The organism is Phytoamicus setariae (assembly GCF_016722925.1).
In the GTDB taxonomy this organism is placed as follows: Bacteria; Pseudomonadota; Alphaproteobacteria; order Rhizobiales; family Rhizobiaceae; genus Rhizobium_E; species Rhizobium_E setariae.
The window spans coordinates 288,358-346,028 of sequence record NZ_JAEQNC010000006.1 but is presented as its reverse complement, the minus strand read 5'-3'; the positions used below and the strand labels follow the sequence as shown (position 1 = coordinate 346,028).

General features: G+C 58.6%; 53 protein-coding genes (2 of these 53 only partly in view). 38 read left to right on the top strand and 15 right to left on the bottom strand.

Going from position 1 to position 57,671, the window contains the following annotated elements:
• The 5 genes from JJB09_RS13405 to JJB09_RS13385 all read left to right on the top strand — a co-directional run.
• On the top strand, positions 1-931 hold the 3' portion of the coding sequence (locus tag JJB09_RS13405; protein ID WP_201658733.1) for a winged helix-turn-helix domain-containing tetratricopeptide repeat protein. Its footprint begins 608 nt before the window's first position; only the last 931 of its 1,539 coding nucleotides appear in the window; its start codon lies off the left edge, out of view; it ends in the stop codon at positions 929-931.
• A gap of 150 nt (positions 932-1,081) precedes the next feature.
• Positions 1,082-1,327, top strand: coding sequence for a hypothetical protein (locus tag JJB09_RS13400; protein WP_201658730.1), 246 nt, complete (start codon positions 1,082-1,084; stop codon positions 1,325-1,327).
• Positions 1,328-1,493: 166 nt separating this feature from the next.
• Positions 1,494-3,467, top strand: a complete 1,974-nt coding sequence (gene thrS / locus JJB09_RS13395) for a threonine--tRNA ligase (protein ID WP_201658727.1) — start codon at positions 1,494-1,496, stop codon at positions 3,465-3,467.
• A 120-nt stretch (positions 3,468-3,587) separates the two neighbouring features.
• Positions 3,588-4,421, top strand: a complete 834-nt coding sequence (locus JJB09_RS13390; protein ID WP_201658724.1) for a 1-acyl-sn-glycerol-3-phosphate acyltransferase — start codon at positions 3,588-3,590, stop codon at positions 4,419-4,421.
• A gap of 139 nt (positions 4,422-4,560) precedes the next feature.
• Entirely contained in the window at positions 4,561-4,830 is a 270-nt protein-coding gene (locus tag JJB09_RS13385) for a hypothetical protein (protein WP_201658721.1), read from the top strand.
• Positions 4,831-4,922: 92 nt separating this feature from the next.
• On the opposite strand, the gene JJB09_RS13380 is transcribed toward JJB09_RS13385, so the two are convergent.
• Complete coding sequence (locus JJB09_RS13380) at positions 4,923-5,750, bottom strand: cell envelope integrity EipB family protein (protein ID WP_343229026.1); 828 nt, start codon at positions 5,748-5,750, stop codon at positions 4,923-4,925.
• 113 nt (positions 5,751-5,863) lie between these two features.
• Between JJB09_RS13380 and JJB09_RS13375 the strand changes: the two genes are divergently transcribed.
• From JJB09_RS13375 to JJB09_RS13355, 5 genes are all read left to right on the top strand, one after another.
• Positions 5,864-6,331 carry a RidA family protein gene (locus JJB09_RS13375; protein ID WP_201658715.1) on the top strand — a complete coding sequence of 156 codons (468 nt, stop codon included), beginning with the start codon at positions 5,864-5,866 and terminating at the stop codon, positions 6,329-6,331.
• Positions 6,331-7,059 carry a glycerophosphodiester phosphodiesterase family protein gene (locus tag JJB09_RS13370; protein ID WP_201658712.1) on the top strand — a complete coding sequence of 243 codons (729 nt, stop codon included), beginning with the start codon at positions 6,331-6,333 and terminating at the stop codon, positions 7,057-7,059. The genes JJB09_RS13375 and JJB09_RS13370 overlap by 1 nt, the downstream gene beginning before the upstream one ends.
• The gene (locus JJB09_RS13365) at positions 7,056-8,228 is read left to right on the top strand and encodes a GNAT family N-acetyltransferase (protein ID WP_201658709.1); all 1,173 of its coding nucleotides are present in this window, start codon (positions 7,056-7,058) and stop codon (positions 8,226-8,228) included. Before JJB09_RS13370 ends, JJB09_RS13365 begins: the two co-directional genes overlap by 4 nt.
• Positions 8,229-8,350: 122 nt before the next feature.
• Positions 8,351-8,788, top strand: a complete 438-nt coding sequence (locus JJB09_RS13360; protein ID WP_201658706.1) for an HIT family protein — start codon at positions 8,351-8,353, stop codon at positions 8,786-8,788.
• 53 nt (positions 8,789-8,841) lie between these two features.
• Positions 8,842-9,273 carry a hypothetical protein gene (locus JJB09_RS13355; protein ID WP_201658703.1) on the top strand — a complete coding sequence of 144 codons (432 nt, stop codon included), beginning with the start codon at positions 8,842-8,844 and terminating at the stop codon, positions 9,271-9,273.
• Between the two features lie 30 nt (positions 9,274-9,303).
• Here JJB09_RS13355 and JJB09_RS13350 read toward each other — a convergent pair whose 3' ends face one another.
• The gene (locus JJB09_RS13350; protein WP_201658701.1) at positions 9,304-10,443 is read right to left on the bottom strand and encodes a DUF2336 domain-containing protein; all 1,140 of its coding nucleotides are present in this window, start codon (positions 10,441-10,443) and stop codon (positions 9,304-9,306) included.
• A 127-nt stretch (positions 10,444-10,570) separates the two neighbouring features.
• On the opposite strand from JJB09_RS13350, the gene JJB09_RS13345 reads away from it, so the two are divergent.
• Complete coding sequence (locus tag JJB09_RS13345; protein WP_201658698.1) at positions 10,571-11,098, top strand: hypothetical protein; 528 nt, start codon at positions 10,571-10,573, stop codon at positions 11,096-11,098.
• A gap of 7 nt (positions 11,099-11,105) precedes the next feature.
• Here JJB09_RS13345 and JJB09_RS13340 read toward each other — a convergent pair whose 3' ends face one another.
• Together JJB09_RS13340 and JJB09_RS13335 are read right to left on the bottom strand one after the other, a co-directional pair.
• A complete protein-coding gene (locus tag JJB09_RS13340) occupies positions 11,106-11,711 on the bottom strand; it encodes a flavin reductase family protein (protein WP_201658694.1) in 606 nt (201 codons plus the stop codon).
• 4 nt (positions 11,712-11,715) lie between these two features.
• The gene (locus JJB09_RS13335) at positions 11,716-12,297 is read right to left on the bottom strand and encodes a nitroreductase family protein (RefSeq protein WP_201658691.1); all 582 of its coding nucleotides are present in this window, start codon (positions 12,295-12,297) and stop codon (positions 11,716-11,718) included.
• An 83-nt stretch (positions 12,298-12,380) separates the two neighbouring features.
• Here JJB09_RS13335 and JJB09_RS13330 point away from each other — a divergent pair, with 83 nt between their 5' ends.
• From JJB09_RS13330 to lpxB, 14 genes are all read left to right on the top strand, one after another.
• Positions 12,381-13,340: a hypothetical protein gene (locus JJB09_RS13330; protein ID WP_201658688.1), complete on the top strand. Its 960-nt coding sequence runs from the start codon at positions 12,381-12,383 to the stop codon at positions 13,338-13,340.
• A 174-nt stretch (positions 13,341-13,514) separates the two neighbouring features.
• On the top strand, positions 13,515-14,273 hold the full coding sequence (rpsB, locus tag JJB09_RS13325) for a 30S ribosomal protein S2 (RefSeq protein ID WP_201658686.1): 759 nt from the start codon (positions 13,515-13,517) through the stop codon (positions 14,271-14,273).
• Between the two features lie 242 nt (positions 14,274-14,515).
• Positions 14,516-15,442, top strand: coding sequence for a translation elongation factor Ts (gene tsf, locus JJB09_RS13320; RefSeq protein WP_201658683.1), 927 nt, complete (start codon positions 14,516-14,518; stop codon positions 15,440-15,442).
• A 242-nt stretch (positions 15,443-15,684) separates the two neighbouring features.
• Positions 15,685-16,407 carry a UMP kinase gene (gene pyrH / locus JJB09_RS13315; protein ID WP_201658680.1) on the top strand — a complete coding sequence of 241 codons (723 nt, stop codon included), beginning with the start codon at positions 15,685-15,687 and terminating at the stop codon, positions 16,405-16,407.
• Positions 16,408-16,471: 64 nt separating this feature from the next.
• Complete coding sequence (gene frr / locus JJB09_RS13310) at positions 16,472-17,029, top strand: ribosome recycling factor (protein ID WP_201658677.1); 558 nt, start codon at positions 16,472-16,474, stop codon at positions 17,027-17,029.
• A gap of 42 nt (positions 17,030-17,071) precedes the next feature.
• The gene (locus tag JJB09_RS13305) at positions 17,072-17,809 is read left to right on the top strand and encodes an isoprenyl transferase (RefSeq protein WP_246748701.1); all 738 of its coding nucleotides are present in this window, start codon (positions 17,072-17,074) and stop codon (positions 17,807-17,809) included.
• Positions 17,809-18,681, top strand: coding sequence for a phosphatidate cytidylyltransferase (locus tag JJB09_RS13300; protein WP_201658671.1), 873 nt, complete (start codon positions 17,809-17,811; stop codon positions 18,679-18,681). The genes JJB09_RS13305 and JJB09_RS13300 overlap by 1 nt, the downstream gene beginning before the upstream one ends.
• Positions 18,682-18,684: 3 nt before the next feature.
• Positions 18,685-19,812, top strand: a complete 1,128-nt coding sequence (gene rseP / locus JJB09_RS13295; RefSeq protein ID WP_246748700.1) for an RIP metalloprotease RseP — start codon at positions 18,685-18,687, stop codon at positions 19,810-19,812.
• 197 nt (positions 19,813-20,009) lie between these two features.
• The gene (gene bamA / locus JJB09_RS13290; protein WP_201658666.1) at positions 20,010-22,340 is read left to right on the top strand and encodes an outer membrane protein assembly factor BamA; all 2,331 of its coding nucleotides are present in this window, start codon (positions 20,010-20,012) and stop codon (positions 22,338-22,340) included.
• Between the two features lie 51 nt (positions 22,341-22,391).
• The gene (lpxD, locus tag JJB09_RS13285; RefSeq protein ID WP_201658940.1) at positions 22,392-23,441 is read left to right on the top strand and encodes a UDP-3-O-(3-hydroxymyristoyl)glucosamine N-acyltransferase; all 1,050 of its coding nucleotides are present in this window, start codon (positions 22,392-22,394) and stop codon (positions 23,439-23,441) included.
• On the top strand, positions 23,442-23,909 hold the full coding sequence (fabZ, locus tag JJB09_RS13280; protein ID WP_201658663.1) for a 3-hydroxyacyl-ACP dehydratase FabZ: 468 nt from the start codon (positions 23,442-23,444) through the stop codon (positions 23,907-23,909).
• Positions 23,906-24,724, top strand: coding sequence for an acyl-ACP--UDP-N-acetylglucosamine O-acyltransferase (gene lpxA, locus JJB09_RS13275; protein WP_201658660.1), 819 nt, complete (start codon positions 23,906-23,908; stop codon positions 24,722-24,724). The genes fabZ and lpxA overlap by 4 nt, the downstream gene beginning before the upstream one ends.
• A gap of 12 nt (positions 24,725-24,736) precedes the next feature.
• Positions 24,737-25,609 (top strand): LpxI family protein, encoded by an 873-nt coding sequence (locus JJB09_RS13270; protein ID WP_201658657.1) that lies wholly within the window; start codon positions 24,737-24,739, stop codon positions 25,607-25,609.
• Positions 25,606-26,784, top strand: coding sequence for a lipid-A-disaccharide synthase (gene lpxB / locus JJB09_RS13265; RefSeq protein ID WP_201658654.1), 1,179 nt, complete (start codon positions 25,606-25,608; stop codon positions 26,782-26,784). The genes JJB09_RS13270 and lpxB overlap by 4 nt, the downstream gene beginning before the upstream one ends.
• 37 nt (positions 26,785-26,821) lie before the next feature.
• Here the strand turns inward: lpxB and JJB09_RS13260 are convergent, their stop codons facing one another.
• The 3 genes from JJB09_RS13260 to gltA form a co-directional block, all read right to left on the bottom strand.
• The gene (locus JJB09_RS13260; RefSeq protein ID WP_201658938.1) at positions 26,822-27,403 is read right to left on the bottom strand and encodes a TetR/AcrR family transcriptional regulator; all 582 of its coding nucleotides are present in this window, start codon (positions 27,401-27,403) and stop codon (positions 26,822-26,824) included.
• 2 nt (positions 27,404-27,405) lie between these two features.
• Complete coding sequence (locus JJB09_RS13255) at positions 27,406-27,750, bottom strand: DMT family transporter (RefSeq protein ID WP_201658651.1); 345 nt, start codon at positions 27,748-27,750, stop codon at positions 27,406-27,408.
• A gap of 217 nt (positions 27,751-27,967) precedes the next feature.
• On the bottom strand, positions 27,968-29,257 hold the full coding sequence (gene gltA / locus JJB09_RS13250; protein WP_201658648.1) for a citrate synthase: 1,290 nt from the start codon (positions 29,255-29,257) through the stop codon (positions 27,968-27,970).
• 286 nt (positions 29,258-29,543) lie between these two features.
• Here gltA and JJB09_RS13245 point away from each other — a divergent pair, with 286 nt between their 5' ends.
• The gene (locus tag JJB09_RS13245) at positions 29,544-31,973 is read left to right on the top strand and encodes a ComEC/Rec2 family competence protein (protein WP_246748699.1); all 2,430 of its coding nucleotides are present in this window, start codon (positions 29,544-29,546) and stop codon (positions 31,971-31,973) included.
• Here the strand turns inward: JJB09_RS13245 and JJB09_RS13240 are convergent.
• From JJB09_RS13240 to JJB09_RS13220, 5 genes are read right to left on the bottom strand one after another with little or no spacing between them, the layout of a single operon-like run.
• Positions 31,970-33,190 (bottom strand): molybdopterin molybdotransferase MoeA, encoded by a 1,221-nt coding sequence (locus JJB09_RS13240; protein ID WP_201658645.1) that lies wholly within the window; start codon positions 33,188-33,190, stop codon positions 31,970-31,972. The genes JJB09_RS13245 and JJB09_RS13240 overlap by 4 nt on opposite strands.
• Positions 33,190-33,681 (bottom strand): cyclic pyranopterin monophosphate synthase MoaC, encoded by a 492-nt coding sequence (gene moaC / locus JJB09_RS13235; RefSeq protein ID WP_201658934.1) that lies wholly within the window; start codon positions 33,679-33,681, stop codon positions 33,190-33,192. The genes JJB09_RS13240 and moaC overlap by 1 nt, the downstream gene beginning before the upstream one ends.
• A gap of 2 nt (positions 33,682-33,683) precedes the next feature.
• The gene (gene trpC / locus JJB09_RS13230; RefSeq protein ID WP_201658642.1) at positions 33,684-34,502 is read right to left on the bottom strand and encodes an indole-3-glycerol phosphate synthase TrpC; all 819 of its coding nucleotides are present in this window, start codon (positions 34,500-34,502) and stop codon (positions 33,684-33,686) included.
• 11 nt (positions 34,503-34,513) lie between these two features.
• A complete protein-coding gene (trpD, locus tag JJB09_RS13225; RefSeq protein WP_201658639.1) occupies positions 34,514-35,524 on the bottom strand; it encodes an anthranilate phosphoribosyltransferase in 1,011 nt (336 codons plus the stop codon).
• A gap of 26 nt (positions 35,525-35,550) precedes the next feature.
• The gene (locus tag JJB09_RS13220; protein WP_201658637.1) at positions 35,551-37,440 is read right to left on the bottom strand and encodes a SurA N-terminal domain-containing protein; all 1,890 of its coding nucleotides are present in this window, start codon (positions 37,438-37,440) and stop codon (positions 35,551-35,553) included.
• 255 nt (positions 37,441-37,695) lie between these two features.
• Here JJB09_RS13220 and ytfQ point away from each other — a divergent pair, with 255 nt between their 5' ends.
• From ytfQ to JJB09_RS13175, 9 genes are all read left to right on the top strand, one after another.
• Positions 37,696-38,658 carry a galactofuranose ABC transporter, galactofuranose-binding protein YtfQ gene (gene ytfQ, locus JJB09_RS13215; protein ID WP_201658635.1) on the top strand — a complete coding sequence of 321 codons (963 nt, stop codon included), beginning with the start codon at positions 37,696-37,698 and terminating at the stop codon, positions 38,656-38,658.
• 138 nt (positions 38,659-38,796) lie between these two features.
• The gene (locus tag JJB09_RS13210; RefSeq protein ID WP_425523724.1) at positions 38,797-40,320 is read left to right on the top strand and encodes a sugar ABC transporter ATP-binding protein; all 1,524 of its coding nucleotides are present in this window, start codon (positions 38,797-38,799) and stop codon (positions 40,318-40,320) included.
• On the top strand, positions 40,317-41,342 hold the full coding sequence (locus JJB09_RS13205) for an ABC transporter permease (protein WP_201658629.1): 1,026 nt from the start codon (positions 40,317-40,319) through the stop codon (positions 41,340-41,342). Before JJB09_RS13210 ends, JJB09_RS13205 begins: the two co-directional genes overlap by 4 nt.
• Positions 41,339-42,304 carry a galactofuranose ABC transporter, permease protein YjfF gene (yjfF, locus tag JJB09_RS13200; RefSeq protein ID WP_201658626.1) on the top strand — a complete coding sequence of 322 codons (966 nt, stop codon included), beginning with the start codon at positions 41,339-41,341 and terminating at the stop codon, positions 42,302-42,304. Before JJB09_RS13205 ends, yjfF begins: the two co-directional genes overlap by 4 nt.
• A gap of 15 nt (positions 42,305-42,319) precedes the next feature.
• Positions 42,320-43,060 (top strand): FadR/GntR family transcriptional regulator, encoded by a 741-nt coding sequence (locus JJB09_RS13195; protein WP_201658623.1) that lies wholly within the window; start codon positions 42,320-42,322, stop codon positions 43,058-43,060.
• Between the two features lie 99 nt (positions 43,061-43,159).
• Entirely contained in the window at positions 43,160-44,470 is a 1,311-nt protein-coding gene (locus JJB09_RS13190) for a CNNM domain-containing protein (protein WP_201658620.1), read from the top strand.
• A gap of 105 nt (positions 44,471-44,575) precedes the next feature.
• Positions 44,576-45,931, top strand: coding sequence for a bifunctional UDP-N-acetylglucosamine diphosphorylase/glucosamine-1-phosphate N-acetyltransferase GlmU (gene glmU, locus JJB09_RS13185; protein ID WP_201658618.1), 1,356 nt, complete (start codon positions 44,576-44,578; stop codon positions 45,929-45,931).
• 102 nt (positions 45,932-46,033) lie between these two features.
• Positions 46,034-47,860, top strand: a complete 1,827-nt coding sequence (glmS, locus tag JJB09_RS13180; RefSeq protein WP_201658615.1) for a glutamine--fructose-6-phosphate transaminase (isomerizing) — start codon at positions 46,034-46,036, stop codon at positions 47,858-47,860.
• Positions 47,861-47,942: 82 nt separating this feature from the next.
• Positions 47,943-48,653, top strand: coding sequence for a DUF502 domain-containing protein (locus JJB09_RS13175; protein WP_201658612.1), 711 nt, complete (start codon positions 47,943-47,945; stop codon positions 48,651-48,653).
• Here the strand turns inward: JJB09_RS13175 and recG are convergent.
• Complete coding sequence (gene recG / locus JJB09_RS13170) at positions 48,609-50,714, bottom strand: ATP-dependent DNA helicase RecG (protein WP_201658609.1); 2,106 nt, start codon at positions 50,712-50,714, stop codon at positions 48,609-48,611. The genes JJB09_RS13175 and recG overlap by 45 nt on opposite strands.
• Positions 50,715-50,812: 98 nt before the next feature.
• Between recG and JJB09_RS13165 the strand changes: the two genes are divergently transcribed.
• Both JJB09_RS13165 and mfd read left to right on the top strand, forming a co-directional pair.
• On the top strand, positions 50,813-51,121 hold the full coding sequence (locus JJB09_RS13165) for an FAD assembly factor SdhE (RefSeq protein ID WP_201658606.1): 309 nt from the start codon (positions 50,813-50,815) through the stop codon (positions 51,119-51,121).
• 65 nt (positions 51,122-51,186) lie between these two features.
• Positions 51,187-54,687, top strand: coding sequence for a transcription-repair coupling factor (gene mfd, locus JJB09_RS13160; protein WP_201658603.1), 3,501 nt, complete (start codon positions 51,187-51,189; stop codon positions 54,685-54,687).
• Positions 54,688-54,725: 38 nt separating this feature from the next.
• Here mfd and JJB09_RS13155 read toward each other — a convergent pair whose 3' ends face one another.
• Together JJB09_RS13155 and JJB09_RS13150 are read right to left on the bottom strand one after the other, a co-directional pair.
• Positions 54,726-55,388, bottom strand: coding sequence for a DsbA family oxidoreductase (locus JJB09_RS13155; RefSeq protein ID WP_201658932.1), 663 nt, complete (start codon positions 55,386-55,388; stop codon positions 54,726-54,728).
• A 2-nt stretch (positions 55,389-55,390) separates the two neighbouring features.
• Complete coding sequence (locus tag JJB09_RS13150; protein ID WP_201658930.1) at positions 55,391-57,178, bottom strand: extracellular solute-binding protein; 1,788 nt, start codon at positions 57,176-57,178, stop codon at positions 55,391-55,393.
• A gap of 335 nt (positions 57,179-57,513) precedes the next feature.
• On the opposite strand from JJB09_RS13150, the gene JJB09_RS13145 reads away from it, so the two are divergent.
• Positions 57,514-57,671: the 5' portion of an invasion associated locus B family protein gene (locus JJB09_RS13145; RefSeq protein WP_201658600.1), read on the top strand. Its footprint extends 475 nt past the window's final position; only the first 158 of its 633 coding nucleotides appear in the window; the start codon lies at positions 57,514-57,516; the stop codon falls past the right edge of the window.

Genomic DNA, 57,671 nt, shown 5'->3' with positions numbered 1-57,671 from the left:
CACGGCCGGAAACGTCTCCCTATGGGCACGCAAGTTCGACGGTGATCTGAGCGACGTTTTCGAGTTTCAGGATCGCATCACCGAAGCGGTCGCTATCGTCATCGAGCCTGAGCTCCACAAGGCCGAGCTGGAACGGCTGAGGCGCGAACGCCCGAGCGGTAGCATGGAGGCCTATGACATCTATCTGCAGGCACTCGCGAAAATACTCACCGAAACCGCGCAGCAGAATGCCGAAGCGCACGAATTGCTCGAGAGGGCGCTAGCGCTCGAGCCTGCGAATCCAAACATTCTGGCGCTTGCATCCTACGTGCTGGAGCATCGCAAGACGGTTGGCTGGCCGCCCTTCGGCCCAGATGACAACGCTCGCTGCTTCGACCTTGCAAGGCGGGGGCTCGAACACGCTGATGGCGATACGACGGTGATGGCGATATGCGGGATGTCGCTGATCCAGGTGGCCAGCGAATATGACTGGGGCATGGCCGTGCTGCAGGCGGCAGTCGATGCCAATCCGAACAACATCGCGGTCGCGGCGAGGGCCGGTGTCGGCCACCTGCTATGCGGCGATCTGGACCGGGCCGTCAAGTATCTTACGAAAGCGCATAGCCTCAGTCCGCGAGATCCTTACGCCCACATCACTCTTTGCGGTCTGGCCGATGTGGAACTGGTCCGAGGCAACTTCGAACAGTCGATCGAATGGGCCATGCGCGCGCTCGCGCTCAATCCGAATTTCGATCCGACCCTCTGGATGTTGATCGCAGCCAACACGCACCTTGGCCGCCCGCAAGAGGCGAAAGGCTACCTTGAGCATCTCCAGCGGATATCTCCGGGCATTACCATCGCCAGCATTGAGGTGGCGCAAAACTCCAAGGCTGGCGATCGCTTGCTCATTCTTCTGGAGGGCTTGCGACAAGCGGGACTTCCCGAGAGTTAGGTTTCGGTATGGCGGGCATTGACCAGGCGAATTATGAGACCTTGATTTCTTTTTGGAACTTTTAGCCCATGTCTAAAGGACCCTAAGCGTCCCGATCGTCCATTGTCTCCCCATCGTCGCCATGGGCGGCGAAGTAGAGGAGACATCACGATGCTTTCGCCACTGATGATAATTTCCCTCGACCAGGGCAATCTCGCAATCGTACCGCGCTCGATCGGCCAGTTGGATGCGCGCCTGCTCGAGGACATAAAGGATTGTCTGCCCGTGCCTGTCGAGAAACCGGGCTTGTTTCGGTGTTTATTGATGCGCGCCGCAATCATCCTGCTGCCAAAGAGCCGCAAGCGCGAGACATGGCATGGTCATGGCTTGTTGATGATGGATGCGATGCATCGGTAGCAGCGGTATGCCGCCCGGGCACGGCAGGCCGGAGGAAACATCGTGGCTGCGCCCCTTCCATCCTCACCAATTTCCCTCTATATCCGCACCCGTCAAATGCCGGGGATTCCCGGCCCTTTTTTGCCACCCGCATTCGTTGGCGGGATTGGATAGGAGAAGTCTATAAATGTCCCAACCTGTTTCCCTGACATTTCCCGATGGTTCGATCCGCGAGTTTGCCGCAGGCACGACCGGGCGCGATGTCGCTGAATCCATTTCAAAATCGCTCGCAAAGAAGGCCGTCGCGATCACGCTTGACGGCATCGTGCGCGATCTGTCCGACCCCGTCACCGACGGGGCGATCGCCATCGTCACCCGCTCGGATCCGGCAGCTCTGGAACTGATCCGCCACGATGCGGCCCACGTGATGGCCGAGGCCGTGCAGGAACTCTGGCCCGGCACGCAGGTGACCATCGGCCCGGTGATCGAGAATGGTTTCTACTACGATTTTGCTAAAAACGAGCCGTTTACGCCCGAAGACCTGCCGGTCATCGAAAAGAAGATGAAGGAGATCATCCTTCGCAACAAGGCTTTCACCAAGGAGATCTGGAGCCGCGACAAGGCCAAGCAGGTGTTCGCCGACAAGGGCGAGGCCTACAAGGTCGAGCTCGTCGATGCGATCCCGGAAGGCCAGGACCTGAAGATCTACTATCAGGGCGACTGGTTCGACCTTTGCCGCGGCCCGCACATGGCCTCCACCGGCCAGATCGGCACCGCCTTCAAGCTGATGAAGGTGGCTGGCGCCTATTGGCGCGGTGACAGCAACAACCCGATGCTGACCCGCATCTACGGTACGGCCTGGGCCGAGCAATCCGAGCTCGACGCCTATCTGCACATGCTGGCGGAAGCCGAAAAGCGCGATCACCGCAAGCTCGGACGCGAGATGGATCTGTTCCATTTCCAGGAAGAGGGCCCGGGCGTGGTGTTCTGGCACGGCAAGGGCTGGCGGATGTTCCAGGCGCTGACGGCGTATATGCGCCGTCGGCTGGCGCTCGACTACCAGGAAGTCAATGCGCCGCAGGTGCTTGATAAGTCGCTGTGGGAAACTTCCGGCCACTGGGGCTGGTATCGCGACAACATGTTCAAGGTGACGGTTGCCGGCGACGATCACGATGACGACCGTGTCTTCGCGCTCAAGCCGATGAACTGCCCCGGTCATATCCAGATCTTCAAGCATGGTCTCAAGTCTTACCGAGAACTGCCTATAAGACTTGCAGAATTTGGCAACGTCCATCGCTACGAACCATCAGGTGCGCTGCACGGGCTGATGCGCGTGCGCGGCTTTACCCAGGACGATGCGCACATCTTCTGCACCGACGAGCAGATGGCGGCGGAGTGCCTGAAGATCAACGACCTGATCCTGTCGGTCTATGAGGACTTCGGTTTCCAGGAAGTCATTCTCAAGTTGTCGACACGGCCGGACAAGCGCGTCGGGTCCGACGCGCTCTGGGATCGCGCCGAAAGCGTGATGATGGACGTCATGAAGACCATCGAGGCGAAGTCCGGCAACCGCATCAAGACCGATATCCTTCCGGGTGAGGGTGCGTTCTACGGGCCGAAGTTCGAGTATACGCTGAAGGACGCCATCGGCCGCGAATGGCAGTGCGGCACCACGCAGGTCGACTTCAACCTGCCGGAGCGGTTCGGTGCCTTCTACATCGACCACAACTCGGAAAAGACCCAGCCTGTGATGATCCATCGTGCCATCTGCGGCTCGATGGAACGCTTCCTCGGCATTCTCATCGAGAACTTTGCCGGCCACATGCCGCTGTGGTTTGCGCCGCTGCAGGTGGTGGTGGCGACGATCACCTCGGATGCAGACGACTACGGCCAGAAGGTCGCCGACCGCCTGCGCGCCGCCGGTCTGATCGTCGAGACCGACTTCCGCAACGAGAAGATCAACTACAAGGTCCGCGAGCATTCGGTGACCAAGGTTCCGGTGATCATCGTCTGCGGCAAGCGCGAAGCCGAGGAAAACACGGTCAATATCCGCCGTCTCGGCTCGCAGAACCAGATGCCAATGACGCTCGAAGAGGCGGTTGCGGCTTTGGTCGAGGAGGCGACGCCGCCGGACCTGATCCGCAAGGCGCGCGGCGGCTGACCGCAGCCCATACGCAGATCGGATAAAAACCGGACAGCCGCGTGACATCACGCGGCTGTCTTCAAATTGTTACAGTTTTTTCCTATTGGCTTGCGACAAGACTACCACAGGGACCCGGCAGTGAAGTTCAGGGAATTATCCTACGCCAACGAGACCGATCCGCTGCTCAAGCGCATGGTCATCCGCACTGTCGAAAACCTTTCCGGTCGAAACCGATACGTCGAAGTCTACAAGCAGTGGCGGACGGACGTGGTGGGGAAATCCGACCGGATCTTTTCGCGCATGCTTGAGCTGATCGACATCGATCTCTCCGTGCGCGGCAACTGGCCGCCGAAGGATCTGCCGGATACGCCGATCGTCATGGTCGCCAACCATCCCTATGGCATTGCCGACGGGATTGCGGTTCTGGCGCTTGCCGAGCAGCTCGGCCGGCCGTTCAAGGTGCTGATCAACGACCAGCTACTGAAGGTGCCGGAAATCCGGCCCTATTCGCTGCCGATCTCGTTTGAGGAAACCAAGGAAGCGCTGGCGATCAACATGGCCACCCGCAACGAGGCGCTGCGATTGCTGAAGGAAGGCGTGACGATCGTCATCTTTCCGGCCGGTGGCGTGGCGACCGCGCCCAAGGGGTTCGGCCAGGCCCAGGACCTGCCGTGGAAGATGTTTCCGGCCAAGCTGATCCAGTCTGCCAAGGCAAGCGTGCTGCCTGTTTATTTCGAGGGCCAGAACAGCTGGCTCTTCCATCTCGCCAGCCGTTTTTCGCTGACGCTCAGGATGTCGTTCCTGATCCGCGAGTTCTGCAAGTTATCGGGCAAGACGATTTCGTCCAATATCGGATCGATCGTGCCGTGGGACGATATTTCTGTCATCACCGACCGTAAGGCGGTGCTGCAGTACCTCTATGAGGCGGTGTTTGTCATGGGACCGCGTAAGGGTAGGCCGGTCACGGCTTGAGAAAGCTAGGCCTAAAGCGGCCCATCCTTGGGCTTACGTAGAGGATCCAGGAGGATATACCGATGGGTGTACCACTAAGTGTGCAACTCAACTCAATGGCGCCGACAATTTAACACGGTAGTTAACTGTGAAAAATATCATGATTATAGATGGTGCAGTGAATTGCACTTATGAAATATTTCAGGCGACGGAAGAAGAGTTTAATCTGATTTTTCCGCTTTCTAGCGATCTTATTTTTATAGAGGACTTGATGGCGGCTAAGAAAAACAAGAGTGAACTCGATTCAATTTTCAAAAATATTTGGAATAGGCCGATCGACAAGAAGAATGCGGTCGGAATTCATGGAACGATCTTCTATGAGCAATATTATAAGAAAGAGTTCTTTCCGAATGGCACGTGGGACGGCTAACTCCTAAGGTGCCAAATCTTGGCTTCCAAATTTTGGCAGAAGACGCTGGGGCGACCCTTGCAAGGCCGGGAACGCCCCTATCCTGGTCGCCCTTAATTGCTCTTGCACGTCTCTTCCGGCAGGAAGTCGAGCTTGACGAGATTTCCCTTCAGCACGAAGTCGCCGTAGTCCATCGTCAGGTCGCGGGACACGCCGTTTTCGTAGAGCTTGAAAGACATCCGGTAATTCGGCTGTGAATCACCGTCCTTGTTGTCATCGAAATAGGCGATGGTCACCGGCCAGGTCTTTTCCGCCTTCAGCTTGCCGGCACCGGATGCATCCGGATCATCAGCACCGGCTGAGACTGGCGAGCCAACGATCGTCGAGGTGAACAGCGTCTTGTCGCCATCTTCAGATCCATCATAGATGCGGGCCTCGAAAAAGTGATCGCCTCGCTTGGCGCGTTCGATGACGTCGATCGTATGCTGGGTGGGAAAGCGCGCCGCAGTCAGGTCGATTTTCTTTTCGGCAGGCATGGTAATGTCGACTGCCAGCTTGTCGTTGCGCCGCTCGGCAAGGCCTGCGACCTCCTTGTCGAGCCGGTCGTCGTTGAATGTCTTGCTTTCAAACTCGAACCGGCCGGTCTTGGGGTCTTCGAAGGTCGTACTTTGCTGGTCCGTCACCTTCTTTTCGCTCGCGGTCTCGACCTGTGTCACGAAGCGGAAACTGACGCGATAGCCTTCGCAGGCAGAGCCGGTGAACTCGTAGACCATGCGGCCGAACATGTTGTTGATGCCCGAGCGCTCGGATGCATCCTTGAGTTCCAGATTATAGACGGCGCGGTGCGGCACCAGCCCGGCAATGCCCTGCGAGAGAGCCGGTACTCCGCTCGAGGCGAGACAGGCTCCGATCGTGCAGGCAAGAAGGCTCGAGCGAGAAATCATGAAATTCTCCTGTTGCACCGCACCTGAATGCGATTAATTAGATGTGCACTCCTTGCGGACTACCTGATCCGCAGAGTTCGTAAAAGAAGAATCTATGGAAAGGCGGGGAAATGATGTCCAAGATCGATCAGCAACTGGAAAAGTTGGGAATCGTGCTGCCAGAGGCGGCCGCTCCGGCCGCAAACTACGTTCCGACAGTTGTGAGTGGCACGCACCTCTACATTTCCGGGCAATTGCCGATGGAGAACGGCAAGCTTGCGCAGACCGGCCAGTTGGGCGCCGGCATTACCACATCGGAAGGCCAACGCGCGGCTGAACTCTGCGCCATCAACATTCTTGCCCAGGCAAAGGTAGCGCTTGGCGGCGATCTCTCGCGTATTCGCAGGGTCATCCGGATTGGCTGCATGGTTTCCTCCACGCCTGATTTTTACGAACAGCACCTGGTGGCCAATGGCGCCTCCAATCTTCTCGCAGAAGTTCTTGGAGAGGCGGGGAAACATTCGCGCGCCGCTTTCGGGGTTGCCGTGCTGCCCCTCAATGCTTCGGTCGAAATCGATGCCATCCTGGAAATTTCCTGATGCGGGACATGGCATTTCTGACCAGCCGGCCCATCGCGCATCGTGGCCTGCATGACGGCAACAAAGCCGTATGGGAAAACACGCTTTCGGCTTTCGAGCGGGCGATCGAGGCGGGCTTTGCCATCGAGTGCGATCTTCAATACGCCGCAGATGCCGTGCCGGTCGTATTTCATGACGACGACATGAAGAGGCTCTGCAATATCGGCGCCGACATCCGCACGAAGACATCGGCTGAACTCAGCCTGACGTCGGTTGGCGGCACCAAGGACAAGGTGGCCTCGCTGAAGGTGTTGTTGCGGCTCGTCAAGGGCAGGGTGCCGCTGGTGCTCGAACTGAAGGGACGCGATGGCGATGACGAGGGCTTTGCTTCATCGGTGCTGGAAGTGCTCGAGGACTACGACGGTGATGTCGCTCTGATGAGTTTCGACACCTGGCTGCTCAAAGAGCTCAAGGAACTGGAAAGTCCGTTTCCGGTCGGCCTGACTGCTGAGGGCCGTGAGGAAGGTCAGTTCAGGGGCCACCGCGAGGCAATGGCATGGGGCCTGGATTTCATATCCTATTCCATAAGCGATCTGCCGAATGCCTTCATCGCCAGCGAGCGGGAGCGGGGTATTCCTGTCATAACCTGGACCGTCCGCTCGCCAAAGCAGGCGGCCCATTCGGCCGCCAATGCCGATCAGATCACATTCGAGGGTTTTGACCCGCGCCACAGCGAGACCGGTCTTTGAGAATACGTCCAGTCGCAAGCTTTCGGGACATCGATCCAGCTCAGTGGAGCCGGCTCGATGGCACAGCGCGCGACAACAAAGCCGGTTACAACCCATTCGTGTCACACGCCTATCTCTATAGCCTCGAAGCGTCTGGTTCGGCCACCCGCGACACGGGCTGGCTCGGGCGCCATCTGTTGCTGGAGGATGATGCGGGTGCATTGCTTGGCGCAGTGCCCGGCTACCTCAAGAGCCACAGCCAGGGAGAATACGTTTTCGATCACGGCTGGGCGCAGGCCTTCGAACGGGCAGGTGGCCGCTATTATCCGAAATTGCAATGCGCGATCCCGTTTACGCCTGCGACAGGACCGAGATTGCTTGCCGCAACGGCCGCCGATCGCAGCACTGTGCTGACGACGCTGGGCGAGGCTATCAAGGTGGATGCTGCCGCACTCGGAATCTCATCGGCACATGTGACATTCCTGCCTGATGGGGAGTGGCAATCGCTTGAGCGCCAAGGGTTCCTTCACCGCACCGACCAGCAGTTCCATTTTGTCAACGAAGGCTATCGCAGCCATGACGAATTCCTTGAAACCTTGAGTTCACGCAAGCGCAAGGCGCTCAAGAAGGAGCGCCGAATCGCGCTCGAGGATGGGATTGCCATCGACTGGCTGACCGGAAACGATCTTACCGAATCCATTTGGGACCAGTTCTTCGCTTTCTACATGGATACGGGCGGCCGCAAATGGGGGCGGCCGTACCTGACGCGTGACTTCTATTCGATGATCGGCGAGCGGATGGCGGACGACATCCTGCTGGTGATGGCCAGCAGGAATGGTCGATATGTCGCCGGTGCCATCAATTTCATCGGTTCCGAGACGCTTTACGGCCGCCATTGGGGATGTATCGAAGATCACCCATTCCTGCATTTCGAGGTCTGCTATCATCAAGCCATCGATTTCGCGCTTGCGCGCGGGCTGAGAACGGTCGAGGCGGGCGCACAGGGCGAACACAAACTCGCACGAGGCTATCTGCCTGTAACCACGCACTCGGCCCACTATATCGCCCATTCCGGTTTGCGCAGGGCTGTCGAGGATTATCTCCGACAGGAGCGTGCCGAGGTCGAGCAGATTGGCCATTATCTCCAGGAGCACAGTCCTTTCCGCAAGGGACGCGATGACGAGAAATGATCCGGCGGTTAAACATACTGGTCAGGACTGTGTCTATGATGGCGGCAACCACACACGAGGCTTGAAGCCAAAGCATTTTCGGCGCACTCTCGGCTTTAAAATATAATGAGGAGACTATTCGCATGTCCGGCATTCCCTACGATCCAGACAATATCTTTGCCAAGATTCTGAGAGGGGATATTCCGTGCCATGCCGTCTTTGAAGACGAGCATACGCTGGCCTTCATGGATGTGATGCCGCAAGCAGAAGGCCATACGCTCATCATCCCCAAAGTGCCCTCGCGGAACATCTTCGATGCCGACCCGACAACATTCATGTGGTTGATGCCGACGGTCCAGAAGATCGCCAAGGCTGTGAAGAAGGCATTTCATGCCGATGGCGTGCGTGTGATCCAGTTCAACGAACCGGCTGCCGGCCAGACGGTCTTTCATTTGCACTTCCATGTGATTCCGGTTCAGGACGGGGTGGCGCTGAAGCCGCATGCCGCCAAACTGGAAGATGGAGGCACCCTCGCGCACAATGCGGAGATGATCCGTGAGGCTTTGAAGTTCATTTCATGAAATAAACACGATCGAATGGGAGATCCTATGCGCGAGGCATCGGGGATATAGCCATGAAGGCAGCATTCATCGTCATGAGTATTTTGGGATGCGACGACAGCGGCGTGCAATGCTTGCCTGTCGCGTCCGTTGCAGAACAATGGGCGACCATTGCGGCTTGCGATGCAGCATCTGAAAAGCAGCTCGAAAAGTTTCGCAACGTAAACCACCCGATGGTCGTTGCGGTCTGCCAGACGGCGGACACGACGGCCCTGGCGGATTCGGAGGCGGATGTTGCGGAAGCCAATCTCGATGTGTCGGGAAATCCGACTCCGCCAGAGACGGCAGTTGGCACGGCTGACAAGCACCCGGGAATGACAGAGCGTGCCATTGCATTGTTTGTCAATGCGATGCCAACCCGCAAGGGAATGAAAGCAACCATCAGCAAGCCCGTGCACTTCGTCACTGACACCTACTCTTGGGTCGCCCGCAAGATTGTGGACTGACCGAATGTTGGTCGCAAGACGCTCAAGGCGTCACGCGGCTTCGACGACCCGGAATGAGGCATAATCGCGCGCCGACTTGCGGTGTTCAGCGATGTGAAGCCTCTCGATCATATCAAGCAACTCGTCGGCGACGGCGCCTGTTTTCTCGGCAAAGCGGAATTTGGCGACGAGATGCCCGGCAATTGCGCCCAGGTAGGTTGCTTCGCCTCTGCGCAAGGCTTTGCGCCATTCCAGCGTCGCTTCGACAAAGATTTCCGAGATATCGCGGCCCAGCCCTGCTGCCTCGTAGAGCGCCCGCATGGCGTGGAAGCGGCCGTCTGCCATAATCGAGCGGACGCGGCGTTCTGCCAGTCCGGAAAGGTTGACGATTGCCGCGGCAAAGAAATCGACCCGACCAGTGCAAAGCGCCTGCATCAGGAAGTTTGGCGTCAGGCGTCCGTCGCGCCTGAGATGATCGGCAAGGGCGGGTATGTCTCCGGGCAGGGACACGGCGACCAGCGCCACTGTCGTCGCCTCGCAGGCTTCGCGGCGGACGAGTTCCAATCTGTTTTCACCGATGGCGTAGCGGATGAGATCGTTGCCGCACAGGGTGTCAGATAGGCTGACGGCGAGATTGTGGCGCGCGTCGGCTGGCAACTCTTCCCGCGAGAGCAACAACTCCCGGATTGCGGGGACATAACCCAGCCGTTCGCTCAGGCGCCGCAACGTCTGTCGCGTAACGATTGCACCGGGATTGTCGAGCAGCGCTTCGACCTCCGCCGCGTCGCCGATTTCGCCGATGGCGGCACAGACGGGTGAACTGACGATGAAGCGGGATGCAATCAGAGCCCGGGTCACGCCATCACCTCTTGCTGCGAGATCGACGAGATCGACGTCGGTAAGGACCGGCGAACGTGCTATGATCTGGCAGGCAATTTCCGGCTGGTCGGATGCGAGCGTCAGAATCAATGCGCGCGGTGCTTTAGGCGCGTCGGCTATCGACTCGGCAAGCGCCAGCCTGACCTTGGGCGAGGGGTCGTCCAGCAGCCATGTCATTGCCATCAGTGCCGCATCGCGTTCTGAAGTATCCATGTCGGACTGCAGCCAAGCCCGCCCGAGCGCATTCGCCGCTTTAGCGCGATCGCTTGACTTTGCCGTGTCCGCCCACCGAAGAAATGTTTCGATGATCACGCTTGTTGTCCCCTATGCTGTGCCCTTGGGAGATATTAGCGATTAAAAGTTTACGATTGGTTCACTATGTTCATTTGCTGCGCGTTAACGTAGCGATAGTGGGTAGTATTGAACCGGAGTGCTGTGGGTGGTGAAGGCCGTGCATATACTGACCTATGTCGATGAGGGAGCATCCTTCTTCGCCCGCAGCGCTGTGCCTGTCGTGTCAGCGCGGGATACCGTGTCACTGCAGGCCTTGGAGCTCGGAGGCGCACAAGCGGTCGTTCTGACGGATTGCCAGGGGGGCGACGATCTGCAGGCCTGCGATGTCGCGCTTGCGGTGCTTGAGGCGCGCCTTGGCCTTCGGGATGGGGCAATAAGAATCATTGCCAGCATTGCCGATAGCGCCAGAGGACTGATGCGCGCGACGTCACTGGAAGGAAAGTCCGCGCGGCTTGCCGGGCTATGCTGGAATCGTGCGTCGTTTGCCCATGACATGGGTGGCTCGATGGCTGACGATATAGGTGAGCTGGCGCGGATGCAGGTCGCGATCTCGGCGCGTTCGCTGGGTGTTTTCGCCTACGATTCGGCAAAGGGGGCGATCAACGAGGACTTCCGCCGCCACTCCGCAGCCTTGGGGTTTCAAGGCGCGGTCATCTCCGATGGGCCCCCCTGAGTGCGGCTCAGGGGCGCGGTGGCCGCATCATCTCGAAAACCTCGCTGGCCTCTGTATAGTCCATGTAACCCATTCGGCCGATCGGACGGGCAATTGCCGGATCGAACCTGCCGTCGCGGATGACGGATTCGTCGATGTGAATACCAACTACTTGGCCGAACACCACGATGGCGTCTGCGTCCTGGCCGTCCAGACCAACCGGTCGGACGACCTTGATTGTGCGGCATTCGAGCACGGCAAAGGCACCGGCCACATAGGGCGCATCCACCATTCTGCCCTGTTCGTGCTTCAGCCCGGCCAGCGCGAACTCATCGACCCCGTAGGGTACGCTGGTAGACGAAGTGTTCATCTGCTTGAGGAGGCTGTGGCTTACGAAGCTTGACGTGAAGACGCCGGTCTCTTCGGCGTTGCGCGGGCTATCGTTGCCGCGCGCTGCCGAAAACATGACGATCTTGGGCTTGTCGGACACCGCATTGAAGAACGAGTAGGGCGAGAGGTTACGCGAGTCATCACGGCCGCGCGTCCCGATCCATCCGATCGGTCGAGGCGACACGATCGCCTTGAACGGGTCGTGGGGCAGGCCGTGGTCGCGGGTGCTCGCGTCAAAGAACATTTTTCTACTCCTGTCCAACCCAGGTGACGATATCTGCAAGCTCTGGACGGGGACGTTCCACCACTGGAAAGTCGGTCGAGCCGATATGGATGAAGCCAGCGATCTTTTCAGTCTGCTTGACGCCAAGGATCGGATAGGCTCGCTCGTCGAATGCCATCCATTCGGTCAGCCAATTGGAGACGTAGCCGTGAGCATTGGCTGCCATCAGGAGGTTGAGGCAGACAGCGCCGGCCGACATCAATTGTTCCCATTCGGGAATTTTGACATTTGGCGCTGCGGTCGAGACAACAGCAATGACGACCGGCGCACGAGAAAACCGTGTTTCCTCGACTTTTATCATCTCCTCCGAGAGGGCCGGGTTCTTGGCCTTGGCAATGGCCGAAAGCTCAAGAGAGATGCGCTCGCGCTCATTGCCGCGATAGACGATGAAGCGCCAGGGGGCGAGTTTGCCGTGATCGGGCACGCGGCTTGCCAGCTTTAGCATTACCTCGATTTCGGTCGAGGAAGGGCCGGGGCCTCGCATCTGGAACGCCGGCATGGAGCGACGGGTGGAAAGATAATTAATAAGGGCTGCGTCGGTCTTCATGTTGCCTCGTTTTGGGGCTCTTGAATTCGGATGATGTTTGCGGGAGAAGTGGGGCCCGTGTCAGAGAGAGTCAACCCTCAAAAATGAGTAAGCCGGTTTTGACCAGATTGCTGAGAGTCGTGCCTTTGGCGGCGATGCTTGTCGCGGCTGCGCTGCCGGCCTCGGCCCAGGATCCGTTTGCGGGAATCGAGAGCGGCACCGCCAAATCGGTGGATGAATTGCACCTCAACGGCTTTTCGCCGGTAATCGAACCCAACGCGGCGGTCCAGCAGCATGGCAAGACCGTGCATCTGGAAGCGCGCCTGACGGAAAAGGGCAAGCCGATGGGTTACGGGCTCGCCTGGCGGGTATTCCAGCCGATTGCGGGCGCTGACGGCAAGCTTCCATTGCTGGCCAGCTCCGAAGGTGGCGCGACGAATTTCGAACTCGCCCCTGGAGAGTATTTCGTCCATGTCGCCTTCGGCCGCGCCGGTGCAACGAAAAAGCTGATCGTGCCGGAAATTGGCGACGTCGCGCCGCAGGTATTCGTGCTCGATGCAGGCGGAATGGTGCTCAATGCGGTATCGGGCGCGGATATGCGCATCCCGCCGGAAGAGCTGACCTTCAGCATATACTCCACCGAAGTGCGCGAGGACGGTGAGCGCGGGCTGATCATGGGAGACGTAAAGCCCGACGAGGTGGTCCGACTGAATGCGGGCACCTACCACGTGGTGTCGAATTACGGCAACGTGAATGCTTCGATCCGTGCCGATATACAGATTGCCGCTGGCAAGATCACGGAAGCGACAATCCAGCACAAGGCCGCGAAGATCACACTCAAGCTTGTTTCGCAGGAAGGCGGCGAGGCGATCGCCGATACGGCCTGGTCGATCCTGACCGCTTCGGGCGATGCCGTCAGCGAAAGCGTCGGAGCGTTTCCCGTCGTCATTCTGGCGGAAGGCAAGTACACCGCAGTCGCGCGCCACAAGGACAAGATTTACCAGCGCGATTTTCCCGTTACGCCCGGCCGCAACCAGGATGTCGAGATCCTGATGCAGAACTGATGCAGTTTCTTCCACCCAAGGCTTGCATTCCTTGCGGTTTCGGTTTATGGCGCCCCCATTCCACACGTGAAGTCTGGGGCTTTCCGGGAGAAATCCGGTCGGTTCCACCCGGTGGCAGGTGAAAATCCTGCTTCAAGCTTCGCGGAGGTTCAACCGGAAAAGGAGTTACAGATCATGGCGTTGCCAGATTTTTCCATGCGTCAGCTGCTTGAAGCAGGCGTCCACTTTGGTCACCAGACTCACCGCTGGAACCCGAAAATGAAGCAGTACATTTTCGGCGATCGCAGCGGCATTCATATCATCGATCTCGCACAGTCCGTACCGATGCTGAACCAGGCGCTGAAGGTTATCAGCGACACGGCAGCCAAGGGCGGCCGCGTGCTGTTCGTCGGCACCAAGCGTCAGGCATCCGACCTGATCGCCGACGCTGCCAAGCGTTCGGCCCAGTATTACGTCAACTCCCGCTGGCTCGGCGGTATGATGACCAACTGGAAGACCATCTCCAATTCGATCGCTCGTCTGCGCAAGGTTGACGACATTCTCGCGACCCAGGGTGCGGGCTATTCCAAGAAGGAACGCCTGAACCTCGAGCGCGAACGCGAAAAGCTTGAAAAGGCTCTCGGCGGTATCCGCAACATGGGCGGCACGCCGGACCTGATGGTTGTCATCGACACCAACAAGGAAAAGATCGCTATCGATGAAGCCAAGCGCCTGGGCATTCCGGTCGTCGCCATCATCGACTCCAATTGCGATCCGGACCTGATCGACTATCCGATCCCGGGCAACGACGACGCTTCGCGCGCCATCGCTCTCTACTGCGACCTGTTCGCACGCGCTGCCCTCGATGGCCTCGGTCGTCAGCAGGGCGCTGCCGGCGTCGATCTCGGCGCAGCAGCTGAACCGGTTGCAGAGCCGGCTCTGGCCGAAGGCTGATGCCAAGTTAGGGCTGGGACGCCATGTCCCGGCCCATGGAATTCAAGGGCAAAGGCTATAGCGCGACTGCGCCGAGTGGCCTTTGCCTTTCCCGTATGCGGGATGATTGCAGACGAGGATTGGCAGGCGACGATTTCGTCACATCCCTGTCACGCATCTCGATAAACTCCATTCGAATGGCGTGAAGTTGCGTTGCTCCCATCGGGGATCTCAAGCGCTTTGCCGATTTAAAGAGGATCAAAATGAGCACGATTACGGCTGAAATGGTCAAGACCCTGCGCGAAAAGTCCGGCGCAGGCATGATGGACTGCAAGAAGGCGCTGACTGAAAACAACGGCGATATCGAAGCAGCTATCGACTGGCTGCGCGCCAAGGGCATCGCAAAGGCCGACAAGAAGTCCGGCCGCACCGCAGCCGAAGGCCTGATCGGCGTCGTCAGCGCCGGCACCAAAGCTGTTGCGATCGAACTGAACTCCGAGACCGATTTCGTCGCTCGTAACGAAGCTTTCCAGGAACTCGTGCGCGGCATTGCCAATGTTGCCATAGGCACCGACGGCACTGTGGAAGCTGTTTCCCAGGCCGTTTATCCGGCGACCGGCAAGAGCGTCGAAGATTCCATCAAGGACGCGATCGCCACGATCGGCGAAAACATGACGCTGCGCCGTTCGGCCCTGCTGCATGTCGAACACGGTGTTGTTGCAACTTACATCCATAACGCTGCCGGCGACGGCATCGGCAAGCTCGGCGTGCTCGTCGCGCTGAAGTCGGTCGGCGACAAGGAAGTCCTCAACTCCATCGGCAAGCAGGTCGCCATGCACATCGCTGCGACCAACCCGCTTGCGATCCGTGCCGACGAAGTCGACGCCGGTGTAGCCGAGCGCGAGCGCAACGTGTTCATCGAACAGTCGCGCGCTTCCGGCAAGCCGGACAACATCATCGAAAAGATGGTCGAAGGCCGTATGCGCAAGTTCTTCGAAGAAGTCGCTCTTCTGTCGCAGGCTTTCGTCATCAACCCGGAAGTGACCGTTGGTCAGGCTGTCAAGGATGCTGAAAAGCTCGCTGGCGCCCCGATCGAAGTCACCGGCATGGTGCGCCTGCTTCTCGGCGAAGGCGTCGAGAAGGAAGAAAGCGATTTCGCTGCCGAAGTCGCGGCCGTTGCCAAGAAGTAACAGTTTCTCTGGTTAACCAGAGTCTGTGGAATGAAGAGGGCATCGCGTGACAACGCGATGCCCTTCGTGTATCCGCATCTGACAGAAGTCGATTCCGGACCGATTGATCCATTTGCCGGAAAATCTCTTCGCTTTTGTCGAAGTATCGGCTTTTTCTTGCCGCTTTTGGCGGCGAGGAGATCTAGAATGCCGCGCCGCTGCGCAGCGTCTGCCACAATTTGCTTGCCGTAACGGGAGATTCCATGACATCGAAACCGATCTACAAACGCGTCCTGCTTAAGGCCTCGGGAGAGGCGTTGATGGGCGAGCAAGGCTTCGGCATTGACGTCAATGTCGCCGACAGAATGGCCTCCGATATCGCCGAGGCGCGCGCGCTTGGCGTTGAAGTCGGCGTCGTTGTCGGCGGGGGCAATATTTTCCGCGGCGTCGCCGTTGCCTCCAAGGGGGGAGACCGGGTGACCGGCGACCACATGGGCATGCTGGCGACCGTTATCAACGCGCTGGCACTGGCTACATCGCTGCGCAAGCTCGATATAGACACTGTCGTATTGTCAGCTATTGCCATGCCGGAGATCTGTGAAAGCTTCTCGCAGCGGGCAACGCTTTATCACCTCTCGCTCGGCCGGGTGGTGATCTTCGCCGGTGGCACGGGCAATCCGTTCTTCACCACCGATTCGGCCGCAGCCCTGCGCGCCGCCGAAATGGGTGCAGAAGCGATATTCAAGGGCACTCAGGTAGACGGTATATATTCCGCGGATCCGAAGAAAGTGCCTGACGCTACACGTTTTGACAGCCTGACCCATTCGGAAGTGCTTGAAAAAGGCCTGGCAGTCATGGATGTTGCTGCAGTTGCACTTGCGCGGGAAAATCATATCCCGATAATCGTATTTTCGATCCACCATAAGGGCGAATTCGCCAAGATCCTGACAGGCGGTGGCCTGCGGACAATCGTACAAGACATTTGAGTTGATTTCGGCCGAAGGGGATCGCGATCGCGGGACCCGGTGGCCACTGAAAGAGGAGTTGGGCATGTCCAATACAGACCTGAAAGAATTGAAGCGCCGCATGGAAGGCGCAGTGAGCGCCTTCAAGAGCGACATCGCCTCGCTCAGGACTGGCCGTGCTTCCGCCAACGTGCTCGACCCGGTGATGGTTGAAGCCTATGGATCACGCATGCCGCTGAACCAGGTGGCCAACATTACCGTTCCGGAGCCGCGCATGCTTGCCGTTTCCGTCTGGGATCGCTCGATGGTCAAGGCGGTTGAAACTGCCATCCGTGAGTCCAGCCTCGGTCTCAATCCGATCATCGAAGGCCAGAACATGCGCATTCCGCTGCCGGAACTCAATGAAGAGCGCCGCAAGTCGCTCGTCAAGGTAGCGCATGACTACGCTGAAAAAGCAAAGGTGGCAGTTCGCCATGTTCGCCGGGATGGTATGGACGGCCTTAAAAAGGCTGAAAAGGATGGCGATATGAGCCAGGACGACAGCCGGTCCAATTCCGAAAAAGTCCAGAAAATGACCGACGAAACGATTTCAGAAATCGATCGCTTGCTTCAGGACAAGGAAAAGGAAATCATGCAGGTATAGGACCTGATGGCTGTTTCGACGTCAGGTGGTGGGCGACAGGTAATGGACAAAGAACACGCGGTGAAGATACCCGAACATGTTGCCATCATCATGGATGGCAACGGCCGATGGGCCAAGAAGCGCGGCTTGCCGCGCACTGTTGGCCACAAGAAGGGTGTCGATGCCGTTCATGAGGCTGTCCGCGTCGCTGCCGCGGCCGGGATATCATATCTGACGCTGTTCGCCTTTTCCTCGGAGAACTGGACGCGCCCCGAGAGCGAGGTCAACGACTTGATGGGTTTGCTCAAGACCTTCATTCGGGGTGACCTTGCCGAATTGCATGCGGAAAACGTGCGGATCAGGGTGATCGGTTCGCGTGAGAACCTCCGCGGCGATATCTTGCCGCTGCTGATCGAGGCCGAGGAAACGACCAAGGCCAATACCGGGTTGACGCTGGTCATCGCCTTCAACTACGGCTCGCGCGATGAGATTGCGCGCGCCGCACGCAAGCTTGCGCAGAAAGTGGTTGCAGGTTCGATGCGCGTGGAGGATATCAATGCCGTGGCGCTCGATCGCGAGCTTGACACGTCGGGCATTCCAGACCCTGACCTTTTGATCCGGACTTCGGGTGAGGAGCGGCTGTCCAACTTCCTGCTGTGGCAGGCAGCTTATGCCGAGTTGCTGTTTATTCCTGATTTCTGGCCTGATTTCAGCCGCGAGACATTCTATGCGGCGCTTGCGTCCTATGCCAATCGTGAACGACGTTTTGGCGGCGTCGTCGATGTGGCGGCTGTGTCTTGATGAGCCAGGAACTGCGGCTGAGGATCATTTCCGGCATCGTCCTTGCAATCGTGGTGCTCGCCGCGACCTGGATGGGCGGCTTGCCGTTTCGACTTCTTTCGGCGCTGATTGCGCTGCTGATTTATTACGAATGGTCGACGATAACGGGAATCGCGCGATCCACGACGGACCGTTTCTCCCATATCTTTGGCTGGGCAGCCGTTGGACTCGTGTCGCTGGAGGTTGCGTTCAGATCGATCGAGACTGGCGCGGTACTGGTTTTCGGTTTCACTGTCGCGGCAATCCTGGTCAATCTCGTGCGTCGGAAAAGCATGTGGCTGCCGGGCGGCATTTTCTATGCCGGACTTTCGGGAGTTTCACTTGCGGCATTGCGCGGCAGCGAACACGATGGTCTTGTCACCATGCTGTTCATTTTCGCCATCGTATGGGCGACTGACATTTTTGCGTATTTTGTCGGGCGTGCGATTGGCGGACCCAAGCTGGCGCCGCCCATCTCTCCCGGAAAAACCTGGTCGGGCGCCATTGGCGGCACGCTGTTTGGCCTGATTGCAGGGCTGCTGGTGATTTACTTTTCCGGGCAACCGGTCGGGTTGGGGCTGGCAGCGATCTGCGTCGTGCTCTCGGTCGGTTCGCAGATCGGTGATCTCTTCGAATCGTGGATCAAACGGCGATTCGGGGTCAAGGATTCCAGTCGACTCATTCCGGGCCATGGTGGCGTGATGGATAGAGTCGACGGGCTTGTTTTTGCCTGTTTTCTGGCGTTTCTGGGAGCTTTGGCGCTGACTGCTGCCAGTGGCGGCCTGATACGCGATGCCGGTACTCTGGTTACCGGCGAAGCGCGGATGATCGCGACGACGATCAAAAGGACTTGAATGATGGATGCGTTGACCAGTAACCCCTGGGTTCTCACCTTGCCGGCGTTCCTGCTGGTTATATCCCTGATCGTCTTCATTCACGAGATGGGTCACTATCTGGTCGGGCGCTGGAGCGGCATACGCATTCTTGCTTTTTCATTCGGCTTCGGCCCAGAACTCGTCGGCTTCACGGACAAACATGGGACGCGCTGGAAGATTTCCGCAGTGCCGCTTGGCGGCTATGTTCGTTTTTATGGTGATGCAGATGCGGCCAGCACACCGGATTTCGATGCGCTCAAGGACATTCCTGAGGCCGAGCGCGCCAAAACATTCATGGGAGCCAAGCTCTGGAAGCGTGCAGCCACTGTGGCCGCCGGTCCAATTGCCAACTTCATTCTGGCTATCGTGATTCTCACTGGTATCTTCCTGGCTTTCGGGAAGTTTGTGTCCGATCCGATCGTCACGACGGTTAATCCCGGCAGTGCCGCTGAAATCGCGGGAGTCCATAAGGGTGACTATCTGCTTGCACTGGACGGAACCAAGGTCGAGACCTTCGATGATGTGCGCCGTTATGTCAGCGTGCGACCTGGGATACCGGTGACGTTGACCGTGCGGCGCGATGGTGCCCAGCTCGACCTTCAGGTTGTACCAAAACTGACCGAGATCAAGGATCAGTTCGGCAACAAGATGGAACTCGGAATCATCGGCATTCTGACGAGCAAGGACGAAGGCAATATGCGAATCGTCAGCTTCTCGCCAACGGGAGCTGTGGTGGAGGCGACCAAGGAAACCTGGAATATCGTCACCGGAACGTTCGACTACATAGGAAATCTGATTACCGGCCGGATGAAGGCAGATCAGCTTGGCGGACCAATTCGGGTGGCGCAAACCTCCGGACAGGTTGCGACTCTCGGCTTTGTTGCACTTCTGCATCTCGCCGCCGTTCTTTCTGTTTCCATTGGATTGCTTAACCTTATGCCGGTTCCCGTACTTGATGGCGGCCATTTATTGTTTTATGCGATCGAAGCTTTTCGCGGCAAGCCTTTAGGGGAGGTCGCGCAAGGTGTGGCTTTCCGGATCGGGATGGCGCTGGTGTTGTCGTTGATGGTTTTTGCGACCTGGAACGACATAACTTCGTTACTCGGCTGAGGCCAATTCCAGGCAAGCTGAACGGATTATTTACCCTGTTTCGATGTCAAAGTGGCGAATAGGCCACGCATTGAAATGAAGTAAACAGAATTTAACCAACTCCCTTGCTTGTATGGAAAAAGCAGGTAAAACGGCAAGCGTGGCGAGGTTTGGCCGCAATGCCCATGCCGTGTAACGGAAGAAGGTAAGACTTTAAAATGAATGGTAGTTCGAGATTTCAGAGCGCGGTTTCAGTCCTGGCAATTTCTGCCAGTGTTATGACTTCTGCCGGAACCATGGTGCTTGCTTCCTCGAGCTACGCCGAAGCTGCTGTCATTCGCCAGATTGATGTCCGTGGCGCTGATCGCATCGGATCGGAAACCGTCCGGTCCGCACTGACGATCGTGCCAGGCAAGGACTTCTCCAATGCGGATATCGATACGTCGATCAAGCGTCTTTATGCGACGGGCTTTTTCTCCGACGTACGTGTGTCGGTGTCGGGCGGCACGCTGGTAGTTGTGGTCAATGAAAATCAGTTGATCAACCAGATCGTCTTCAACGGCAATCGCAAGATCACGGACGAGAAGCTTATCCTGCTCGTCAAGAGCAAGCCGCTCGGTCCCTATAGCGAGTCGATGATCGAGGCCGATCTTCAGTCGCTGCGTAGCGCTTATGCTGATATCGGTCGTTCGGATGTGCAGATCACCACGCAGACGGCGCCTGTCGGCAACGGTCGCGTGAATCTCGCTTTCGTGATCAACGAAGGCGACCGCACCAAGATCGACCAGATCAATTTTACCGGTAACAATCACTACAGCGCGACCCGCTTGCGCTCACTGATCATTACCAAGGAATCCGGTCTCTTTTCCTTCATTACCCGCAAGGATATCTACAACGAGGACAAGTTGCGTGCTGACGAAGAGTCGCTGCGCCAGTTCTATTACAATCACGGCTACGCCGATTTCCGCGTGCTTTCCTCGAATGCCGTTCTTGATCCTGCGACCAATGAGTACGTGATCACCTTCGATGTCGATGAAGGCGAGCGCTACACGTTTGGTCCGGTCAATGTCGAGAGCACGGTCGAGGGCGTCGATGCTGCCGAGTTGCAGGGACTGACGGAAAGCCGTGAAGGCAAGACCTATCGGGCGAAGGATGTGCAGGCGTCGATCTCCGAGATTTCCAAGCGCGTCGCATCGGCCGGATATCCGTTCGCTCGCGTGACACCGCGCGGCAACCGCGACATGGCATCCAAGACGATCTCGGTCGACTATCTCGTGGACCAGGGTGAGCGCGGCTATGTCGAACGCATCGAGATCCGTGGCAATACATCCACTCGTGACTACGTCATTCGCCGCGAATTTGATCTGAGCGAAGGCGACGCCTTCAACCAGGAAGCGATTTCGGAGGCGAAGCGCCGCCTTGAACGCCTCGGCTACTTCCAGACGGTCAACATTTCCACGCAGCCGGGCAGTGCACCTGACCGCGTCGTGATCATTGTCGACGTCGTCGATCAGTCGACCGGCACGTTCGGCATCGGCGCAGGCTACGCAACCGGCGGCGAAGGCTTCATCCTCGAAGCTTCGGTGGAAGAGAAGAACTTCCTCGGTCGTGGTCAGTTTATTCGCGTTTCCGCGAGTGGTGGCGCTGTGACGCGTAACTACAATATCTCGTTCACGGAACCCTACTTCCTCGGTTATCGTCTGGCAGCCGGCTTCGATCTGTTCAGGAACGAAAATCAGCTCTACGACAACTACAGCTACGCTGATCAGGGTTTCTCGCTGCGCGTGTCGGCTCCGATCAACAACGATCTGTCGACGACTGTTCGCTACAACTACAAGGAAGTCGACTATACGTCTGACAATATCCGGGCTCTGTCGCAGCCTTACCAGGAAGTCGTTAAAGGTAGCCCGTGGTTGACGTCGTCGGTCTCGAACTCCTTCAACTACAACACGCTTGATACCGCCATTCTGCCGCATGAGGGCATTGTTGCGTCGATCACGCAGGAGTTGGCTGGACTTGGCGGCGACTCGGAATTCTACAAGCTGAGCGGCAAGGCGCGCGGTTACTACACTCTGTCTGACGAGATGGACGTCGTGGGCTCGCTCTCGGCAGGTGGCGGCCACGTCCTGTCAACGACAGGAAAGTCGCTCAACGTTTTCGATCAGTTCCAGCTCGACTCTGACGATATTCGTGGCTTCTCTGACACGGGTCTCGGCCCGCGCATGAGAAAGAACGACGACCCGCTCGGCGGCACGACCTACTTCACGGTGTCTGCTGAAGTAACCTTCCCGATGCCGGGCGTTCCGCAGGATGCCGGCTTCCGTGGCGGCTTCTTCCTCGACGCCGGCACGCTTTACGGCAATGACGTAAAGATCAAGTCGGGCAAGCCGCCGCAGGGTGTAGACATGTCCTTGCGTGCATCGGCGGGCGCCAGCGTGATCTGGGCTTCTCCGTTCGGCCCGCTGCGTGTAGACTATGCCGTGCCCTTCTTGAGGGAAGACTTCGACATCGTTCAGCGCCTGAAATTCGGCATTTCGACGTCGTTCTGATAATCTACGGTCCGGGGCGGCATCCAGGTGCCGGCCCCGGTATGGTGCATGATGACCCATTCGGAATTTTTTCCGCCTCATGGGGGTATGCGGCTTGACGATCTGGCCGCTGCCCTCAATTTGCGTTTGATCGACGAGAGCACTGGCGACAGGCTGGTCAAAGCGGTTTCCCCGATCTATCGCGCCAAGACAGGCGATATCTGTTATATTTTGTCGCGCAGGAGCCGCTCGGAATTCGAGACCTGCGAAGCGACCGCTGTGATCTGCGACCCGGCTCTGGCGTCGATTGTGCCGCCGCATGTTGCTGTTCTGGTCGGTGATAATCCGCACACCGCGTTTGCACGTGCCGGGGCATTGCTGCACCCGGATGCCATGCAGCCGATCGCCACGATTGCCGCTTCCGGAATCCATCCTTCAGCATACGTCGATCCCTCGGCCGTGCTCGAGGAAGATGTAACCGTCGAACCAATGGCTGTAATCGGAGCCAATGCGCGTATCGGGGCTGGCAGCTTCATCGGCGCCGGCGCTGTCATCGGCCAGAGCGTCAAGCTCGGACGAAACTGTTCGATTGCTGCGGGTGCAACCATCATCTGCGCCTATCTTGGAAATCGGGTCATCATTCATAACGGCGCTCGTATCGGCCAGGACGGTTTTGGTTACGCGCCGCATCGCGCCGGCATGGACAAGATCGTTCAGATCGGCCGCGTCATCATTCAGGACGATGTCGAGATCGGTGCGAATACCACGATCGACCGTGGCACGATGGATGACACGGTGATCGGCGAGGGCAGCAAGATCGATAATCAGGTCCAGATCGGCCACAACGTCCGCATCGGCCGGCATACCGCGATTGTCGCCAAGGTCGGCATAGCCGGCAGCGCCCGTATCGGCGATGGCGTGCAGATCGGCGGCGCGACCGCCATCAAGGGACATATTACCATCGGCGACGGTGTACAGATCGCCGCTTTTAGTGGTGTGACATCAGACATTCCTCCAGGTGAGAAATATGGTGGGATACCCGCCCGGCCGATCAAAGCCTTTCTCCGTGACATGGCGGAAATCATGATGAAATCGGATAGAACCAAAGGGGGACCGAAGTAGATGGCAGAGGATGACAAGAAAACCCTCAATGCGGTTGATATCATCGGGATCATGAAGCTCCTGCCGCATCGTTATCCATTTCTCCTGATCGACAAGATTATCGAGATCGATGGCGACGATTCTGCAATCGGCATCAAGAACGTGACCTTCAACGAACCGCAGTTCATGGGGCATTTCCCGGAAAATCCGATCATGCCAGGCGTGTTGCTGATCGAAGCGATGGCGCAGACGGCTGGCGCCATCTGCAGCCTTCAGCGGGGTGGCGGCGCCAACCTCGTTTATTTCATGACGATCGACAATGCGCGGTTCCGCAAGCCGGTCGTTCCAGGCGACCAAGTGCATTTCCACGTCGTCAAGGAAAAGCAGCGCGGCAATATCTGGAAATATCACTGTGACGCAAAGGTGAATGGACAACTCGTCGCCGAGGCCGATGTTGGCGCGATGATGGTGTCCAAGGACAAGGCATGAGTAAGATTTCAAAATCCGCGCGCATCCATCCGATGTCGATCATCGAGGATGGCGCGGCTATTGGCGACAATGTTTCCATCGGCCCATTTTGCCATGTAGGACCCCATGTAACGCTGGGTGAAGGGGTCGAACTGATCAGTCATGTCGTTGTGGCTGGACGAACGACAATCGGCAAAGGAACGCGGATATTCCCGTCTGCTGTCATTGGTGCGGATCCTCAGAGCGTTCATCACGCAGGTGAGGAAACGACGCTAATCGTCGGAGAGAGAAACACGATTCGTGAAGGCGTCACGATGAACACCGGCACCGTCGGTGGCGGTGGTGCTACGATAGTCGGCAACGACAATCTCTTCCTGGCCTATTCGCATGTCGCCCATGACTGTAAACTCGGCAACAACATCATCCTCTCGAACAACGTGCTGCTTGCCGGCCATGTAACCGTGGAAGACCGCGTGATTCTGGGCGGAGGCTCTGCCGTCCACCAGTTCGTGCGTATAGGTCGCCAGGCATTCGTTGGCGGCCTTTCTGGTGTTGCCTATGATGTGATCCCCTACGGAATGCTGAATGGCAATCCCGGCGTCCTGAACGGCTTGAACGTTGTTGGCATGACCCGTGCCGGTATTGCACGCGAAACCATCCACCGCGTTCGCAGGGCCTACAAGGAAATATTCGAAGCCGATGTCGCCGTTCGCGCGGCAGCTGCGAGCGTCCGTGATAATTATCTCGATTGCCCCGAGGTCATGGAAATTCTGGATTTCATTGCGGCGGAATCCGATCGGGCGCTTTCTTCGCCGAACCGATCCGGCCGATCCTGACGGAGATGGTCCATGGTCGGTAATCGCGCGGCGGGCCGGTTGGCGATTATCGCAGGCAGCGGCAAACTCCCGCGTTATGTTGCCGAGGCGGCGCGAGCGCGCGGAGACGAGCCCTTCATATTTGCGTTGAAGGGCGAGTCGACTGCAGACTGGGCGGACTTCGAGCATATCATCATCGGTCTTGGTGATATCGTGCTGTTTCGGAAAATGGCCGCAGACCTCAATATACTCCGAATTATCATGTCGGGTGCGGTGTCGCGACGGCCGCCGTTCGCTGAAATACGGCTGGGACTTTCCTCCCTGCTAAAATTGCCTTCAGTTATCCGCAAGCTGGTTGCTGGCGGGGACAATACCGTCCTGACCGGCGTCATCGAACTGTTGGAAAATGGTGAGCGCAAGGTGATCAGCGTCCAGGACGTCGCGCCTTCGTTGCTGGCGGAGACCGGCACGATCGGAAATCATCAACCCGACAGCGATAGTCTCAAGGATATTGCCGTTGCTGCGAGGGCTGCACGAATGATCGGCACGCTCGATATCGGGCAGGGCGCAATCGCGGTTGGCGGCCGTGTGGTGGCGCTCGAGGGGCCTGAGGGGACGGATGCGATGATCGCGCGCGTTGGCGCTCTGAAGGACGCGGGCAAAGTATCGGCCCATCGCCGCGGTGTTTTGGTGAAGCTCTGCAAACCCCAGCAGGATGTACGCGTGGATCTGCCATCCGCCGGTTTGGCTACGCTTGAGAATGCAAGGGCCGCCGGTCTTGCCGGTGTCGCACTCGAGGCCGGACGCTCGCTGCTGCTCGATGTCGAGGCGGTGAAGGCCTATGCGGACAAGCACGGCATGTTTGTCTACGGCATCGACCCCGATGCGCCGGAGCTTGGCGGTTGAGCGCCCCCCTCAAAGTCGCTGTCATAGCAGGCGAGTCGTCAGGCGACCTGTTGGGAGCGGATCTGGTTGCGGCGCTCCGCAGTCAAGCAGATCGCGAGATCGAACTGGTGGGCGTCGGCGGGCCGGCGCTGACTGCGGCCGGTATGCAATCCCTGTTCGATTTTGCCGAATTGTCGATAATGGGCGTGACGGCTGTTCTTAAGAAACTGCCGCGTTTGGTGCGATTGATCGGCAAGACAGCCGATGAAATCGTGAAAGCCGAGCCAGATGTCCTTGTTATCATTGACAGCCCCGACTTTACCCATCGTGTCGCCAGAAAGGTGCGGGAGAAGCTCCCGAATCTGCCCATCGTCAATTATGTTTGCCCAAGCGTCTGGGCCTGGAAGGAATACCGCGCCAAGGACATGCTCGGCTATGTCGATCATGTGCTTGCGGTGTTGCCCTTCGAGCCGGAGGTCATGGCAAGGCTTGGAGGGCCGCCGACGACCTATATCGGTCACAGGCTTCGCAGCCTGGAACGGCTGCTTGAGGCGAGGGCAGAGGTGGAGAGCCGAAGGGCGGCTGGACAAACACCGGTTCCAGCCATCGCGTTGCTGCCGGGTTCTCGCGGCGTGGAAATACGCAGGCTTCTGCCTTTGATTGGATCGACATTAAACGCCATGACGGCACGTGGAAGGCAATACCGCCTGCTGCTGCCTGCCGTACCGCATCAGGTGGCGCTTGTTCGAGGAATCGTCGCCGACTGGCCGCAGAAACCGGAGATCTTTGTCGGCGAATCCGAGAAGTGGGCGGCATTTTCTCAAGCCGATGCAGCACTTGCTGCCTCCGGCACCGTTCTGCTGGAGCTCGCTTTGACCGGTATTCCGGCGCTTTCGATCTACAAGACGGATTTCTGGATCAGGCTGGTGCTGAGCCGCATCAAGACATGGAGCGGTGCGCTTCCGAACCTGATTGCAGACTATCCCCTCATGCCGGAATATTTCGACGAGTTCATTCGTCCAGCAATGCTGGCGCGATCGATGGAGCAACTGGTCGCACCGACGCCGATGCGCGCGGCGATGCTGGCGGGATATCAGACTGTTTTCGACCGGATGCGAACGGAACGGCCGGCGGGCGATGCTGGTGCTGCCATCGTCCTCGATCTGGTCGCCAACAGGAAAGCTTCTCGGCCCTGATGCTAGTGTAATGCTGGGTGAGTGGAAGCAGCCGCGCTCAGCCCAGGCTAAAGTCTTTCCTCGTCATCGCCAGAAGACGCGTACGCAAGGCGGAAAGATCGGTTGCTTCGTCGCCATCCGCCCTCAGCAGGTATGCGACCCAGACGCCGTCGGCTGCCAGCCGCGCTATTTCCAGATGAGGTTCGTGATCAGTATCACTATAACGTTCAAGCCTTGTCCTTAGCCATTCAGACCAGAGACAGCGCAAAGCTGGATCCGTTATAGAGGTGGCGTACAGAGCAGCCCATGCTTCCTTGTATATCGAATTAGCTTCATGGTCAGTGAAGACGGTCTCGATATAGGCTCTGGTGAAGCTGCCTTTGGGCTCGTCATCCCTGGCGATCAATGCCGTGATTTCTGCGTCTAGCTGCTCCAGGAAATCACCAAATACAGCCTCCACCAGAGTTTGCTTGGTCGGGAAGTGATGCATCAGGCCTCCCTTCGTTACGCCAGCTGCATCGGAGACAGCTTGTATCGTGACGCCTGACAACCCCTTTTCCACCGCGAGCCGCGCGGCACAATCCAACAGCGTTCGTCGCAGCAGCTCTGGTTGCTTCTTGCGTTTGTGTGCGTTTCCCATGGTCAATGCGACATCGAGCTGGAAAAGCCGTTCAGCAGCACCACTCCACCGACGATCATCGCAATTCCGGCTATCGCAGATATGTCCAGCGTCTGGCCGAAGACGACCACGCCGATGATGGCCGTCAGGACTATGCCAACGCCACCCCAGACAGCGTAGGCCACGCCGAGCGGAATCACCTTCAGCGCTTGCGACAGAAAGAAGAATGAACTCGCATAAAACGCTGCCATGGCAAGGGTGGGTACAAGCCTGGTGAATTGCACGGACTTCATCAGGAAGGATGTGCCGGCAATCTCGCAGACAATGGCAACAGCAAGGGATCCATAGGCAATCAAGGCGGGGTTCATTAGTGTGCTCTCCGAGTTGACCTAAATATACCATACGGATGGTATGTTTCAAGTGGTCGCCAGCTTTCGCCAATCGCATCGAGGGACGCGACTGGATGGCGTCTCAGCATGGAGCATGGAACGGACCAAACAATAAAAGAACCCCGCACACTTTGCGGTGCACGGGGAGCTATCAACTTACATCAAAACCATCTGAATGGCTGCCAGATGGCAGCTTTTAGCGCTTGGAGACCGGGACGTAGTCGCGGGTCGGAGCGCCGACATAGAGCTGGCGCGGACGGCCGATGCGCTGCTGCGGGTCTTCGATCATTTCGTTCCACTGCGCGATCCACCCGACGGTGCGGGCAAGCGCGAACAATACGGTGAACATTTCCGTGGGGAAGCCCATCGCCTTCAGTGTGATGCCCGAATAGAAATCGATGTTCGGGTAGAGCTTCTTTTCGATGAAGTACTCGTCCGACAGCGCGATGCGCTCGAGTTCCATGGCGACTTCAAGAAGCGGATCGTCCTTGACGCCAAGTTCGCCGAGCACTTCATGCGTGGTCTTCTGCATGATCTTGGCCCGCGGGTCGTAATTCTTGTAGACGCGGTGACCGAAGCCCATCAGGCGGAACGGGTCGTTCTTGTCCTTGGCCTTGGCGATGAAGTGAGGAATGCGATCGACAGAGCCGATTTCGGCAAGCATGGTCAGCGCTGCTTCGTTGGCGCCGCCGTGTGCAGGACCCCAAAGGCAGGCAATGCCGGCTGCAATGCAGGCAAACGGGTTGGCACCGGAAGAGCCGGCCAGACGCACGGTAGACGTGGAAGCGTTCTGCTCATGGTCGGCGTGCAGGATGAAGATGCGGTCCATGGCGCGCGCAAGCACCGGGTTGACCACATATTCTTCGCAAGGAACGGCAAAGCACATGCGCAGGAAGTTGGACGCGTAATCGAGATCGTTCTTCGGATACACGAATGGCTGGCCGACATGGTACTTGTAGGCCATTGCGGCAATCGTCGGCATCTTGGCGATCATGCGCAGGCTGGCGATCATGCGCTGCTTCGGATCGGTGATGTCGGTGGAGTCGTGATAGAAGGCCGACAACGCGCCGACGCAGCCGCACATAACAGCCATCGGATGGGCATCGCGGCGGAAGCCGGTGAAGAAGCGGCTCATCTGCTCGTGCACCATCGTGTGATGCGTCACACGGTAGTCAAAGTCCGCCTTCTGGGCGGCGTTTGGCAGTTCGCCATAAAGGAGCAGGTAGCAGACTTCGAGGAAATCGCCGTGCTCGGCCAGCTGTTCAATCGGATAGCCGCGATGCAGGAGAACGCCTTCGTCGCCGTCGATGAACGTGATCTTCGATTCGCACGATGCGGTGGACGTGAAGCCGGGATCATAGGTGAACATGTTGGTCGCTTTGTAAAGCGGCGTAATGTCCATGACGTCAGGGCCAATGGTCCCCGATCGCACCTGGAGATCCACCTGCTTGCCATCAATCGAGACAACCGCTTTCTTATCAGCCATGATTTCCTCCATTCAGGAACGGCGGCAGCCACAAAACTGCCATGATTGTTACGCGGGCTTTTGCTATATGATTTCCCGGATCATGCCAAGCAATTCCGGACTGCATTGTTGCATTGCCATATCGGCTTTTGGCACTGCAGCACCGGGAAATCAAAGAGATTCGTTGACTGAAAATAGTTTAATCGATTGAACACCCGGGCCGCCAACAGCGCATTCGTTCCATTCGCATAACGGTTGCTAAATCCAATCTTTGGTTGCAGAATTATGGCCAGAGGTCGGAAAAATCATGGTCGTTGGAACGGGCGAAAAGGTTGCTGTGCGGGGTGGTTCGGCATTCGGAACGGATGCCCAACTCGACATACTTCCGGGAGCATTCCATGTCGCCGGCGAAGTCACCAACAGCGCCAACGACCTAGCAGAAAACGGCAACCCAGCGCGTGCGTTCCTCCAACGGTTGCGGCAAGGCGTTGCTACGGGGCTAGCAGAGGAACGTGAATACGGACATTTTTTCTTTTGGACACCGGTTTGCATGGGCATCGGCGCGGTTGGCTGGTTTGGCGCCAGCCAGGCGCCGGCGCTCTCCGGCCTGCTTCTCATCGTCTCCATTTCACTGATCTGCCATGTGTTGGCGGGGCATTTTCGGCCTGTCATCAGAGGCCTGTCGCTGATGCTGGCGTTCGCGTGTTTGGGGGCTCTGCTTGCGGCCTGGCAAACACACCGCAGTGATGTGCCGGTGCTGGATTCGGCCGTGACGACAACTGTGAGAGGGATAGTCCGCGGGAAGGAGGTCGATTCCAATGGGCGGTGGAGATACGAAATCCAGCTGATCGAGACGGAACGACCGCATCTGAAAAGGCCACCTGCATTGATCAGGGTGACTTCGCGAGGGTCTGGTACGGACTTCGATCTTGGCGCCGGCATCGAGGGCAGGACCCGCCTGTCTCCGCCTTCCGGCCCGGCGCTCGCGGGGTTGAACGACTTCGCCTTCGATGCGTATTTCGATGGGGTCGGTGCCTTCGGATATTTCTATGGCGATCCCCAGCAGTGGAGTGCGCCATCCGCCGGAGTGAATGCGCGAAGCTCCTTGTTTGACGTCAGGCAGGCTCTTGAGGCCCTGCGCAACCATATCAGCGGCCGGATCAAGACTGTTCTTCCAGGCGACACAGGTGCCTTTGCTGCTTCGATGGTAACTGACGACCGGCGTGCGCTTTCCAAACAGGCTGCCGAAGCGCTGCGCAGCGCGGGTCTGGCCCACATTATCGCCATCTCCGGGCTCAACATGGCGCTGGCTGCCGGGATTTCGTTTGTCGGACTGCGCCTCTTGTTGAGTCTCTCGCAAGAAATAGCCCACCGCTGGCCAGTCAAAAAGATAGCCGCGGTCGGAGCGCTGCTCTGCGTAACCGGCTATTATCTGATCTCCGGCTTTGCGGTGTCGGCCGAGCGGGCCTTTATCATGATGGCCATCATGTTGACAGCCGCGCTGGTCGGCCGGCCATCCATCAGCCTCAGGAACGTGGCGCTGTCTGCCCTTGTCATCCTCATACTCACACCGTCGGCGGTGATGGGACCGGGATTTCAGATGTCGTTTGCCGCGACGCTGGCGCTGGTTGCTGGTTATGCTGCCTGGCAGCAGCGTGCGCTTGCAACGTTTCCCTTCGCCGGCATCCCGCTGTTTCGCAGGGTTGAGCCGATCTGGCATTTTGCGGTCGGGATCTTCATGACGTCGCTGATCGGCGGGCTTTCCACGGCGCTTTACTCCATCGAGCATTTCTATCGGATCGCTGCCTGGGGATTGCCGGCAAACCTGATTGCGATGCCGGTCATCTCCTTTATCGTGATGCCGACTGGACTTGCCGCGCTTGTTCTGATGCCGTTCGGCCTGGACTGGCCCTTTCTCGTTGTCATGGGGTGGGGACTCGACGTTGTGCTGGCCGTGGCGACGTGGGCTGCGTCCCTGAGCGGTGACATTGTCATCGGACGTATCCCGGGATGGCTCTTTATCGGCGTGACTGCAGGGTTGATCGTGATGGCGATCATGCGCTCCCATCTTCGTTTTCTCGGTGCGGGGTTTGTCGGCCTGCTGCTGGCGATATTCATGCTCCTGCCGAGCAAGCCTTTGCCATTGTTGCTGATATCGGAGGATGGCGAACTCGCAGCAATCGTCAGCAATGGCAGAGTTGCCGTATCAAGGGAGCGACCTTCGTCTTTCATTGTCGAGCAATGGCAGCGCGCGCTCAGGATAGATACCCTGTTGAAACCCGCTAAGGCGGATGAAACGGCAGCACCCGCTGTCGTGGACGGTGAGCGGCAGCGACTAACCCCGCAGCAATTGACAGTCGCCCGAAAGGAGATTGTCGGATCATTCCGATCCGGCCTCGCCGGACGCTTTACATGCCTTCCGAAACATTGGTGTGCTGCGAGCACCGAAAGCGGATTCAGGCTCGTGGTGGCGGAGAACGGTGGCTATGCGGGCATTGCTTGCGAACTGGCCGATATCGTCGTGACGCCGGCCCGGCTGAAATGGGATACGTGCCGATCCGGTGCACGGCTGTTTACCGGAGAAACCCTTCGCCGCAGCGGCGCCATCGAAATCCACGGCGACGCCTACACTGCACCCGAGGACCTCAAGGTAATCGGCGCATTTACAGCGCAGCACCGGCCCTGGGGCCGCCACAGGCTTTACGATTGGCGGACAGACACGTTTGTTGCGCCTTAGACGATGTCGCGCAAAAGCAGGATCGGACATGCCGATCCGGCGGGCAGGGCAGCAGCCCCCGGCGGCCGAACAATAAGGGCGTCCGAATTTGCGAAGATCTTCATCTGCGACGAATCCTGCTTGCCATAGGAATGCGCTTCAAGCGTGCCGTCGGCTCTGCGTATCACACGAGCACGCAGATAGTCCTGGCGGTGATCGTTTGCCGCCAGATTGGTTCCAGTGACGGCACTCCGTTCGCGGGCAGGCTGCGGCAGGCGGGCGAGCTTGGCGATCAGTGGTTCAAGAAACAGCAACGCGCAGACCATGCTGGAGACCGGATTGCCCGGCAGGCCGAGGACGTGAGTATCCCCGAGCGAACCGACCATCAGCGGTTTGCCAGGCCGCATGGCGATCCGCCAGAAATCCAGCACCATCCCCAGCCCCTTCAGCGTCGACTGCACGAGGTCGTGATCTCCGACCGAGGCGCCGCCCAATGTCACGATCACATCGGCCTTCGCGTCGGTTGCGGCACGTACGGCCGCCGAGATTGCCGCTGTATCATCCGGAACTATGCCGAGATCGAGAACGTCAGCGCCCGCACTCTGGGCCAGGGCAGCGATCGCAAAGGTGTTCGATGCCACGATCTGATGTTCGCCGAGCACAGCCCCTGGCGGCACCAGTTCGCTGCCGGTGGCGATGAGCGCGACAAGCGGCTTGCGATAGACAGTGACTTCAGGATGGTTCATCGCCGCCGCAACCATCAGCCGGCCTGGGTCGAGAATGTCTCCAGCATGCAGGATGAATTCGCCCTGGCTGAAATCCTGACCGCGCGGGCGGATATGCCGACCCGATGCAACCGAAAACGTATTCTCGATCACGCCGCCGGGATGAAGTGTCGCATCTTCTTGCAGCAGAACCGCGTCGGCCCCTGCCGGAACAGGCGCGCCCGTGAAAATACGCACCGCTTCGCCCGGCTGAATTTCTCCAGCAAAACCTTTGCCCGCCGCAGACTCTCCAATGACGCTGAGCCGCGTGCCGATGGAGGCGACATCTGCCGACCTGACGGCATAGCCGTCCATGGCCGACGCATCGAACGGTGGCTGGGTAAGTCGGGCGGCAACCTCTGTCGCCAACACACGCTGATTGGCCGACATCAACGGCACAGTTTGCGTCGCATCAATCGGTTTTGCGGCGTTCAACAACCGTGCAACAGCGTCAACAACCGGCAACAGTGCCATCAACCTTCCAAGCCCGCGCGCATAAAATTGCCGGACTTGCCTCCCGATTTGCTTTTCAGCCTGACGTCGATGATTTCCATTGCCTTGTCGGCGGCCTTGGCCATGTCATAGATCGTCAGACATGCGATCGAGACGGCGGTCAGTGCTTCCATTTCGACGCCTGTCTTGCCAGTCAACTTGACCATGGCCTCGACACGCAAGCCCGGCAGATCCGCATCGGGCGTAATTTCGACGCTGACCTTGGAGACTGCAAGTGGATGGCAGAGCGGAATGAGTTCGGACGTCTTCTTGGCGGCCATGATTCCGGCGACCCGCGCGACCCCGATCACATCGCCTTTCTTGGCGTTGCCTTCCAGGATCAGGGAAAGCGTCTCGGCCTTCATGCGAACGGCGCCTTCTGCCACAGCGACGCGTGTCGTGTCCGCCTTGTCGCCGACATCGACCATGTTGGCCTCGCCGTCCTGATCTATGTGCGTCAGGCCGGATTTCATCGTCATTCTGCTGCCGCCACGCCGGCCGCTTCGCCGGTCAGCAGTTCCCGGGTTGCGGCTGCCACATCCTGCTTGCGCATCAGGCTTTCGCCGACGAGGAAGGTGCTGATGCCGCTCTTCTGCAAGCGCAGGCAATCCTGATGGGTAAAGATGCCGCTCTCGCCGACCAGCAAGCGATCGTCGGGCACCATCGATGCCAGCCGCTCCGATGTCACCAGATCCACGTCGAAGGTCCGGAGATTACGGTTGTTGACACCGATCATCCGCGACGACAGTTTCAGCGCACGTTCCGTTTCCGCTTCGTCATGCACCTCGATCAGCACATCCATGCCGAGTTCGAAGGCGGTATCTTCAAGTGCCTTGGCTTCGTCATCGGTCAGCGAAGCCATGATGATCAGGATGCAATCGCCGCCCCAAGCGCGTGCCTCATAGACCTGGTAAGGCACGAACAGGAAATCCTTGCGCAGCGCCGGCAGGCCGCAGGCCGCGCGAGCATCCGTCAGAAACTCCGGTGCGCCCTGGAAACTCGGCGTGTCCGTGAGGATGGACAGGCAAGCTGCGCCGCCGGCCTCGTAGGCCTGCGCCAGCGAAGGCGGGTCGAAATCAGGACGGATGAGCCCCTTGGACGGGCTTGCCTTCTTGATTTCCGCAATCAGGCCGAACTTGCCTTGTTCCTTCCTCGTCACAAGTGCGTCGAGAAAGCCGCGCGGCGGGGAATTTCCGGCGATGCGCGCCTTGAGGTCTGCTATCGACACGGAGGCCATCGCAGCGGCAATTTCCTTGCGCTTGTATGCCTCGATCTTGCGAAGAATGTCGGTCATGGCCTCTAACCTCAGCTGTTGGAGACGGCAATCAGCCTGTCGAGTGCTGCCTTGGCGGCGCCGCTGGTGATGGATTGCTCGGCGAGTTTGACGCCTTGCATGATATCGGACGCCTTGCCCGCGACAATCAGGGCTGCGGCTGCATTTGCCACGGAAATGTTGCGATAGGCGTTCTGGGCGCCTTCCAGAACCGCTTTCAGGGCCGCTGCATTGTGTTCGCCGTCACCGCCTCTGATATCGGCCAGCGTGATCTCGGCCATGCCGAAATCACTCGGCTGCAGCGTAAATTCTCGGATCTCGCCGTTTTCGAGCGCAACCACATCGGTCGGGCCGGTCAGGGTGATTTCATCGAGACCACTGCCGTAGACGACCCAGACATGAGTCGAGCCGAGGCTCTTCAGTACCTCTGCCATAGGGCGCAGCCACTGGCGGTCGTAGACGCCAAGCAATTGGCGTTTTGCGCCCGCTGGATTGGAAAGAGGTCCCAGCAGGTTGAAGATTGTCCGGGTACCTAACTCGACGCGGCTAGGCCCTACAAATCGCATCGCAGAATGGTGCGCTTGGGCGAACATGAAGCCGATGCCGGCATCAACTATGCAGCGTTGAGTGGCGTCGGGTGAAATGTCCAGCTTTACACCCAGGGCCGACAACGCATCGGCGGTGCCGGACTTCGAACTGACGGCACGATTGCCATGCTTTGCAACAGGCACGCCGCAGCCGGCGACGATCAACGAGGCGAGTGTCGAAATGTTGTAGGTGTGGGCGCCATCACCACCGGTGCCGACGATATCGACGGCGCCTTCCGGCGCCTGGACCTTCAGCATCTTCGAGCGCATCGTCATGACGGCGCCGCGGATTTCGTCGACCGTTTCGCCGCGAACCCTCAGGCCCATCAGAAGAGCCCCGATCTGGGTTGGCGTGGCTTCGCCCGACATCATGATGTCGAATGCCTCGCACGCCTCTTCGGCGGTGAGGGGCGTGCCGCTTGCGATCTTTGCAATATGCGCTTTCAAGTCCGGCATTCGCTCGCCCCCCGGGTTTCAGTGCCTTAGCGAACCATCAACTGGCTTGCGAGTGTGCGGTTGAGCGTGACGCCATATTCGGCCTGCAACTCGTTGACGAGTTGGTCGAGGATGTCATCGCCGGCGGCATTCGCTAGCGTCTTGATACGCTGCGATTTGTCATCAAGCGCATCCACGCTGCCGTTTTCATTCACTTCGGTCACTTGCAGGATAATGCGGTTTTCTCCGCCTGCACCCGGCGCGCTGGTGACGAAGCCGTCGGCGCCGCCAAATGCTGCATTGATCGCCGATGTACCGAGGACAGCGTCATCCATGCCGCGCTGGATCCCGGTCTTTGTTTCGACTGCGATCTTCAGCTCTGCGGCAATGTCCGACATCTTCGCGCCCTTGGTGAGCTGGCCTGCTACGCCCTCGGCCTTTTTGGAAAGGGCAAGCTTCTGCTGTTCCGATGTCCAGTCCGTCGTCACCCGATCCTTGACCTCGTCGAGGGTGCGGTCGCGCGCTTCGGTGATGTCGTTGACTTCGAACCAGACGTAGCCGCCATTATCGATCGTCAGAGGCAACGCCTCGACACCGGGCTCGGTCTTGAATGCTTCTGCGATCAGCTTGTCGCGGTTCGGCAGATCCTTGATATCGACACCCTTGGGATCGAGACCGGTTGCGTCCACTGCATCGATTGCAGTCGACTTCAGCTGCAGCTGTGATGCGACTTCCGCCAGCGATGCACCGGATGCGCGAGCATCCTCGAAGCGATCATAGACGCTCTGGATTTCGTCATTGGCCAGCACCAGCGCCAGCTGCTCACGGATGGCGTCCTTGACGTCGTCGAGGCCCTTGACGACTTCCGGACGGATATTGGTAACGCGCAGGATAACCGGGCCGAGCAGGCCGTCGGTAACCGGCGTCACGCCGTCGTCATTCTTGACCGCGAATGCCGCTTCAGCCATCGCCGGGGTCGGCATCTTGTCCTTGGTGAAATCGCCAAGCAGGACATCGGTCGCTGTCTTGCCCTGTTCGGTCACCAGCTGCTCGAAGGCGGTGCCAGCGGCAAGCTTGGCAGCTGCGGCATCGGCAGAGGCCTTGTCGGCAAATGTCAGCTGCTCGATCGTCCGGGTCTCGGGTGTGCGATAGGTGTCCTTGTGCTTTTCGTAGTCCTGCTTGATCTGGTCGTCCGATATGGCCGACTTGTCGGCGATATCGACGGGCTCAAGCTTGACATAGGTAATCTTGCGATACTCAGGCGCCTTGTACTTGGCCTTGTTGTCGGCAAACCACTTGTCGAGCACATCGGCGGTCGGCGGCTGCACAGGCTCGATATTGGCATCGGTCAGGATCAGATAGTCGATGCTGCGCCGCTCGTCGGCATAGGCCGTCAACGCATCAGTCAGCGTCTTGGGTGCTTCGAAGCCATTGGCAATCGCATCGGCGATCTGGCTGCGGACGGCTTCCTTCGACTTCAGCGTCAGGTAGTCCTCGGCGCGGATACGTGCGCTGTAGAGTCGCTGCTCCATAAGCTGACGGCTGAAGGCCCCACGGTCGTCCCGGAAAGCCGGGTCGTCCTGGATCAGTTGCAGAAGGCGGTCTTCCGACAGGCCAAGCTTCATGTTGGTCGCGAGCTGATCAAGCGCGGCACCGGAAATGAGCTGGCTGATTACCGAATTCTCGATACCGAAAAGCTTGGCCTGTTCAAGGTTGAGCTGCTGGCCGAAGCGGCGTGACATGTTTGCCATGGCGCTGTTGAAGGTAATCTGGAACTCGGTGTTAGAGACCTTCTGGTCGCCGACGGTCACCACGGCGTCGGTGGTCGAGGAGAACATCGAACTGTGCACGCCCCAGATACCAAATGAGGCGACGAGCAGAGCCATCAGTCCTTTTGCGACCCAGCTCCTGCTTGCTTTTCTCAGACTCTCGAGCATCTCTTCCTCAACATTTCCTGTTCCGACTTGCGGCAAACATAAACGGCATTGCACGCCTGCAATCTGCAAAGCGTGCGAGAGTGTAGGCTTTTAGACGGGGGGGAGGCGGAGTGGCAAGTTTATTTTTGGAACAGACGCCAGACGCTGGCGGCGACGTCAATTCACAAGACTAGTCTTCGCTCTGGCTTTACAAAAATATTATAGTATGATTTTTAATCCATGCTGCCCAGTTGCAGCGATTTTTGGGAGGAAATCATGAAACTCGTCAGAGCACTCGCGAGTGCCACGGCACTTGCCGTCACCATATTTGCCGCATCACAGGCTTCTGCACTCACGGTCGGCTTTTCTCAGATTGGGTCTGAATCAGGCTGGCGCGCCGCCGAGACGACGGTCACCAAGCAGGAAGCCGAAAAACGCGGCATCGACCTGAAGTTTGCCGATGCGCAGCAGAAGCAGGAAAACCAGATCAAGGCGCTGCGGTCGTTCATCGCTCAGGGTGTGGACGCCATCTTCGTCGCTCCGGTTGTCGCCACCGGATGGGACGATGTTCTCGGGGAAGCCAAAGACGCCGGCATTCCGGTCCTGCTGCTTGATCGTACAGTCGACAGCGACAAGAGCCTTTATCTGACCGCCGTCACATCCGATCTCGTCCATGAAGGAAACGTCGCCGGCAAGTGGCTGGCCGATACCGTGAAGGACAAGGACTGCAACATCGTCGAACTGCAGGGTACGACGGGTTCGTCCCCCGCGATAGACCGCAAGAAGGGCTTCGAACAAGGCATCGAAGGTCATGCGAACCTCAAGATCATCCGCAGCCAGACCGGTGACTTCACCCGCACCAAGGGCAAGGAAGTCATGGAAAGCTTCCTGAAGGCGGAGAACGGCGGAAAGAACATCTGCGCGCTCTATGCCCATAACGACGACATGGCTGTCGGCGCCATCGAAGCGATCAAGGAAGCGGGCCTCAAGCCCGGGACCGACATTCTGGTCGTGTCGATCGACGCGGTTCCGGATATCTTCAAGGCAATGGCAGCGGGCGAAGCCAATGCAACCGTCGAACTGACCCCGAACATGGCCGGTCCGGCTTTCGATGCGCTCGACGCGTATCTGAAGGACAAGAAGGAGCCTCCGAAGTGGATCCAGACCGAATCCAAGCTCTACACGGCTTCTGACGATCCGATGAAGGTCTATGAGCTGAAAAAGGGTCTCGGCTACTAATCGTTCCTCTGATCATTCAAGACTGGGACCGCTGTGACATGGCGGTCCCATTCCGGCTCGACGTCGATCGATTGCGCCGGCGGCCGGAAAGTGTGACGATCGCCTCGTTGCAGCTTCATTCGGCAAGGGGACCATATGATGCCTGACGGCCAAGACTTCATTCTTGAAGCGACATCCATTTCCAAGCAGTTCCTCGGGTCGGCGGCGCTGAACAACATCGATTTTGCCTTGAAGCGCAGCGAGGTGCATGCGCTGCTCGGCGAAAACGGCGCTGGAAAATCCACCCTGATCAAATGCCTTACCGGCGCGTATCACCGTGACAGCGGTACTATGGCGCTTGACGGCGCCAGCATCGATCCGCGCGATACTCTCCAAGCGCAGTCATTGGGCATCGGCACCGTCTATCAGGAGGTCAATCTCCTGCCCAATCTATCGGTTGCGGAAAACATCTTCATCGGTCGCCAGCCGATGCGCTTCGGCATGATTCGCACAGCCGAAATGAACATTCGCTCGCGCCAATTGCTGGCACAATACGGTCTCGATATCGACGTCAGGCTGCCGCTTTCAAATTTCTCTGTGGCGGTCCAGCAGATCGTTGCAATCGCACGTGCGGTGGATCTTTCCGGCAAGGTGCTGATCCTGGACGAGCCGACCGCGAGCCTCGACACCCGCGAGGTGGACATCCTGTTCGGGATCGTCAGGGATATCAAGAAACGCGGATTGGGCATCATTTTCATCACCCATTTTCTTGAGCAGGTCTATGCGATTTCCGACCGGATTACCGTTTTGAGAAACGGTCGACTGGTGGGAACACGTGAAACCGCCTCGCTCGAACGCAAGGACCTCGTGGCAATGATGCTGGGGCGCGAACTGAGCGAGGAGACGCTTCACGCTGCCGAGCATACCGCGAGCGCAGGAAAAACACGCTTCCGGTTCAAGGGCGTGGGTCGCAAAGGCCGCATCGAGCCGTTCGATCTCGATATTGCCGAAGGCGAGGTGGTCGGTCTTGCGGGCCTATTGGGCTCCGGACGCACGGAAACCGCCGAAGCAATGTTCGGCGCAAGACCTGCGGACCAGGGCGAAGTGGAGATTGATGGTCGAACCGTGTCGATCGGTTCGCCCCATTCTGCCATTGCACACGGTCTCGGTTTCTGCCCGGAGGATCGCAAGACCGATGGCATCATCGGCGATCTCTCGGTGCGCGAAAACATCATTCTGGCACTGCAGGCGCGCAAGGGCTGGGCACGCCCTTTGGGGCGTGCTGAGCAGAATGCCCTTGCCGACCGCTACATTGAAGCGCTTGATATCCGCACCGACGGTCGAGAAAAACCGATCAAGCTGCTTTCGGGCGGCAATCAGCAGAAGGCGATCCTGGCGCGCTGGCTGGCCACAGATCCACGCCTCCTGATTCTGGATGAGCCGACCCGCGGCATCGATGTGGGGGCGCATGCCGAAATCATCAAGCTGATCCGGGACCTGTGCGCCAAGGGCATGTCTCTTGCCGTTATCTCGTCGGAAATTGAGGAGCTCGTGGCTTACAGTTCGCGGATCCGGGTGTTGCGGGATCACCGGCATGTCGCGGAACTGAAGGGCGCACAGATGACGGCTGGCGGCATCATCGATGCCATTGCCGCCACGCATGGAGAAGAGGGCAACGCATGAACGGCAAATACGGGCGTCTCTTCAGGCGGCTGCTTCCCCAGATCATTACGCTTATCGTTGTGCTTGTCCTCAACGTGCTGCTGTTTCCGGACTTCTTCAACATTTCGCTGCAGAACGGACGACTGTACGGCAGCGTGATCGATGTGCTGAACCGGGGCGCACCCGTGGCGCTGGTGGCGATCGGGATGACGCTGGTGATTGCCACCAAGGGCATCGATCTGTCGGTGGGTGCCATAGTCGCCATATGCGGCGCCGTCGCTGCGGCCTCAACCGTTGCTGGCCACTCCATCGCCTATACGCTCACGCTCGCACTGTTGACCGGCATCGCTTGCGGGTTCTGGAACGGCTTTCTCGTTTCGGTCCTCAATATCCAGCCGATTGTCGCCACTCTGGTCCTGATGGTCGCCGGCCGTGGCATCGCGCAATTGATTACCGAGGGCGCGATCCTCACCTTTACCGACGATAGCCTGATCTTCATCGGCAGCGGTACTGCGTTTCATCTGCCGATGCCCGTGGTGATCTGGGTGCTGTTCGGTGCGGTTGTAACACTCATCGTTCGCAGGACCGCACTTGGTTTGCTGGTCGAGGCGGTCGGCATCAACAGGCACGCGAGCCAACTTTCCGGTGTCCGCACGACCGCGCTGCTGATGGGCGCCTATATGCTTTCCGGCCTCTGCGCTGCCATTGCCGGCTTGATTGTTGCCGCCGACATCAAGGGCGCGGATGCGAACAATGCCGGCTTGTGGCTTGAGTTGGATGCGATCCTTGCAGTGGTGGTTGGCGGCAACTCGCTTCTTGGAGGAAGATTCAGCATCATCGGGTCGCTGCTGGGTGCAATGATCATTCAGGCCATCAACACCGGTATCCTGACCTCGGGCTTCCCCCCCGAATACAACCTCATCATCAAGGCCGTCATCATCGTGACCATTCTCGTCATCCAGTCACCCCGCATCGGTGATGTCGGCGCGTTGATCAAGCTGATCAAGCCTGGGCAAACCGTTGGCAAGGGTTCCCACCAATGAAGACGAAATACCTTCCGCTGTTTGCCACGATCCTGATTTTTATTATCGCGTATGCACTTTGCATCGCCCAGTTTCCGAACATGCTGTCAACGCGGGTAGTGGGCAACCTGTTGACGGACAATGCCTTCCTTGGAATCGCCGCCGTCGGTATGACCTTCGTCATCCTGTCGGGCGGTATCGATCTGTCCATAGGCTCGGTGATCGCCTTCACCGGCGTGCTGATCGCGGTGCTGCTGCGCGACACCGGCATGCATCCGATCGTTGTCTTCATCATTGCGCTTGCTATCTCTACGGCGTTCGGCGCGGTGATGGGAGCGATCATCCATTACCTCGAGATGCCTGCCTTCATCGTGACGTTGGCCGGGATGTTTCTGGCGCGGGGAATGTCCTTCGTGCTGTCGATCGACTCGATTCCCATTTCCCATCCCTTCTATGGAACCCTCAAATCCTTCTATTGGAAGATGCCGGGCGGTGGACGGCTGACCTTCATTGGTGTGCTTATGCTGCTGGTGTTCGCAGCCGGGATCATCATCGCGCATCGGACCCGTTTCGGAACCAACGTCTATGCGCTAGGTGGCGGAGCTCAGACAGCCAAGCTGATGGGTGTATCCGTGTCGCGGACTACCGTTCAGATCTATGCACTTTCGGGCTTTCTCGCCGGCTTGTCGGGAATTGTCTTTTCGCTTTACACATCAGCAGGCTACGCTCTAGCGACGGTTGGGGTAGAGCTGGACGCGATCGCGGCCGTGGTTATCGGAGGGACCTTGTTGACCGGAGGGGCGGGTTTTGTTGCCGGCACGCTGGTTGGCATATTGATTCAAGGCCTTATTCAGACATACATCACCTTTGATGGGACACTTTCGAGTTGGTGGACAAAAATAGCGATCGGGCTTTTGCTGTTCGCTTTCATCTTGATGCAGAAGGGAATCCTGCTGCTTTCAAGGTCCGAAAGGAGCGCATAACGGGGAGGGGATACTTTGCGAAGAGGCGTATTGGAGACTGTCATTTCTGGGCGGAAGACGAGGACCAGCCACGCGCAGGTCGTCGACGAGCTCGGTCGCGCCATCATCGCAGGCGAATACCCGGTGGGGGCGACCTTGCCGGGTGACCTCGACCTCGCTCAGCGCTTCAAGGTCTCCAGAACGGTTTTGCGCGAGGCCATGAAGACGCTGGCCGCCAAGGGTCTTATCGTCCCACGCGCCAGGATCGGCACGCGCGTGACGCCGAAAAACCAATGGAACCTTTTCGATGGCGACGTGCTGACATGGCATTTCCACAAGGGCGTGGACCTGGAGTTCCTGACCCATCTCAGCGAAATTCGCCTGGCGTTCGAACCCGCTGCCGCAAGTCTCGCAGCGACCAATGCCACGGACGAGGATGTCAAACAGCTTTACACTCTGGCCGCTGAAATGAGTGAGTCCACACACACACCGGAGACGCTGGCTCTGGCGGACCTGAAGTTTCATCTCTGCGTTGCCGAAGCATCGCGCAACCCGTTCATGCGGACCGTCGGCAGCCTGATCGAGGCGGCGCTTGTAGGCGTCTTCAAGCTTAGTTCGCCTGCATCCGGAGAGAGCCGCAGGGAGGAAGTGTCAGAGGCGCATACGCGGATCGTCGATGCGATTGCCGCCCATGATGTCGACGGCGCGGCCGAAGCGATGCGCAAGGTCATCATCACCGGACGCGAACGCGTGAAGGTTGCGCTCGAAGAACATTAGAGCAGAGGCAACACAATTCGGTATGGTCGCGGATCGTGGCTTGAACTCGGAGGTTCATGCCTCTAGTTTGGGGTCAATTGAAATTGGCTGGCCCAACTTGTGTTTGAAATACTGATCATTTTTATCCTGCTCCTGATCAACGCGTTTTTCGCGATGTCGGAGATGGCAATCGTCTCTGCCAGCAAGCCACTCCTCAGACAAAAAGCCAAACAGGGTGATGCCCGCGCGGTCACGGCATTGCGCCTGGCGGAGGATTCGGGAACCTTTCTGTCCACGGTTCAGGTCGGAATCACGCTCGTGGGAATCCTGACAGGCATCTATGGCGGTGCCTCGATTACCGAAAAGCTGGGACCCAAGCTCAATCTGTTTCCACTTTTCGAACCTTATGGCCATGCATTGGCTGGCGCGATCGTGGTCGTGGGTATTACCTATTTTTCGGTGATCATCGGCGAACTCATCCCCAAGCAACTGGCGTTGAGGCATGCCGAATCGGTGGCGATGTTTGTTGGCCGGCCGATGTACATTCTCTCTAGGATCACGGCGCCCGTGGTCTATCTGTTCGAAAAGTCAGGCAAACTCTTGTTGCGACTGCTGGGTATGGTGGGCAGCGACAGCGAAGAGGTGACAGAGGCCGAGGTGCACGCGGTGCTGGCCGAAGGTGCCGAGAGCGGGGTTTTCGAAAAGAGCGAACACGAGATGTTGCGCCGGATCATCAGTCTGGCGGACAGGTCGGTCAAATCCATCCTCACCCATCGGACCGAAATGGTTTCACTTGATATCAAGGACAGTCTTGATGAGGTCATCGCCACGGTCAAGCGGGCCGGCCATTCACGGTATCCGGTCATCAACGGCGATACGGACTCTGTGATCGGAGCGGTTAGAGCCAAAGACATTCTGGCGGCGATGTCGGCCCCGCGTTCGTTCAATCTCAAGAGCTACGTCCAGGAAATGCCGACCATACCTGAAATGACGAACTGCCTGAAGGCGTTCGAGATTTTCAAGGCGTCGAACATCCACATGGCGATCATCGTCGACGAATACGGTTCGACTGAAGGTATCATCACTTCGGCCGACCTGCTCGAGGCGGTCATCGGCGTATTGCCGTCGAATTATGACGATGTCGATGATATTCAGATCCGCATGCGTGACGACGGCTCCTGGCTTATCGATGGCCGCACCCCCGTGCATGAAATGCAGCTGACATTCGGCTTCGACGAACTATCTACCGAGGACGGCTATGAGACGATTGCCGGTTTCGTCGTTCAGATGCTACGCAAGAACCCGCAGGAAGGCGATAAGTTCAATGCGTTCGGTTACACTTTCGAGGTCATCGACATGGATGGTCGCCGGATTGACAAGATCCTGATGGCCAAGGTCGGCGCCGGCGAGCCACAGGCATTCCTGGAATAGGCGCCCGAGTGACGGGAACGACGCTTGACGTGGCTTGAGTGTCGGATCTTTGCGCGATGCCGCTAAGCTGATATTTCGGTTGCGAGTTCTTGAGGGAGAATCGAAATGGCAGAGCGTATCCTCGCTGTGGTGCTGGCAGCCGGTGAGAGCACGCGGATGAAATCCGCGAAGTCGAAAGTCCTGCATACGATCGGCAATCTGCCGATGATTTCGCATGTCATGTTGGCGCTGGAGAAGACCGGCGTCGAGAAGGTGGCGCTGGTCGTCGGCCGAGATGCCGCTCCGGTCGTCCAGGCCGCTTCCAGTGGTACGCTTGCTGTGCAGCCGTTCGAGCAGAAGGAACGCCTTGGTACCGGACATGCGGTTCTTGCCGCCCGGGACGAAATCGAAAAAGGCTACGATCAGTTGCTGATCGCCTATGGCGATGCACCGCTGATCGGCGGTGCGCCACTTATCGAGGCGGTGGAAAAAGTTCGTGCCGGCCACGACGTTGCCGTGATCGGTTTTCGCACTCCAAAGCCAACTGGCTATGGCCGGTTGCTGGAGAAGGACGGCGAGCTGATTGCCATCCGCGAGGAAAAGGACGCGACGGCCGAGGAACGCCGCGTCGAGTTCTGCAACAGCGGACTGATGGCAATAGACGGCAGGAAAGCCGCGGCATTGCTGTCGAAGATCACCAACAACAACGTCAAGGGCGAATACTACCTGACCGACATCATCGAGGTTGTTCGCGCCGAGGGCGGCAAGGCAGCAACCGTCGAAGCATCGGTGGAGTCAGTGGCGGGTTGCAACAATCGCGCCGAACTCGCCGAACTCGAGGCAATATGGCAACGCAATCGCCGACACGAACTGATGCTGGCGGGCGTAACGATGATTGCGCCGGAAACCGTATTTTTGTCTCACGATACCGAAATCGGTGTCGATACGACCATAGAGCCGAATGTGATTTTCGGACCGGGCGTGAAAATCGAACGTAACGTCACCATCCATGCATTCTCTCATCTAGAGGGCGCTTACGTTACGGAAGGTGCGAGTGTAGGGCCTTTTGCGCGGCTTCGTCCCGGCGCAAATCTCGGCCGCAACGCCAAGGTCGGCAATTTCTGCGAGGTCAAGAAGGCCGACATCGGCGAGGGCGCCAAGGTCAATCACCTGAGCTACATTGGTGACGCCACGATCGGTCCACGCGCCAATATTGGCGCCGGGACGATTACCTGCAACTATGACGGTTTCAATAAATACGAGACGCGCATCGGGGCCGATGCGTTCATCGGCTCCAACAGTGCACTTGTCGCGCCGGTTTCTATCGGAGACGGTGCGCTGACCGCGTCCGGCAGTGTGATAACGTCAGACGTTCCAGCCGGTGCGGCTGCTTTTGGACGAGCCCGGCAATATGTCAAAGAGGGCTACGGCAGCGAAATCATGGCCAGAAACAAAGCCTTGAAAGAGTCGAAGAAGAAATAATCCTGTTAACGCAGGAAACCGAAATTGATTGCACATGCATTGCCGTGTTGGAGTTTTCGGGTAACAAGCGGCTCGTATTAGAACGACCGAAAGGACGAATTCATGTGCGGTATTGTCGGCATTGTCGGAAATCAGCCGGTTGCGGTCAGGCTCGTTGATGCGTTGAAGCGGCTGGAGTACCGGGGCTACGATTCGGCCGGAGTCGCGACAATCCATCAGGGCAAGCTGGAGCGGCGGCGCGCCGAGGGCAAGCTCGTCAATCTCGAGCGTCGACTCGCCGAGGAACCGCTGGCCGGAACGTCAGGCATTGCCCACACCCGCTGGGCGACGCATGGCGCGCCCATCGAGCGCAATGCCCATCCGCACTTTACCGATGGGGTCGCTGTCGTCCACAACGGCATCATCGAGAATTTTGCCGCAATCAAGAATGAACTGTCCGGCGAGGGAGCGACGTTCCATACCCAGACGGACACGGAAGTGGTCGCGCAGCTGATCGCGGCCTATGTTCGCAAGGGCATGACCAATCGCGCTGCTGTGCAGGCGATGCTGAAGCGGGTGACGGGTGCCTATGCACTGGCAATCCTGTTCGAAAACGAACCGGGGGCGGTCTATGCCGCCCGTTCCGGGCCGCCGCTGGCAATCGGCTACGGCGAGGGCGAGATGTTCCTCGGTTCGGACGCCATCGCGCTTGCGCCGTTCACAAACCAGATCTCCTATCTCATCGATGGCGACTGGGCGGTCCTGACGCATGACCGGGCGGAGATCATGGATTTTGACGGAAATCCGGTTACCCGGGCTCGCCAGCTATCCGTGGCCGCCGCTTATGTCATCGACAAGGGCAATCACCGGCATTTCATGGAAAAGGAGATCTATGAGCAGCCGGAGGCGATTTCGCATGCACTCGGTCACTACATTGATTTTGCCGAACGGAAAGTCAGCGCAATCGCAGGGAGCATCGATTTCGCCAATCTCTCCGGTCTGGCCATATCCGCGTGCGGTACGGCCTATCTTGCCGGATTGACATCGAAATACTGGTTCGAACGTTATGCGCGTCTTCCAGTCGAAATCGATGTGGCTTCGGAATTCCGTTATCGCGAAGTTCCGCTGAATGCCAATTCCGCCGCACTGTTCATTTCGCAATCCGGCGAGACCGCCGATACCTTGGCATCGCTTCGCTACTGCAGGGATGCGGGCCTGAAGATCGGCGCAGTGGTCAATGTCAGGGAATCCACAATCGCGCGCGAATCCGATGCGATCTTCCCGATTCTCGCAGGGCCGGAAATCGGCGTGGCCTCGACCAAGGCGTTCACCTGCCAGCTATCTGTTCTGGCTGCGCTCGCCATCGGCGCGGGCCGGCAGCGAGGAACCATTTCCGCCGAGCTGGAGCAAACGCTCGTGGGTCACCTAGCGGAAATGCCCCGCATCATGAGTGCGGTTCTCAACCGGATACAGCCAACCATCGAGACGCTGGCGCGTGACCTCTCCAAGTGCAAGGACGTGCTCTATCTTGGCCGGGGCACCAGCTATCCCTTGGCCATGGAAGGTGCGCTGAAGCTCAAGGAAATTTCCTACATCCATGCGGAAGGCTATGCTGCGGGCGAACTCAAGCATGGGCCGATTGCGCTGATCGACGAAAACATGCCGGTGATCGTGATCGCCCCGCATGACCGGTTCTTCGAAAAGACCGTGTCGAACATGCAGGAGGTCGCTGCGCGCGGGGGCCGGATCATCTTCATCACCGACGAAAAGGGAGCCGCTGCCTCCGACCTGCCGACGATGGCAACCATCGTGCTTCCGGATGTCGATGAGGCGATACAGCCGATGATCTTTTCGCTGCCAATCCAGCTGTTGGCGTATCATACGGCGGTGTTCATGGGCACGGACGTCGACCAGCCGCGCAATCTGGCAAAATCTGTCACCGTGGAGTGATATGGGCCCGAAATGCGCTTGTGCATCTGATCGGAACGGCGCTATGCATTAGCATGCGCCGTGCGTTGACAGGGACTGCTGAATGACTGAAACGCCGCATAAACTGCCCGTGGGTGTGCGACTTCGCAACAACTTCCTGACCGGCCTCATCATCTGCGCGCCGATTGCGATCACCATATGGCTGACCTGGACTTTCATTCACTGGGCCGACAGCTGGGTAAAACCCTATATTCCGGCGCGATACACGCCCGAGCACTACATAACATTCGCCGTGCCCGGATTCGGGCTGCTGATCGCGATCGTCCTGATCACCATCGTCGGTATCCTCGCCAAGAACCTGATCGGCAGAACGATCGTCCAGGTCGGTGAGTCTGTGTTGGATAGAACGCCTTTGGTGCGTTCTATCTACAAGGGTCTCAAACAGATGTTCGAGACCGTGCTGCGGGAGCGCTCGAACTCCTTCAAGAAAGTCGGGATGATCGAGTATCCATCGCCCGGGCTTTGGTCGCTTGTCTTCATCGCAACAGACGCCAAGGGCGAGATCGCATCACGCTTCAATGACAAGGGTATGCAGATGACGACGGTTTTTCTGCCGCCGACTCCGGTACCAACCGCCGGTTTTCTGATTTTCGTGGAGACGAAGAAAATCATGCCGCTGGACATGTCCACGGAAGATGCCGCCAAGCTGTTGATCTCGGGCGGGCTCGTCAGTCCGGACTGGCATCCCCCGGTAGTGGCAGCGGCTCCCTCAGCCAGCCTTGAGAAAACGAATCGCCTCGTCACGCCGAAATAGGTAGAGCAGTGTGCGGATAGCCTCGCCGCGTGGCGAATTGAGCTCCGGATCCCGATCCAGAAGATAGTGGGCATCCTTGCGGGCGATTTCCAGCAGATCGCCATGCGCCTCCAGGCTGGCAATCACGAAGCCCGGAGTGCCGGATTGCCTTGTCCCGAGCAGTTCGCCTTCGCCGCGCAACCGGAGATCCTCTTCCGCAATCAGAAAACCATCTTCGGTTTCCCGCATGATCTTCAGCCGGGCCTGGGCATTTTCGCTGAGCTTGCCTTTATAGAGCAGAATGCAGCTCGAAGCTTCGCTTCCGCGTCCAACCCGGCCGCGCAACTGGTGCAGCTGTGCAAGACCGAACCGCTCGGCATGTTCGATGACCATGATCGTCGCATCGGGAACATCGACGCCGACTTCGATGACGGTTGTCGCGACGAGCAGGCGCGTGTCGCCATTCTTGAAGTCCAGCATCACGGCGTCCTTTTCCGGACCGCTCATTCGCCCGTGGATCAGCGCCGCCCTGGCCCCAAAGGTCTGGGCAAGAACGGCATGTCTCTCCTCCACCGACATCAGCTCGCTTTCCTCGGTCTCCTCGACCAGCGGGCAGATCCAGTAGACCTTGCGGCCTTCGGAAACCGCGGTCTTGAGCCGCGCGACGATGTCGCCGATCCGTTCGGCCGGCATGATCACTGTCTGGATCGGTTTTCGCCCGGCCGGCTTTTCCGTCAGTTTCGAAACATCCATGTCGCCGAATGCTGCCAGCACCAACGTACGCGGGATAGGCGTTGCGGTCATGACCAGCATATGCGGGGAAATGCCCTTGGCAGTCAGCCGCAATCGCTGATGAACGCCAAAACGGTGCTGTTCATCAACGACCGCAAGCAGCAGGTTCTCGTAATTCACATTGTCCTGGAAGAGGGCGTGCGTTCCGATAACGATACGCGCTTCGCCTGAGGCGATACGGTCCAGTATTTCATCGCGTTCGCGGCCCTTGGTGCGCCCGGTCAGGATTTCGACTGCTATGCCGGCCTTTTCCGCCAACGGTCCGATGGTGGCCAGATGCTGGCGCGCCAGAATTTCAGTTGGCGCCATCAGTACCGCCTGACCGCCACTTTCTACGGCCGCCAGCATGGCCATCAGCGCCACCACGGTCTTGCCGGAGCCGACATCGCCCTGTAGCAGCCTGAGCATGCGGTCTTCGCCGGACATGTCCTTGAGGATTTCGCCAATCGCGGTTGACTGGCTGCTGGTCAGCGAAAACGGCAAGGCGCGCACGACGATTTCCGACAATTCGCCTGTCGGCCGCACCGGCACACCGGGCGTCCGCCGCAGGCGAGCGCGGACGAGGGCCAGCGACAATTGCCCGGCCAGAAACTCGTCATAGGCCAGACGCCTGCGCGTCGGGCTCTGCGGGTCGATGTCGTCTGCATCCTGGGGATCATGAATTTGCCGGAGCGCTTCCGCTGTTTGCGGAAACTCTTGTTGTTTTACCAGCGAGGGATCGAGCCATTCAGGCAGATCGGGGACGCGGGCGAGTGCCGCCTCGATGGTTTTGCGGAGCATTTTCGGCGAAAGGCCGGCGGTCAATCCATAGACCGGCTCCACGAGCGGCAGGCTTTCTCCCTCTGCAATCCGGGCGATATGATCGGGATGAACCATCGACGGCCGGCCGTTGAACCAGTCCATCTTGCCGCTGACCATCACGGTTTCATCGACAGGCAGCATTTTTTCCAGCCAGTTGCCCTTGGCACGGAAAAACACCAGCGCCATTTCACCGGTGTCATCCTGCAAGTAGACCCTGTAGGGCACGGAACTATTTCCGCGTGGCGGTGGCTGATGGCGGTCGACGCGGGCGGTGACGGTGACGATTGCACCAGCCGGTGACAGCGCAATTCCGGGCTGCTTGCGACGATCGATCAGGCCTTGCGGGACGTGGAACAGCAAGTCGATGATGCGGCATTCCTCCAGCGTTTCGCGGCCCAGCAGCCGCGCATAGAGTTCGCCCGTCTTCTGGCCGATGCCGGGCAGGGACGAGAGGGATGCAAACAGGGGATCGAGTAGGGAAGGACGCATTGCGCTATCTCATCTTCTTGAGCGTTGATTTGCAAGGCTGACAAGCCGCTTTCCAAGAGATATAGAGGGCTCAAATTTCAACGGTGAGTATCTGACACATGACCGGCACCAGTCGCACCAGCGCCGAACTTGACCCACGCCGCAGGCGTACCCTGTTTCGCGCCTGGCATCGGGGCATTCGCGAAATGGATCTGATCCTCGGCCAGTTCGCCGACAACGAGATCGACGGCATGGCAGATGCCGAACTCGAAGAATTCGAGCGCATTTTGTCGGAAGATGACAACGATCTTTTCAAGTGGATCTGCGGCGAGCAGGAAAAGCCGGAGCGTTTGCTCACGCCGCTTTTTGCGCGGATCTCGGCATTTCGCCCCGAAGAGGCGTTCGCATCGCGGGTTTTGAACTCGTAGGGCCAGTTAGTCCCGCTTCACCGGGCACTTCGTTTTCGAGTCAAGATTTTTAGAAAGCACGCCGCATGATCCCGGATTTCAATCCCAAGAAAATCCTGGGGGATGACAAGAGTTTCACCCTCGCCAATATTCCGCCCGGCATGGAAGCACTTGTGCTTGCCGAACTTGCCGCCACCGGCAAGCCGATCGCCTATGTGTTGTCGGATGGTCAGCATATGGCGGATATTGAACAGATGCTGGCATTTCATGCGCCGGAAATCCCGGTTCTGAGCCTGCCCGGCTGGGATTGCCTTCCTTACGACCGTGTTTCGCCCGGCACCGATGTCTCCGCGCGGAGACTGGCCGCACTTTCCGGGCTGATCCAGCATGCCTCCAAGCCGCATCCGGCGATCGTGCTGACGACGGTCAATGCCATCGTGCAGAAGCTGCCACCGCGCGATGCGATCGCGGCAATGGGCTTTTCCGCCCGGCCGGGTGCGACGATGCGCATGGAGGACATCGCTTCACGGCTGGAGAAAAACGGCTTCGACCGCGTCGCAACTGTCCACGAGGTCGGTGAATTCGCCGTGCGCGGCGGCATCCTCGATGTCTTCCTGCCGGGGTCGGAGCAACCGATGCGGCTGGATTTCTTCGGCGATACGCTGGAAACCATCCGCTACTTCGATCCACTCAGCCAGCGGACAACGGGTCAGGCAAAATCGATCGAACTCAATCCGATGAGCGAGGTATCGCTCAATTCGGAGATGATCAGCCGGTTCCGCAAGAATTATCTGACCCTGTTCGGTGCGGCAACACGCGACGACGCGCTCTATCTGGCGATTTCCGAAGGGCGGCGCTTTGCTGGTATGGAACATTGGCTGCCCCTCTATTACGAGCAGCTCGAAACCCTGTTCGAATATCTCGGCGCGTTCCGCATCGTCATCGACCACAATCTTCAGGAAGCGGTCAACGAGCGCTTTACGCTGATCTCGGATTACTACCAGGCCCGTCTCGACAGCGGCAAGCAACACAAGGGCATGACCCAGGGCGCGCCATACAAACCGGTGCCTCCCGACCAGCTCTATCTCTCCGGCGAGCAGGTGATGCTCGGGCTGCGGGCGCATGGCGCCATACGCCTGACGCCGTTCAACGAGCCGGAAGGCGAGGCGCGCAAGGTCATCACAGTTGAGGCACGTCCCGGCATGCGATGGGCAAAAGCCGGTGAAGCGCAAGGCGAAGAACGCATCAACGTCTTCGACGCTGCCGTCCGCCACATCGCCGACCATCGCGCCAAAGGCAACAAGGTGCTGGTCACCGGCTGGTCGGAAGGCTCGCTGGACCGGCTGCTGCAGGTTCTCGGCGAACACGGACTGGAGAGAGTGGTCCCGGTCGCCAGCCTACATGCTGCCCTCAAGCTGAAGATCGGTGAAGCGGGCGCTGCGGTGCTGTCGCTCGAAAACGGTTTCGAGAGCGGGCCGCTGGTCGTCATCGGCGAGCAGGACATTCTCGGCGACCGGCTTGTCCGCCGTTCCAAGCGCAAGAGACGTGCCGCCGATTTCATTTCCGAGGCTTCGGCAATCGAGGAAGGCAGCATTGTCGTCCATGCCGAGCACGGTATCGGCAAGTTCATCGGGCTGGTGACGATCGAGGCGGCGGGCGCACCGCGTGCCTGCCTCGAACTGCAATATGCCGGCGGCGACAAGCTGTTCCTGCCGGTTGAAAACATCGAACTGCTGTCGCGCTACGGTTCCGAGCAGACCGAGGCTCAGCTAGACAAGCTGGGTGGCGTTGCCTGGCAGGCGCGCAAGGCCAAGCTGAAGAAGCGGTTGCTCGACATGGCCGCGGGCCTGATCAAGATCGCCGCCGAGCGCACCATGCGCCAGGCGCCCGTGCTTGCCGCCCCCGAAGGGCTCTATGACGAGTTTGCCGCACGCTTCCCCTATGACGAAACCGACGACCAGGCCAATGCCATCGATGCGGTGCGCGACGATCTGGGCGCCGGGCGCCCCATGGACCGGCTGATCTGCGGTGACGTCGGTTTCGGCAAGACGGAAGTGGCGCTGCGCGCCGCCTTCATTGCCGCCATGAACGGCGCGCAGGTCGCGGTCGTGGTGCCGACCACGCTGCTTGCGCGGCAGCATTTCAAGACATTCTCCGAGCGCCTGCGGGGTTTCCCGCTCAAAATCCGTCAGGCGTCACGGTTGGTTGGCACAAAGGAGCTGAACGAAACCAAGAAGGAGATGGCCGAAGGCAAGCTCGACATCGTCGTCGGTACGCATGCACTGCTCGGCACCGGTGTAAAATTTGCCAATCTTGGACTGCTGGTCGTCGATGAGGAGCAGCACTTCGGCGTCAAGCACAAGGAGCGGCTCAAGGAACTCAAGTCGGACATTCACGTGCTGACGCTTTCCGCGACGCCGATCCCGCGCACCCTGCAGCTGGCATTGACCGGCGTTCGCGAACTGTCGCTGATCACGACGGCGCCGGTCGACCGCATGGCTGTCAGGACCTTCGTCTCGCCGTTCGATCCGCTGGTGATCCGCGAGACGCTGATGCGCGAGCATTACCGCGGCGGCCAGAGCTTCTATGTCTGCCCGCGCATCGCCGACCTCGAGGAGATCCACATCTTCCTGCGCGAAGTGGTGCCGGAACTGAAGGTCGCCGTCGCCCATGGACAGATGCCGCCGGGCGAGCTCGACGACATCATGAATGCGTTCTACGACGGCCAGTACGATGTGCTGCTTTCGACCACGATCGTGGAATCCGGGCTGGACGTGCCGACCGCCAACACGCTGATCGTCCATCGCGCCGACATGTTCGGCCTCGCACAGCTCTACCAGATCCGTGGCCGCGTCGGCCGTTCCAAGGTGCGAGCATTTGCGCTGCTGACATTGCCTGTTAACAAGACGCTGACCACCATGGCCGACAAGCGCCTGAAGGTGCTGCAGTCGCTCGACACGCTCGGCGCGGGCTTCCAGCTCGCAAGCCACGATCTCGATCTGCGCGGCGCAGGGAACCTGCTCGGCGACGAACAGTCCGGCCACATCAAGGAAGTCGGCTTCGAGCTCTACCAGCAGATGCTGGAAGAAGCGGTGCTCGAAATCAAGGGTGACGAGCAGGTGCAGGATTCCGGCTGGTCGCCGCAGATCGTCGTCGGCGTCTCCGTGATGATCCCGGAAGCCTATGTGCCCGACCTGCATCTACGCATGGGACTCTATCGTCGTCTCGGGGAACTGCAGGACCTCAAGGAAATCGACGGTTTCGGCGCCGAGATGATCGACCGCTTCGGGCCGATGCCGGCCGAAGTCGAAGCGTTGCTCAAGGTCGTCTACATCAAGACGCTCTGCCGCATGGCCAATGTCGAGAAGCTGGAAGCGGGACCCAAGGGCCTGGTGGTGCAGTTCCGCGACAAGATCTTCCCCAATCCGGCTGGGCTCGTCGCGTTCATCGCCAAGCAGGGCACGCTGGCAAAGATCCGCCCGGATCATTCGATGTTCTTGGCACGCGATCTGCCGAAGCCCGAAAAACGCATGGCCGCAGCGGCGATGCTGATGACGCAACTGGCCGAGATTGCCGGGCAGGGGTGAGATAGCCGGATCGCACCAGATCAAGAACAACGGGGCGGCTATTGAGCCGCCTTGCGCTTGAGTTCGGCGATCTGCCTGAGAGCGTTGACGAACACCTCGACCGATTGTGCACCCGTAATGGCATATTGCCTGTCGACGATGAAGCATGGCACGCCGGTCACGCCCATCCGCTGCGCATTGGCAATTTCAGCTTGAACATGGTCCCGATCTGCATCTGACGCCAGCTTGGCGGCAACGTCAGCGCCGTTCATCCCGCAATCAGCGGCGATCTTCGCCAACACGCTTTGATCTCCGACATCGAGCCCATCGACGAAATTGGCTTGGAAGAGTGCATGCGCCACGCGATCCTGCAGGTCGGCGCCAATAAGGCCTGCCCAATGGATGAGCCGGTGCGCATCGAGCGTGTTTGGAAACACCTTCGCCTTTTCCAGCGCGATAGGAAGATCGATTTCGGCGGCGAGCTTGCCAAGCATTTCATGCGATCGGCGCACCGCTTCGACACCGCCGAGCTTGGCGGCGAGATGCTTCATGGCGTCATAGCCTTCGGCAGGCGCATTCGGATCGAGCTGGTATGGCTTCCAGTGGACGCTTGCCCGTACATCGTCAGCAACCTGCCCAAGCGCCAGCTGCAAACGCCGCTGGCCGAGATAACACCACGGGCAGACAACGTCGGAGATGATGTCTATCTCGATGTCGATCATGTTCATTGAACCCTTTGGTCCCACCAGGTGGGAAGTTGAGCGCCATAGAGGGGCACATAAGCGGGGTGGCCGATGCGCTTCCAGCGCGCGATCCACTGTTCCCCGATATGATAAAGGGGGATGACATAGTGTCCAGCGAGAAGCAGACGATCATGGGCGCGTACAGCCGCCTGGAAATCCTCGCCCGTGCGTGCGCTGAGTATATTCTCGATCATCCTGTCGATATCGGGATCGGCAACGCCGGCCATGTTCTCGCTGGCCTGCACATCCCTTGATTCGGATCCCCAATTGGTTGTTTGCTCGAGGCCGGGAGACAGCGACGACGCGTAGGTGCGCATGATCATGTCGAAATCGAAGCGCTGCGTGCGTTCCTGGTATTGCGAGTCATCGACCGTCCGGATGGAGATATCGATGCCGAGTGCTGCCAGGCTGCGCTTATATGCCAACGCAATTCTCTCCTGATCCTGGTTCTGGGTCAGGATTTCAAAGGTGAGGGGCTTGCCTGCGCTGTCCCTCATCTTGCCGTTATCGATCATGTAGCCGGCCGCACGCATCAGATCATAGGCCTGTTTCAGCACCTTGCGGTCGCGGCCCGTCGCATCGGTCACCGGAAGCCTGTAGGTGCCATCAAGTATCTTCGGGTCGATACGCTTTGCCGCTTCGCCCAGCAGCGCCAGTTCCTTGTCGCTTGCCGGCCGCCCGAGGCTCGACAGAACAGAGTTCTGCCAGAAACTTTCCGTGCGCTTGTAGGCATTTTCATAGAGATTTTTGTTCACCCATTCGAAGTCGAAGGCCAGCGTCAGACCTTCACGCAGCTTCGCATTGGTAAACACGGGGCGCCGGGTGTTGAAGACCATTGAATACATGTTTGCCGGAAGGCCGGGCTTGAAAGTGTCCTTGATGACATCGCCGGAACGGACCGCTGGAAAATCGTAAGTCCGCTCCCACTTTTTCGGTGAGCCTTCCTTGTAGACGTCAATCTCGCCCTTCTTGAAGGCTTCAAACAGGGTATTCTCCTGCAGGAAGTATTCAATGGAGATCTCGTCAAAATTATCGAATCCCACTTTCGAGGGAATGTCCTTGGCCCAATAGTTCGGATCCCGCTTGTAGACGATCTTCTCGCCGGGCTTGACCTGCTTGACGAGGTAGGGACCCGAGCCGAGCTGGGGCACAAGCGTGGTTTCATCGAAACCGTCTACCTTCGTGGCATGCTTGGGGAGTACGGGAGACAAAGCCAGCAACAGCGGAAACTCACGATCAGCCAGTTCATTGAACGTGAACTTCACCGAATGCTCGCCAACCTTCTCCATCTTCGCCACGCGCTTCAGGCGCGTCGAGAACGGCGGCCGGCCCTTGTCACGCAACAGTTCGAAGGTGAACATGACGTCCTCGGGCGTCACAGGCTTGCCATCCGACCACTTGGCGTTGGGATTGAGATTGAACTGGATGTAGGTTCGGGCGTCGTCCCATTCGACGGTCTCGGCTAGCAGTCCGTACATTGTAAACGGCTCGTCGCGCGAGCGCATCATTAGTGATTCGACGACGAGGTTGCCCAGCTCGGGATCCCACATGCCGCGCGCCGTGGTGCGCTTGGCTTTGAGGATGAAGGAATTGAGATTGTTGAACGTGCCGACGACACCGAAGGCCAGTCTACCGCCTTTCTTCACATCAGGGTTCACGTAAGGAAAGAACTTGAAATCCTCGGGCAACGCGGGCGTACCGTGCATGGCGATGCCATGGACGGGTTGAGCGAGGGCGGCAGGCGCGATAAAAGCGGCGAATGCCAGCATCAGCAGCGCTTTGAGGGTGACAAGGTGTTGGGACAGGCGAGGGGTGCGATTCATATCCAAAGACTAAAGCAAGATTGGAGGCGTGGGAACCGGCGCTAACCGGTTGTCGTGCCTCCTAGGCAAAGACTGCGGCATTTATTCAACGCTTTACGTGCATTCTCCAAAATAACGCATCCTGTGGTGAAAGAAACGCTGGATATATTAAATGCACCAATGTAACAGGTTGGCCAAACATGACGGGGTCATGTATTTGCCTCATTTTACCGGCACGAGGGCTCCGGCTTCAACCGGCTTGACTGCCTTAGCCGCTGAATTTCAGGAGACGGGAAAACGCTATGAGCTTCGAATTCAAAACTGCAATGCGCGCTACGGTCGCCGCTGCGTCTTTCGCCGCGGCACTGGTCACCGCACCGGGTTATGCATCCGCGCAGAATGCACCGGCGCCGACCACGCCGCAGGGCTGGTTCAAGATCTGCGACAAGCAGGACGATAG

What these genes read in the sequence shown, in the direction of transcription:
- JJB09_RS13400 (WP_201658730.1), top strand. Translation starts at nt 1,082, where the DNA reads ATGCTTTCGCCACTGATGATAATTTCCCTCGACCAGGGCAATCTCGCA.
- thrS (WP_201658727.1), top strand. Translation starts at nt 1,494, where the DNA reads ATGTCCCAACCTGTTTCCCTGACATTTCCCGATGGTTCGATCCGCGAG.
- JJB09_RS13385 (WP_201658721.1), top strand. Translation starts at nt 4,561, where the DNA reads ATGATTATAGATGGTGCAGTGAATTGCACTTATGAAATATTTCAGGCG.
- JJB09_RS13375 (WP_201658715.1), top strand. Translation starts at nt 5,864, where the DNA reads ATGATGTCCAAGATCGATCAGCAACTGGAAAAGTTGGGAATCGTGCTG.
- JJB09_RS13370 (WP_201658712.1), top strand. Translation starts at nt 6,331, where the DNA reads ATGCGGGACATGGCATTTCTGACCAGCCGGCCCATCGCGCATCGTGGC.
- JJB09_RS13360 (WP_201658706.1), top strand. Translation starts at nt 8,351, where the DNA reads ATGTCCGGCATTCCCTACGATCCAGACAATATCTTTGCCAAGATTCTG.
- JJB09_RS13355 (WP_201658703.1), top strand. Translation starts at nt 8,842, where the DNA reads ATGAAGGCAGCATTCATCGTCATGAGTATTTTGGGATGCGACGACAGC.
- JJB09_RS13340 (WP_201658694.1), bottom strand. Translation starts at nt 11,711, where the DNA reads ATGTTCTTTGACGCGAGCACCCGCGACCACGGCCTGCCCCACGACCCG.
- JJB09_RS13335 (WP_201658691.1), bottom strand. Translation starts at nt 12,297, where the DNA reads ATGAAGACCGACGCAGCCCTTATTAATTATCTTTCCACCCGTCGCTCC.
- JJB09_RS13330 (WP_201658688.1), top strand. Translation starts at nt 12,381, where the DNA reads ATGAGTAAGCCGGTTTTGACCAGATTGCTGAGAGTCGTGCCTTTGGCG.
- rpsB (WP_201658686.1), top strand. Translation starts at nt 13,515, where the DNA reads ATGGCGTTGCCAGATTTTTCCATGCGTCAGCTGCTTGAAGCAGGCGTC.
- tsf (WP_201658683.1), top strand. Translation starts at nt 14,516, where the DNA reads ATGAGCACGATTACGGCTGAAATGGTCAAGACCCTGCGCGAAAAGTCC.
- pyrH (WP_201658680.1), top strand. Translation starts at nt 15,685, where the DNA reads ATGACATCGAAACCGATCTACAAACGCGTCCTGCTTAAGGCCTCGGGA.
- frr (WP_201658677.1), top strand. Translation starts at nt 16,472, where the DNA reads ATGTCCAATACAGACCTGAAAGAATTGAAGCGCCGCATGGAAGGCGCA.
- JJB09_RS13305 (WP_246748701.1), top strand. Translation starts at nt 17,072, where the DNA reads ATGGACAAAGAACACGCGGTGAAGATACCCGAACATGTTGCCATCATC.
- JJB09_RS13300 (WP_201658671.1), top strand. Translation starts at nt 17,809, where the DNA reads ATGAGCCAGGAACTGCGGCTGAGGATCATTTCCGGCATCGTCCTTGCA.
- rseP (WP_246748700.1), top strand. Translation starts at nt 18,685, where the DNA reads ATGGATGCGTTGACCAGTAACCCCTGGGTTCTCACCTTGCCGGCGTTC.
- bamA (WP_201658666.1), top strand. Translation starts at nt 20,010, where the DNA reads ATGAATGGTAGTTCGAGATTTCAGAGCGCGGTTTCAGTCCTGGCAATT.
- lpxD (WP_201658940.1), top strand. Translation starts at nt 22,392, where the DNA reads ATGACCCATTCGGAATTTTTTCCGCCTCATGGGGGTATGCGGCTTGAC.
- fabZ (WP_201658663.1), top strand. Translation starts at nt 23,442, where the DNA reads ATGGCAGAGGATGACAAGAAAACCCTCAATGCGGTTGATATCATCGGG.
- lpxA (WP_201658660.1), top strand. Translation starts at nt 23,906, where the DNA reads ATGAGTAAGATTTCAAAATCCGCGCGCATCCATCCGATGTCGATCATC.
- JJB09_RS13270 (WP_201658657.1), top strand. Translation starts at nt 24,737, where the DNA reads ATGGTCGGTAATCGCGCGGCGGGCCGGTTGGCGATTATCGCAGGCAGC.
- JJB09_RS13260 (WP_201658938.1), bottom strand. Translation starts at nt 27,403, where the DNA reads ATGGGAAACGCACACAAACGCAAGAAGCAACCAGAGCTGCTGCGACGA.
- JJB09_RS13255 (WP_201658651.1), bottom strand. Translation starts at nt 27,750, where the DNA reads ATGAACCCCGCCTTGATTGCCTATGGATCCCTTGCTGTTGCCATTGTC.
- gltA (WP_201658648.1), bottom strand. Translation starts at nt 29,257, where the DNA reads ATGGCTGATAAGAAAGCGGTTGTCTCGATTGATGGCAAGCAGGTGGAT.
- JJB09_RS13245 (WP_246748699.1), top strand. Translation starts at nt 29,544, where the DNA reads ATGGTCGTTGGAACGGGCGAAAAGGTTGCTGTGCGGGGTGGTTCGGCA.
- JJB09_RS13240 (WP_201658645.1), bottom strand. Translation starts at nt 33,190, where the DNA reads ATGGCACTGTTGCCGGTTGTTGACGCTGTTGCACGGTTGTTGAACGCC.
- moaC (WP_201658934.1), bottom strand. Translation starts at nt 33,681, where the DNA reads ATGAAATCCGGCCTGACGCACATAGATCAGGACGGCGAGGCCAACATG.
- trpC (WP_201658642.1), bottom strand. Translation starts at nt 34,502, where the DNA reads ATGACCGACATTCTTCGCAAGATCGAGGCATACAAGCGCAAGGAAATT.
- trpD (WP_201658639.1), bottom strand. Translation starts at nt 35,524, where the DNA reads ATGCCGGACTTGAAAGCGCATATTGCAAAGATCGCAAGCGGCACGCCC.
- JJB09_RS13220 (WP_201658637.1), bottom strand. Translation starts at nt 37,440, where the DNA reads ATGCTCGAGAGTCTGAGAAAAGCAAGCAGGAGCTGGGTCGCAAAAGGA.
- ytfQ (WP_201658635.1), top strand. Translation starts at nt 37,696, where the DNA reads ATGAAACTCGTCAGAGCACTCGCGAGTGCCACGGCACTTGCCGTCACC.
- JJB09_RS13210 (WP_425523724.1), top strand. Translation starts at nt 38,797, where the DNA reads ATGCCTGACGGCCAAGACTTCATTCTTGAAGCGACATCCATTTCCAAG.
- JJB09_RS13205 (WP_201658629.1), top strand. Translation starts at nt 40,317, where the DNA reads ATGAACGGCAAATACGGGCGTCTCTTCAGGCGGCTGCTTCCCCAGATC.
- yjfF (WP_201658626.1), top strand. Translation starts at nt 41,339, where the DNA reads ATGAAGACGAAATACCTTCCGCTGTTTGCCACGATCCTGATTTTTATT.
- glmU (WP_201658618.1), top strand. Translation starts at nt 44,576, where the DNA reads ATGGCAGAGCGTATCCTCGCTGTGGTGCTGGCAGCCGGTGAGAGCACG.
- glmS (WP_201658615.1), top strand. Translation starts at nt 46,034, where the DNA reads ATGTGCGGTATTGTCGGCATTGTCGGAAATCAGCCGGTTGCGGTCAGG.
- JJB09_RS13175 (WP_201658612.1), top strand. Translation starts at nt 47,943, where the DNA reads ATGACTGAAACGCCGCATAAACTGCCCGTGGGTGTGCGACTTCGCAAC.
- recG (WP_201658609.1), bottom strand. Translation starts at nt 50,714, where the DNA reads ATGCGTCCTTCCCTACTCGATCCCCTGTTTGCATCCCTCTCGTCCCTG.
- JJB09_RS13165 (WP_201658606.1), top strand. Translation starts at nt 50,813, where the DNA reads ATGACCGGCACCAGTCGCACCAGCGCCGAACTTGACCCACGCCGCAGG.
- mfd (WP_201658603.1), top strand. Translation starts at nt 51,187, where the DNA reads ATGATCCCGGATTTCAATCCCAAGAAAATCCTGGGGGATGACAAGAGT.
- JJB09_RS13155 (WP_201658932.1), bottom strand. Translation starts at nt 55,388, where the DNA reads ATGATCGACATCGAGATAGACATCATCTCCGACGTTGTCTGCCCGTGG.
- JJB09_RS13150 (WP_201658930.1), bottom strand. Translation starts at nt 57,178, where the DNA reads ATGCTGGCATTCGCCGCTTTTATCGCGCCTGCCGCCCTCGCTCAACCC.